The 57671-nt window shown below is 52.0% G+C and carries 55 protein-coding genes, 1 tRNA gene and 4 pseudogenes; 29 read left to right on the plus strand and 31 right to left on the minus strand.

The window, feature by feature from the left end:
• A pseudogene (locus C4F37_RS13360) lies at positions 1–172 on the plus strand (class I SAM-dependent methyltransferase); the annotation flags it as partial.
• 54 nt (positions 173–226) lie between these two features.
• Here the strand turns inward: C4F37_RS13360 and C4F37_RS13370 are convergent.
• Positions 227–601 (minus strand): annotated as a pseudogene (locus C4F37_RS13370) (tail fiber assembly protein); the annotation flags it as partial.
• A gap of 18 nt (positions 602–619) precedes the next feature.
• On the opposite strand from C4F37_RS13370, the pseudogene C4F37_RS27555 reads away from it, so the two are divergent.
• A pseudogene (locus C4F37_RS27555) lies at positions 620–1209 on the plus strand (site-specific integrase); the annotation flags it as partial.
• Positions 1210–1224: 15 nt separating this feature from the next.
• Here C4F37_RS27555 and C4F37_RS13380 read toward each other — a convergent pair.
• Positions 1225–1301 (minus strand) — tRNA-Arg (locus tag C4F37_RS13380).
• A gap of 32 nt (positions 1302–1333) precedes the next feature.
• Complete coding sequence (locus C4F37_RS27845) at positions 1334–1522, minus strand: hypothetical protein (RefSeq protein ID WP_001287636.1); 189 nt, start codon at positions 1520–1522, stop codon at positions 1334–1336.
• Positions 1523–1571: 49 nt separating this feature from the next.
• Here C4F37_RS27845 and folD point away from each other — a divergent pair, with 49 nt between their 5' ends.
• The 3 genes from folD to C4F37_RS13400 all read left to right on the plus strand — a co-directional run bounded on the left by folD (position 1572) and on the right by C4F37_RS13400 (position 3281).
• A complete protein-coding gene (folD, locus tag C4F37_RS13390) occupies positions 1572–2438 on the plus strand; it encodes a bifunctional methylenetetrahydrofolate dehydrogenase/methenyltetrahydrofolate cyclohydrolase FolD (RefSeq protein WP_000729154.1) in 867 nt (288 codons plus the stop codon).
• 1 nt (position 2439) lies between these two features.
• A complete protein-coding gene (ybcJ, locus tag C4F37_RS13395) occupies positions 2440–2652 on the plus strand; it encodes a ribosome-associated protein YbcJ (protein ID WP_001773868.1) in 213 nt (70 codons plus the stop codon).
• Positions 2653–2759: 107 nt separating this feature from the next.
• Positions 2760–3281 (plus strand): metal-dependent hydrolase, encoded by a 522-nt coding sequence (locus C4F37_RS13400; protein ID WP_001143516.1) that lies wholly within the window; start codon positions 2760–2762, stop codon positions 3279–3281.
• A gap of 35 nt (positions 3282–3316) precedes the next feature.
• Here the strand turns inward: C4F37_RS13400 and cysS are convergent, their stop codons facing one another.
• Positions 3317–4702, minus strand: a complete 1386-nt coding sequence (gene cysS, locus C4F37_RS13405) for a cysteine--tRNA ligase (protein ID WP_000912345.1) — start codon at positions 4700–4702, stop codon at positions 3317–3319.
• Between the two features lie 173 nt (positions 4703–4875).
• Between cysS and ppiB the strand changes: the two genes are divergently transcribed.
• The 5 genes from ppiB to purK all read left to right on the plus strand — a co-directional run bounded on the left by ppiB (position 4876) and on the right by purK (position 8204).
• On the plus strand, positions 4876–5370 hold the full coding sequence (gene ppiB / locus C4F37_RS13410; protein WP_000256002.1) for a peptidylprolyl isomerase B: 495 nt from the start codon (positions 4876–4878) through the stop codon (positions 5368–5370).
• Positions 5371–5372: 2 nt separating this feature from the next.
• Positions 5373–6095 carry a UDP-2,3-diacylglucosamine diphosphatase gene (lpxH, locus tag C4F37_RS13415; RefSeq protein WP_000212234.1) on the plus strand — a complete coding sequence of 241 codons (723 nt, stop codon included), beginning with the start codon at positions 5373–5375 and terminating at the stop codon, positions 6093–6095.
• 110 nt (positions 6096–6205) lie between these two features.
• Complete coding sequence (locus tag C4F37_RS13420; protein ID WP_001538415.1) at positions 6206–6535, plus strand: hypothetical protein; 330 nt, start codon at positions 6206–6208, stop codon at positions 6533–6535.
• A 95-nt stretch (positions 6536–6630) separates the two neighbouring features.
• On the plus strand, positions 6631–7140 hold the full coding sequence (gene purE / locus C4F37_RS13430) for a 5-(carboxyamino)imidazole ribonucleotide mutase (RefSeq protein ID WP_001298348.1): 510 nt from the start codon (positions 6631–6633) through the stop codon (positions 7138–7140).
• Positions 7137–8204 (plus strand): 5-(carboxyamino)imidazole ribonucleotide synthase, encoded by a 1068-nt coding sequence (gene purK / locus C4F37_RS13435; protein WP_000815579.1) that lies wholly within the window; start codon positions 7137–7139, stop codon positions 8202–8204. Before purE ends, purK begins: the two co-directional genes overlap by 4 nt.
• 332 nt (positions 8205–8536) lie before the next feature.
• Here purK and C4F37_RS13440 read toward each other — a convergent pair whose 3' ends face one another.
• Genes C4F37_RS13440 through C4F37_RS13455 form a run of 4 tightly spaced genes read right to left on the minus strand, consistent with a single transcriptional unit; the run spans position 8537 to position 13189 of the window.
• Positions 8537–9430: a carbamate kinase gene (locus tag C4F37_RS13440; protein WP_000855408.1), complete on the minus strand. Its 894-nt coding sequence runs from the start codon at positions 9428–9430 to the stop codon at positions 8537–8539.
• Positions 9427–10242, minus strand: coding sequence for a DUF2877 domain-containing protein (locus tag C4F37_RS13445; RefSeq protein WP_001538414.1), 816 nt, complete (start codon positions 10240–10242; stop codon positions 9427–9429). Before C4F37_RS13445 ends, C4F37_RS13440 begins: the two co-directional genes overlap by 4 nt.
• A 10-nt stretch (positions 10243–10252) precedes the next feature.
• A complete protein-coding gene (locus C4F37_RS13450) occupies positions 10253–11512 on the minus strand; it encodes a DUF1116 domain-containing protein (RefSeq protein ID WP_001538413.1) in 1260 nt (419 codons plus the stop codon).
• Between the two features lie 9 nt (positions 11513–11521).
• A complete protein-coding gene (locus C4F37_RS13455; protein WP_000580879.1) occupies positions 11522–13189 on the minus strand; it encodes an acyl-CoA synthetase FdrA in 1668 nt (555 codons plus the stop codon).
• Between the two features lie 316 nt (positions 13190–13505).
• Between C4F37_RS13455 and allD the strand changes: the two genes are divergently transcribed.
• From allD to allE, 3 genes are read left to right on the plus strand one after another with little or no spacing between them, the layout of a single operon-like run.
• Positions 13506–14555: an ureidoglycolate dehydrogenase gene (allD, locus tag C4F37_RS13460; protein WP_000703882.1), complete on the plus strand. Its 1050-nt coding sequence runs from the start codon at positions 13506–13508 to the stop codon at positions 14553–14555.
• A gap of 21 nt (positions 14556–14576) precedes the next feature.
• Entirely contained in the window at positions 14577–15812 is a 1236-nt protein-coding gene (gene allC / locus C4F37_RS13465) for an allantoate deiminase (protein ID WP_001538412.1), read from the plus strand.
• Between the two features lie 10 nt (positions 15813–15822).
• Positions 15823–16608 (plus strand): (S)-ureidoglycine aminohydrolase, encoded by a 786-nt coding sequence (gene allE, locus C4F37_RS13470; RefSeq protein WP_000540958.1) that lies wholly within the window; start codon positions 15823–15825, stop codon positions 16606–16608.
• A 128-nt stretch (positions 16609–16736) separates the two neighbouring features.
• On the opposite strand, the gene glxK is transcribed toward allE, so the two are convergent.
• The 9 genes from glxK to allA all read right to left on the minus strand — a co-directional run bounded on the left by glxK (position 16737) and on the right by allA (position 27319).
• On the minus strand, positions 16737–17882 hold the full coding sequence (gene glxK, locus C4F37_RS13475; RefSeq protein ID WP_001556850.1) for a glycerate 3-kinase: 1146 nt from the start codon (positions 17880–17882) through the stop codon (positions 16737–16739).
• Positions 17883–17903: 21 nt separating this feature from the next.
• Positions 17904–19205, minus strand: coding sequence for a uracil/xanthine transporter (locus C4F37_RS13480; RefSeq protein WP_001298336.1), 1302 nt, complete (start codon positions 19203–19205; stop codon positions 17904–17906).
• A gap of 55 nt (positions 19206–19260) precedes the next feature.
• Entirely contained in the window at positions 19261–20622 is a 1362-nt protein-coding gene (allB, locus tag C4F37_RS13485) for an allantoinase AllB (protein ID WP_000006873.1), read from the minus strand.
• Positions 20623–20681: 59 nt separating this feature from the next.
• Positions 20682–22136, minus strand: a complete 1455-nt coding sequence (locus tag C4F37_RS13490) for an allantoin transporter (RefSeq protein ID WP_000401115.1) — start codon at positions 22134–22136, stop codon at positions 20682–20684.
• Between the two features lie 169 nt (positions 22137–22305).
• Positions 22306–23184 carry a 2-hydroxy-3-oxopropionate reductase gene (gene glxR / locus C4F37_RS13495; RefSeq protein WP_001538406.1) on the minus strand — a complete coding sequence of 293 codons (879 nt, stop codon included), beginning with the start codon at positions 23182–23184 and terminating at the stop codon, positions 22306–22308.
• Positions 23185–23283: 99 nt separating this feature from the next.
• Positions 23284–24060 (minus strand): hydroxypyruvate isomerase, encoded by a 777-nt coding sequence (gene hyi / locus C4F37_RS13500; protein WP_001538405.1) that lies wholly within the window; start codon positions 24058–24060, stop codon positions 23284–23286.
• Between the two features lie 12 nt (positions 24061–24072).
• On the minus strand, positions 24073–25854 hold the full coding sequence (gene gcl / locus C4F37_RS13505; protein WP_001524200.1) for a glyoxylate carboligase: 1782 nt from the start codon (positions 25852–25854) through the stop codon (positions 24073–24075).
• Between the two features lie 89 nt (positions 25855–25943).
• Positions 25944–26759, minus strand: a complete 816-nt coding sequence (gene allR, locus C4F37_RS13510; protein ID WP_000141275.1) for an HTH-type transcriptional repressor AllR — start codon at positions 26757–26759, stop codon at positions 25944–25946.
• 77 nt (positions 26760–26836) lie between these two features.
• Positions 26837–27319 carry an ureidoglycolate lyase gene (gene allA, locus C4F37_RS13515; protein WP_000776370.1) on the minus strand — a complete coding sequence of 161 codons (483 nt, stop codon included), beginning with the start codon at positions 27317–27319 and terminating at the stop codon, positions 26837–26839.
• A 229-nt stretch (positions 27320–27548) separates the two neighbouring features.
• Here allA and allS point away from each other — a divergent pair, with 229 nt between their 5' ends.
• Positions 27549–28475 carry an HTH-type transcriptional activator AllS gene (gene allS / locus C4F37_RS13520; protein WP_000460119.1) on the plus strand — a complete coding sequence of 309 codons (927 nt, stop codon included), beginning with the start codon at positions 27549–27551 and terminating at the stop codon, positions 28473–28475.
• Positions 28476–28543: 68 nt separating this feature from the next.
• A complete protein-coding gene (gene mnmH, locus C4F37_RS13525) occupies positions 28544–29638 on the plus strand; it encodes a tRNA 2-selenouridine(34) synthase MnmH (protein ID WP_001538404.1) in 1095 nt (364 codons plus the stop codon).
• Between the two features lie 240 nt (positions 29639–29878).
• Here mnmH and ybbP read toward each other — a convergent pair whose 3' ends face one another.
• Positions 29879–32293: a putative ABC transporter permease subunit YbbP gene (gene ybbP, locus C4F37_RS13530; RefSeq protein WP_001538403.1), complete on the minus strand. Its 2415-nt coding sequence runs from the start codon at positions 32291–32293 to the stop codon at positions 29879–29881.
• Positions 32290–32976: a putative ABC transporter ATP-binding protein YbbA gene (ybbA, locus tag C4F37_RS13535; RefSeq protein ID WP_001110575.1), complete on the minus strand. Its 687-nt coding sequence runs from the start codon at positions 32974–32976 to the stop codon at positions 32290–32292. Before ybbA ends, ybbP begins: the two co-directional genes overlap by 4 nt.
• On the opposite strand from ybbA, the gene tesA reads away from it, so the two are divergent.
• The 3 genes from tesA to cnoX are packed head-to-tail and all read left to right on the plus strand — an operon-like array spanning position 32947 to position 35284.
• A complete protein-coding gene (tesA, locus tag C4F37_RS13540; RefSeq protein WP_001386103.1) occupies positions 32947–33570 on the plus strand; it encodes a multifunctional acyl-CoA thioesterase I/protease I/lysophospholipase L1 in 624 nt (207 codons plus the stop codon). The two genes, ybbA and tesA, sit on opposite strands and share 30 nt — an antisense overlap.
• Positions 33560–34369: an NADP(+)-dependent aldehyde reductase gene (gene ybbO, locus C4F37_RS13545; RefSeq protein WP_023151267.1), complete on the plus strand. Its 810-nt coding sequence runs from the start codon at positions 33560–33562 to the stop codon at positions 34367–34369. The genes tesA and ybbO overlap by 11 nt, the downstream gene beginning before the upstream one ends.
• 60 nt (positions 34370–34429) lie before the next feature.
• Entirely contained in the window at positions 34430–35284 is an 855-nt protein-coding gene (gene cnoX / locus C4F37_RS13550; protein ID WP_001295322.1) for a chaperedoxin, read from the plus strand.
• Positions 35285–35346: 62 nt separating this feature from the next.
• On the opposite strand, the gene fetB is transcribed toward cnoX, so the two are convergent.
• Positions 35347–36126 (minus strand): iron efflux ABC transporter permease subunit FetB, encoded by a 780-nt coding sequence (gene fetB, locus C4F37_RS13555; RefSeq protein ID WP_001295323.1) that lies wholly within the window; start codon positions 36124–36126, stop codon positions 35347–35349.
• Positions 36113–36790, minus strand: a complete 678-nt coding sequence (fetA, locus tag C4F37_RS13560; protein WP_001538400.1) for an iron efflux ABC transporter ATP-binding subunit FetA — start codon at positions 36788–36790, stop codon at positions 36113–36115. The genes fetB and fetA overlap by 14 nt, the downstream gene beginning before the upstream one ends.
• Positions 36791–36935: 145 nt before the next feature.
• Between fetA and C4F37_RS13565 the strand changes: the two genes are divergently transcribed.
• Both C4F37_RS13565 and C4F37_RS13570 read left to right on the plus strand, forming a co-directional pair.
• Complete coding sequence (locus C4F37_RS13565) at positions 36936–37853, plus strand: SPFH domain-containing protein (RefSeq protein ID WP_000904497.1); 918 nt, start codon at positions 36936–36938, stop codon at positions 37851–37853.
• Positions 37850–38308, plus strand: coding sequence for an NfeD family protein (locus tag C4F37_RS13570; RefSeq protein WP_000970318.1), 459 nt, complete (start codon positions 37850–37852; stop codon positions 38306–38308). The genes C4F37_RS13565 and C4F37_RS13570 overlap by 4 nt, the downstream gene beginning before the upstream one ends.
• Positions 38309–38410: 102 nt before the next feature.
• Here the strand turns inward: C4F37_RS13570 and C4F37_RS13575 are convergent, their stop codons facing one another.
• Complete coding sequence (locus tag C4F37_RS13575) at positions 38411–38773, minus strand: hypothetical protein (protein WP_001001644.1); 363 nt, start codon at positions 38771–38773, stop codon at positions 38411–38413.
• Between the two features lie 732 nt (positions 38774–39505).
• Between C4F37_RS13575 and C4F37_RS13580 the strand changes: the two genes are divergently transcribed.
• The 3 genes from C4F37_RS13580 (at position 39506) to C4F37_RS13590 (ending at position 41263) form a co-directional block, all read left to right on the plus strand.
• The gene (locus C4F37_RS13580; protein WP_123058816.1) at positions 39506–40555 is read left to right on the plus strand and encodes a YadA-like family protein; all 1050 of its coding nucleotides are present in this window, start codon (positions 39506–39508) and stop codon (positions 40553–40555) included.
• A gap of 85 nt (positions 40556–40640) precedes the next feature.
• The gene (locus C4F37_RS13585; RefSeq protein WP_001331493.1) at positions 40641–41063 is read left to right on the plus strand and encodes a hypothetical protein; all 423 of its coding nucleotides are present in this window, start codon (positions 40641–40643) and stop codon (positions 41061–41063) included.
• Positions 41060–41263 (plus strand): hypothetical protein, encoded by a 204-nt coding sequence (locus tag C4F37_RS13590; protein ID WP_000664214.1) that lies wholly within the window; start codon positions 41060–41062, stop codon positions 41261–41263. Before C4F37_RS13585 ends, C4F37_RS13590 begins: the two co-directional genes overlap by 4 nt.
• 3 nt (positions 41264–41266) lie before the next feature.
• Here C4F37_RS13590 and cueR read toward each other — a convergent pair whose 3' ends face one another.
• The 4 genes and pseudogenes from cueR to glsA form a co-directional block, all read right to left on the minus strand.
• Positions 41267–41674 carry a Cu(I)-responsive transcriptional regulator gene (gene cueR / locus C4F37_RS13595; protein WP_001026752.1) on the minus strand — a complete coding sequence of 136 codons (408 nt, stop codon included), beginning with the start codon at positions 41672–41674 and terminating at the stop codon, positions 41267–41269.
• Positions 41671–41768: pseudogene (locus C4F37_RS27850) on the minus strand (hypothetical protein); the annotation flags it as partial. The pseudogene C4F37_RS27850 and the gene cueR, both read right to left, overlap by 4 nt.
• A gap of 30 nt (positions 41769–41798) precedes the next feature.
• The gene (locus C4F37_RS13600; RefSeq protein ID WP_000982162.1) at positions 41799–43091 is read right to left on the minus strand and encodes an APC family permease; all 1293 of its coding nucleotides are present in this window, start codon (positions 43089–43091) and stop codon (positions 41799–41801) included.
• 2 nt (positions 43092–43093) lie between these two features.
• Positions 43094–44026: a glutaminase A gene (gene glsA / locus C4F37_RS13605; RefSeq protein ID WP_001538399.1), complete on the minus strand. Its 933-nt coding sequence runs from the start codon at positions 44024–44026 to the stop codon at positions 43094–43096.
• A gap of 261 nt (positions 44027–44287) precedes the next feature.
• Between glsA and copA the strand changes: the two genes are divergently transcribed.
• Complete coding sequence (gene copA, locus C4F37_RS13610; RefSeq protein ID WP_000083948.1) at positions 44288–46792, plus strand: copper-exporting P-type ATPase CopA; 2505 nt, start codon at positions 44288–44290, stop codon at positions 46790–46792.
• Positions 46793–46849: 57 nt separating this feature from the next.
• Here the strand turns inward: copA and C4F37_RS13615 are convergent, their stop codons facing one another.
• Positions 46850–47191: a HigA family addiction module antitoxin gene (locus tag C4F37_RS13615; RefSeq protein ID WP_000806442.1), complete on the minus strand. Its 342-nt coding sequence runs from the start codon at positions 47189–47191 to the stop codon at positions 46850–46852.
• A gap of 35 nt (positions 47192–47226) precedes the next feature.
• On the minus strand, positions 47227–47529 hold the full coding sequence (locus C4F37_RS13620; RefSeq protein WP_000057523.1) for a type II toxin-antitoxin system RelE/ParE family toxin: 303 nt from the start codon (positions 47527–47529) through the stop codon (positions 47227–47229).
• A 132-nt stretch (positions 47530–47661) separates the two neighbouring features.
• Here C4F37_RS13620 and C4F37_RS13625 point away from each other — a divergent pair, with 132 nt between their 5' ends.
• Both C4F37_RS13625 and ybaK read left to right on the plus strand, forming a co-directional pair.
• The gene (locus tag C4F37_RS13625; RefSeq protein ID WP_001538398.1) at positions 47662–48456 is read left to right on the plus strand and encodes a TraB/GumN family protein; all 795 of its coding nucleotides are present in this window, start codon (positions 47662–47664) and stop codon (positions 48454–48456) included.
• Between the two features lie 203 nt (positions 48457–48659).
• A complete protein-coding gene (gene ybaK, locus C4F37_RS13635; protein WP_001538397.1) occupies positions 48660–49139 on the plus strand; it encodes a Cys-tRNA(Pro)/Cys-tRNA(Cys) deacylase YbaK in 480 nt (159 codons plus the stop codon).
• Between the two features lie 36 nt (positions 49140–49175).
• Here ybaK and ushA read toward each other — a convergent pair whose 3' ends face one another.
• On the minus strand, positions 49176–50828 hold the full coding sequence (gene ushA, locus C4F37_RS13640) for a bifunctional UDP-sugar hydrolase/5'-nucleotidase (RefSeq protein ID WP_001773867.1): 1653 nt from the start codon (positions 50826–50828) through the stop codon (positions 49176–49178).
• A 217-nt stretch (positions 50829–51045) separates the two neighbouring features.
• Between ushA and fsr the strand changes: the two genes are divergently transcribed.
• Positions 51046–52266: a fosmidomycin MFS transporter gene (gene fsr / locus C4F37_RS13650; protein WP_001773866.1), complete on the plus strand. Its 1221-nt coding sequence runs from the start codon at positions 51046–51048 to the stop codon at positions 52264–52266.
• Between the two features lie 237 nt (positions 52267–52503).
• Entirely contained in the window at positions 52504–54180 is a 1677-nt protein-coding gene (gene ybaL / locus C4F37_RS13655; protein ID WP_000546234.1) for a YbaL family putative K(+) efflux transporter, read from the plus strand.
• A 129-nt stretch (positions 54181–54309) separates the two neighbouring features.
• On the opposite strand, the gene gsk is transcribed toward ybaL, so the two are convergent.
• Entirely contained in the window at positions 54310–55614 is a 1305-nt protein-coding gene (gene gsk / locus C4F37_RS13660) for an inosine/guanosine kinase (protein WP_000671574.1), read from the minus strand.
• 151 nt (positions 55615–55765) lie between these two features.
• On the opposite strand from gsk, the gene aes reads away from it, so the two are divergent.
• Entirely contained in the window at positions 55766–56734 is a 969-nt protein-coding gene (gene aes / locus C4F37_RS13665) for an acetyl esterase (RefSeq protein ID WP_000801820.1), read from the plus strand.
• Here aes and hemH read toward each other — a convergent pair.
• Positions 56709–57671, minus strand: coding sequence for a ferrochelatase (gene hemH / locus C4F37_RS13670; protein ID WP_001250114.1), 963 nt, complete (start codon positions 57669–57671; stop codon positions 56709–56711). The genes aes and hemH overlap by 26 nt on opposite strands.

Consider the following 57671-nt stretch of genomic DNA (forward strand, 5'->3'; position numbering starts at 1 on the left):
GCACAATAGCTTCGGTCAAAAACTGATGCGCATTTACAATCAGAAAGGCATCTTTTCAAACACAAAAGATTCCGAAGAAGGCTTAACACATATACTCTCAGAGCATTTCGAGAATGTTAAAACCAAGGTTAAAGGTACTGTAGTAATGTTTTCCGCTTCAGGGAAAAAATAGCATCCAGCCGCAGCACGTTCTTGCGCACGACGTGCTGCGGCATAATCCCAATGATTACTCTCTGACAGGGTTCACAGGCCACTCAATATCAGGGGCAGTTGATGTATCAACTCGGTTCAGCAACACCCGATACATCTTACAGGCTTCCAGCAACGAGGTTTCTTCCTCCGTATCCTTTATCCATGATGTGCCGTTCCACTTCTGAAACTCCCCTGCCGGGGATAACCAGGTAACATTTTCCGGTAACGGACCGAGCTCAGAAATAAATAACGCGTCCCCTGATGCCACGTCATAAACCGTTTTACCCCGATGGTCTTCAACGAGATGCCACGATGCCTCATCACTGTTGAAAACAACCACGAAGCCAGCCGGAATATCTGGCAGTGCAATATCAGTACTGTTTGCAGGCAAACCTGTATGAGGTGGAATGGCACAAGAGACTTACAAAAGAATCAGGAAAAACGCCTGATTGATGAGAGCCCCAAACCACTGAAATCTGTCGTCAAATTTGCGCTGGTAACTGTTCTGAGAAAGTCGAACATCATAAATCTGGAGTGGCAACAGATTGACATGCAGCGACAAGTTGCCAGGGTGAATCCAGAAGATAGCAAATCAAACTGCGCCATTGGTGTGGCGCTGAACGATACCGCCTCTAAAGTGTTGCGTGATCAAACAGGCAAGCATCACAAATGTGGGTGTACATACCAGGGCGGCTAAGCGAGCAGATGGAACATCAATGCCTGCGCTCAGGAAGATGCGCATTGACAGCAAGACAGCATGGCTATCAGCTTGTCGTCGTGCAGGAATTGAAAATTTCCGTTTCCATGACCTCAGACATACCAGGGCAAGCTGGTTGATTCCGTCAGGCGTCCCATTATCAGTGCTTCAGGAAATGGGCGGATGGGAGTCCAGAGAAATGGTTCGTAGATATGCTCACCTTGCGCCTAATCATTTGACTGAGCACGCGAGGAAAATAGACGACATTTTTGGTGATAATGTCCCACTCTGGAATTATAGAAGAAATAAAGAAGGCGTAACTGATTGAATTTTAATGGCGCGCCCTGCAGGATTCGAACCTGCGGCCCACGACTTAGAAGGTCGTTGCTCTATCCAACTGAGCTAAGGGCGCATTGATACCACGGTGTGCTGTAATCGCGTGAATTATACGGTCAACCCTTGCTGAGTCAATGGCTTTTGAACCAGTTGCTGAACAAGTGTACGACCGCATCTGATGTAGCTCACTATGGCGGCAAACCAACGACGGTTATCATGATAGGTGTGAATCAGCCAGGTACAGAAGGTTTTACTTTTCAGAAAACGAAAACTGACAGCGCGCCACGCTTCTGACAAAATAGACGCATCCCCTTCGACCTACGTAACAGATGGAATCCTCTCTCTGATGGCAGCAAAGATTATTGACGGTAAAACGATTGCGCAGCAGGTGCGCTCTGAAGTTGCTCAAAAAGTTCAGGCGCGTATTGCAGCCGGACTGCGGGCGCCAGGACTGGCCGTTGTGCTGGTGGGTAGCAACCCTGCATCGCAAATTTATGTCGCAAGCAAACGCAAGGCTTGTGAAGAAGTCGGGTTCGTCTCCCGCTCTTATGACCTCCCGGAAACCACCAGCGAAGCGGAGCTGCTGGAGCTTATCGATGCGCTGAATGCCGACAACACCATTGATGGCATTCTGGTTCAACTGCCGTTACCGGCGGGTATTGATAACGTCAAAGTGCTGGAACGTATTCATCCGGACAAAGACGTGGACGGTTTCCATCCTTACAACGTCGGTCGTCTGTGCCAGCGCGCGCCACGTCTGCGTCCCTGTACCCCGCGCGGTATCGTCACGCTGCTTGAGCGTTACAACATTGATACCTTCGGCCTTAACGCCGTGGTGATTGGCGCATCGAATATCGTCGGTCGCCCAATGAGCATGGAACTGCTGCTGGCAGGTTGCACCACCACCGTGACTCACCGTTTCACTAAAAATCTGCGTCACCACGTAGAAAATGCCGATCTACTGATCGTTGCCGTCGGCAAGCCGGGCTTTATTCCTGGTGACTGGATCAAAGAAGGCGCAATTGTGATTGATGTTGGCATCAACCGTCTGGAAAATGGCAAAGTTGTGGGCGACGTCGTGTTTGAAGACGCGGCTAAACGCGCCTCATACATTACGCCTGTTCCGGGCGGCGTTGGCCCGATGACGGTTGCCACGCTGATTGAAAACACGCTACAGGCGTGCGTTGAATATCATGATCCACAGGATGAGTAACATGGCGACATTTTCTTTAGATAAACATCCGCACGTTGAGCTGTGCGACTTGCTGAAACTGGAAGGCTGGAGCGAAAGCGGCGCGCAGGCGAAAATCGCGATTGCCGAAGGCCAGGTGAAAGTCGACGGTGCGGTTGAAACGCGCAAACGCTGCAAAATCGTCGCCGGTCAGACAGTGAGTTTTGCAGGTCACAGCGTACAGGTTGTTGCCTGATCCCTTTCCCGGCCTGTATCAACAGGCCGGTTCTCTTTTCAGACTTTTGCCCTCTACGCCCCGTTCATCCATGCTGATAGCATCGACATTTTGCCGAAGCGACCATCATGCCAACCGTTATTACGCACGCCGCCGTTCCCCTATGCATTGGTTTAGGGTTGGGTTCGAAAGCCATCCCTCCGCGTCTGTTATTTGCCGGAATCATCCTGGCGATGCTGCCCGATGCTGATGTATTGTCGTTTAAATTTGGCGTTGCTTACGGCAATGTTTTTGGTCATCGCGGGTTTACCCATTCGCTGGTGTTTGCGTTTGTTGTCCCGCTGTTATGTGTGCTGATTGGACGTCGATGGTTCAGGGCTGGGCTGATTCGCTGCTGGCTGTTTTTAACCGTCTCGTTGCTATCGCACAGCTTGCTGGATTCGGTAACCACTGGCGGTAAAGGGGTTGGCTGGCTGTGGCCGTGGTCAGATGAACGCTTTTTCGCTCCCTGGCAGGTGATTAAAGTCGCGCCGTTTGCATTGTCTCGTTACACCACGCCGTACGGGCATCAGGTGATTATTTCTGAATTGATGTGGGTGTGGTTGCCGGGGATGCTACTGATGGGAATGTTGTGGTGGCGCAGACGATAACCGGATGCGAAAACTCGCATCCGGCAATAGCGCAATTACTTACGACGCCAGGTGGTCCCTTGCGGGCCATCTTCCAGCACGATCCCCATCTCGTTAAGGCGGTCACGCGCCGCATCTGCCGCCGCCCAGTCTTTCGCTTTACGGGCATCCAAACGCTGTTGAATTAACGCTTCAATCTCAGCCACTTCGCTGTCGTCTGCCTGCGCACCGCTTTGCAGGAACGCTTCCGGTTCTTGCTCCAGCAGGCCCAATACGGCAGAAAGTTTACGCAGGTGAGACGCCATTGCATTCGCCGCTGCCATATCTTCTGCTTTCAGACGGTTTACTTCACGCGCCATATCAAACAGCACGGAATAGGCTTCCGGGGTGTTGAAATCGTCGTCCATTGCTTCAATAAAGCGCGCTTCAAACGCTTCGCCACCGGCAGGCGCAACGGTTTTGTCTGTGCCGCGCAAGGCAGTATAGAGACGTTCCAGCGCCGCACGCGCCTGTTTCAGGTTCTCTTCGCTGTAGTTCAGCTGGCTGCGATAGTGACCCGACATCAGGAAGTAACGCACAGTTTCCGCATCGTAGTATTTCAGCACGTCACGCACGGTGAAGAAGTTACCCAGCGATTTAGACATCTTCTCGCGGTCAACCATCACCATACCGGAGTGCATCCAGTAATTCACATACTGGCCATCGTGCGCACAGGTGGACTGGGCAATTTCGTTCTCGTGGTGCGGGAACATCAGGTCAGAACCGCCGCCGTGGATATCAAAGTGGTTACCCAACTGTTTGCAGTTCATTGCCGAACACTCAATGTGCCAGCCAGGACGGCCCGCGCCCCACGGAGACGGCCAGCTCGGTTCGCCCTCTTTCGACATCTTCCACAGAACGAAGTCCATCGGGTTGCGTTTGTCGTCGACCACGTCAACGCGCGCGCCTGCCTGCAGCTGATCGAGATCCTGACGCGACAGCACGCCATATGTCGGATCGGTCGGGACGTCGAACATCACGTCGCCGTTGTCCGCCACATAAGCGTGACCTTTAGCGATCAGTTGTTCAGTGAGTTCAATAATTTCGGCGATATGGTGCGTCGCGCGCGGCTCCATATCCGGGCGCAGAATGTTCAAAGCATCAAAATCTTTGTGCATTTCGGCGATCATGCGATCCACCAGCGCCACAAAGCTTTCGCCATTTTCATTGGCGCGTTTGATGATTTTGTCGTCGATATCGGTAATGTTGCGCACATACTTCAGCTTATAGCCGAGGAAACGCAGATAGCGCGCAACCACGTCAAAAGCAACAAAAGTACGCCCGTGACCGATATGACAGAGATCGTAAACGGTGATTCCACACACGTACATGCCGACTTCCCCGGCGTGAATAGGCTTAAATTCCTCTTTTTGGCGTGTCAGAGTATTGAAGATTTTTAGCATCGAAGATTCCGTTTAGACATGTGTGGGTAATTGAGTTGCGTATAATACCCATATTTCCCGCGCGAATCAGCATACATTGCGTGATGATCCGATCGTGCGGTTATGCTATAACACCACCCTATATATGACCCGAACCGGGTTGAAGCACCAATCAAACGGAACAGGATGCAAAAATGGTTACTTTCCACACCAATCACGGCGATATTGTCATCAAAACTTTTGACGATAAAGCACCTGAAACAGTTAAAAACTTCCTGGACTACTGCCGCGAAGGTTTTTACAACAACACCATTTTCCACCGTGTTATCAACGGCTTTATGATTCAGGGCGGCGGTTTTGAACCGGGCATGAAACAAAAAGCCACCAAAGAACCGATCAAAAACGAAGCCAACAACGGTCTGAAAAATACCCGTGGTACGCTGGCAATGGCCCGTACTCAGGCACCGCACTCTGCAACTGCCCAGTTCTTCATCAACGTGGTTGATAACGACTTCCTGAACTTCTCTGGCGAAAGCCTGCAAGGTTGGGGCTACTGCGTATTTGCTGAAGTGGTTGAAGGCATGGACGTGGTAGACAAAATCAAAGGTGTGGCAACCGGTCGTAGCGGTATGCACCAGGACGTGCCAAAAGAAGACGTTATCATTGAAAGCGTGACCGTTAGCGAGTAATCGTGGCGACACTCTTTATTGCAGATCTTCATCTCTGCGCGGAAGAACCGGCGATCACCGCCGGTTTTCTGCGTTTTTTAGCGGGGGAGGCCCGCAAGGCCGATGCGCTGTATATTCTTGGCGATCTGTTTGAAGCCTGGATCGGCGACGACGATCCCAACCCACTTCATCACCAGATGGCCGCAGCGATCAAAGCGGTATCCGATTCCGGCGTTCCCTGTTATTTCATTCATGGCAACCGTGATTTTCTGCTCGGCAAACGCTTTGCCCGTGAAAGCGGCATGACGTTATTGCCGGAAGAAAAGGTGCTCGAACTTTATGGTCGTCGGGTGTTGATTATGCATGGCGACACGCTGTGCACCGATGACGCGGGTTATCAGGCTTTTCGTGCCAAAGTCCACAAACCCTGGCTGCAAACGCTATTCCTCGCCCTGCCGTTGTTTGTGCGCAAACGCATTGCCGCGCGAATGCGCGCGAACAGTAAAGAAGCCAACAGCAGTAAATCGCTGGCGATCATGGACGTTAACCAAAACGCGGTGGTCAGTGCGATGGAAAAACATCAAGTGCAATGGCTGATCCACGGGCATACCCATCGCCCGGCGGTGCATGAACTTATCGCCAATCAGCAAACGGCTTTTCGCGTGGTACTGGGTGCCTGGCATACAGAAGGTTCGATGGTGAAAGTCACGGCGGATGACGTTGAGCTAATCCATTTTCCTTTCTGACCACGAATGGACAGATTCTGAAAAAGCACCGAACTAACGCAACCTGTATATCTTTTTTAAAATCAGCAAGGTAATAATCTCTGAGTGAAATAACAACAGGGAATATTATTATGCAACGCTGCAACGGATTTTTGATTTCTGGCATCGCCCTTACGGCAGGAGCGCCACTGTGTATTAGCTGGTTCGGTCTTGTCGGCTTCTATTTTGGCGCATTGTCACTGGTAGCTGCGGCGGTCATTTCCTGGATAGTCTATTTCTGGCTCATTTATTTAGTACTCACCCGCCCCCATAACCAACGTTTTGTAGAAAGATTTATATTGATTGTCGGTATTTGCTTTTTTCCATGGAGCATTGTGTTGATATGGGCATTCTTTGCCAATTCAGCCAGAGCGCATAATCAACACGCAGAACAAATTAAAAACTCAACAACTGACGGTTAATTCCGCCTACGCAACCGTTTTCCTTGCACTCTTTCCGTGCTATTCTCTGTGCCCTCTAAAGCCGAGAGTTGTGCACCACAGGAGTTTTAAGACGCATGTCTTCCCGCAATAATCCGGCGCGTGTCGCCATCGTGATGGGGTCCAAAAGCGACTGGGCTACCATGCAGTTCGCCGCCGAAATCTTCGAAATCCTGAATGTCCCGCACCACGTTGAAGTGGTTTCTGCTCACCGCACCCCCGATAAACTGTTCAGCTTCGCCGAAAGCGCCGAAGAGAACGGTTATCAGGTGATTATTGCGGGCGCAGGCGGCGCAGCGCACCTGCCTGGCATGATTGCCGCCAAAACGCTGGTGCCGGTGCTGGGCGTGCCAGTACAGAGCGCCGCACTGAGCGGTGTCGATAGCCTCTACTCCATCGTACAAATGCCGCGCGGCATTCCGGTGGGTACGCTGGCGATTGGTAAAGCTGGCGCGGCAAACGCGGCGTTACTGGCAGCACAAATTCTTGCGACTCATGATAAAGAACTGCACCAGCGTCTGAATGAATGGCGCAAAGCACAAACTGATGAAGTGCTGGAAAACCCGGACCCGCGAGGTGCGGCATGAAACAGGTTTGCGTCCTCGGTAACGGGCAGTTAGGCCGTATGCTGCGTCAGGCAGGCGAACCGTTAGGCATTGCTGTCTGGCCGGTCGGGCTGGACGCTGAACCGGCGGCGGTGCCTTTTCAACAAAGCGTGATTACCGCTGAGATCGAACGCTGGCCGGAAACTGCATTAACCCGCGAGCTGGCGCGCCATCCGGCCTTTGTGAACCGCGATGTGTTCCCGATTATTGCCGACCGTCTGACTCAGAAGCAGCTTTTCGATAAGCTCCACCTGCCGACCGCACCGTGGCAGTTACTTTCCGAACGCAGCGAGTGGCCTGCGGTGTTTGATCGTTTAGGTGAGCTGGCGATTGTTAAGCGCCGCACTGGTGGCTATGACGGACGCGGTCAATGGCGTTTACGCGCCGATGAAACCGAACAGTTACCTGCTGAATGCTACGGCGAATGTATTGTCGAGCAGGGCATAAACTTCTCTGGTGAAGTGTCGCTGGTTGGCGCGCGCGGTTTTGATGGCAGCACCGTGTTTTATCCGCTGACGCATAACCTGCATCAGGACGGCATTTTGCGCACCAGCGTCGCTTTCCCGCAGGCCAACGCACAGCTGCAGGCGCAAGCTGAAGAGATGTTGTCGGCGATTATGCAGGAGCTGAGCTATGTAGGCGTGATGGCAATGGAGTGTTTTGTCACCCCACAAGGTCTGCTGATCAACGAACTGGCTCCGCGTGTGCATAACAGCGGTCACTGGACGCAAAACGGTGCCAGCATCAGCCAGTTTGAGCTACATCTGCGGGCAATTACCGATCTGCCGTTACCGCAACCAGTAGTGAATAATCCGTCGGTGATGATCAATCTGATTGGTAGCGATCTGAATTATGACTGGCTGAAACTGCCGCTTGTGCATCTGCACTGGTACGACAAAGAAGTCCGTCCGGGCCGTAAAGTGGGGCATTTGAATTTGACCGACAGCGACACATCGCGTCTGACCGCGACGCTGGAAGCCTTAATCCCACTGCTGCCGCCGGAGTATGCCAGCGGCGTGATGTGGGCGCAGAGCAAGTTCAGTTAATTGATGCTCATTTTCTTGCCGCATGCGGCGTGAACGCCTTATCAGGCCTACCGTTCCAACACCGACTGTAGGCCTGATAAGATGCGCCAGCATCGCATCAGGCATGGTGTGCCGATTGCCGGATGCGGCGTAAACGCCTTATCCGGCCCACCGCTCCAACACCGACTGTAGGCCTGATAAGATGCGCCAGCATCGCATCAGGCATGGTGTACCGATTGCCGGATGCGGCGTAAACGCCTTATCCGGCCTACCGTTCCGACACCGCCTGTAGGCCTGATAAGATGCGCCAGCATCGCATCAGGCTGGATGTGCCAATTGCCTGGTGCCCATCACTACAGCGAAATACAAGTCCCCGCTTCGCCCGCCAGCGTCTCTTCAATCCGCGATAACGCCCCAATCCACGCGGGTTTACCACGGCTTCTGACATAGCCACTCACCGCCGTTACCTTCGGCCCCATCGAACCATCGGCTTTGGCAAATGGCGCTAACTCATCCGGTGTGGCATGGCGAATGGCACGTTGCTGCGGCGTTCCCCAGTTTTCATATACCGCATCAGCATCGGTGAGGATCACCAGTCCATCGGCATTAATCTGCTCGGCGAGCAACGCAGCGGCGAGATCTTTATCAATCACCGCTTCACTCCCTGCCCCGTCTTCCGTCACAGGCACACCGCCGCCGCCACTGCAAATCACCACATGCCCCTCTTTGAGCAACAACTCGATGGCTTCGCTGTCGAGAATTTTACGCGGTTGCGGAGACGCCACCACCCGGCGTAAATATTTACCATCACGTTTCATCTGCCAGCCGTAAGCCGCTTCCAGTGCCTCTTGTTCTTCTGGCTGATAAACCGGACCAATAAATTTCTCTGGCTGTAAAAACGCCGGATCATCAGGCGAAACCTCAATGCGCGTCAGCACCGTCGTGACAGGCGGCATCTGCGGCTGTGCGCTCAAGCTCTGCGCCAGCATATAGCCAATCATCCCCTGGCTTTCCGCCACCAGTACATCCAGCGGATACGGTTCTACCTCTTTCCACGCCAGATTCTGTAACGCCAGCAGCCCCACCTGCGGTCCGTTGCCGTGAACAATCGCCAGCCGATAAGAACGGGCCAGGCGCGCCAGCGCGGGTACAGCACTGGCAATATTGCGATATTGATTTTTTGCCGTCAGCGCCTCACCGCGCTGGAGTAAGGCGTTGCCCCCAAGAGCCACAACCAGTGTTTTCATGGTTTCCCTTGTAATAATTGTTGGCCAAGCCAGAACCCCAGCAGCGTATCGGCCCCTGACGTATGCCCCAGCGCCAGCAGCGAATCGATCGCCGCTGCGGTACGTTTCGGGCAACTCAGAGCATGAACAAAGTGCAGGAGTGGCGAGGCGAAATATCCTTGCGCGGCATAACGTAAATAACTGACGCTCACCGCAGTGGTAACGAGTTGAAGATTGTCGGAACAGGCAAAAAACGGGCGACCGGAGCGCGCATCTAAAGCCCCATAATACCAGGCCGCCAGCAGCATTCCGCTCAGCGTGTCATCATGACTTGGCGTTAATCCGGGGCCTTTACCCAGCCAGTGCCGCCAGTCGGTCTTAACGCCATTGAGCGCGGCCTGAAAACAGTGACGAAACTGGCGTAATTCAGCAGGCAGCGGATCGCTTGTCGCCAATGCCAGTGGCCCGAAAAGCCCGGTTTCCTCCGCGCGTTGCATCCATGCAACGGCAAGCGGTTGAGGATGCGCAGGCGGCGTAATACGTAGCAAACAATAACGCTGTGGCTGTTTAACCGTGAAACGCCCGAGACGAATCCCTTGTGCCACAACCTGTGGTCGTTCATTGCCGCATAATCCACCGCATAACGCATCGAATTGCGCGCGGCGAAGCACCCATCCGCCGGGGCCGAAACCACTCCCCTGACGATGCAGCGTTAACAGTTCGCCGCTTTCCGTCATCAGGTTAATCGCCCGCCGCCACACTCCCGCTAACCGCCAGGACTGGCGATAATTCGGTGCGCTACGGCTGGCAAGTAGAGGATGGATGATCGTCATTGTGCGTTCCTCAACCAATCCCCATGCTTTCAGCCAGTGCTTCCAGCGCCTGTTCAAAGCACGCCAGCGGTGCCCGCACGGTGCCTGCGCCAATCTGCCCGATCCCCGCCTCTTTATGGGCGATACCGGTATTGATGAGTGGCGTAATGCCGGTTTCTACCACGCGACGAATGTCCAGCCCCAGGCACGCCCCCTGGAAATCCCAGCCGGGGATCTGCAACTGCATATTGCGTTCAAGGTAAATTTCCGCCATCTCTTCAGATACCGCTCTGGCCGCTTCCATGCCACCCGCACCGACAAAGCGTGTTACGCCAGGTGCGGCGATCATTGCCGCACCTCCGATACCAAAGGTTTCGGTAATCGCGCTATCGCCCATATCCGGGTTCGCCTGCTCCTGCGAGAAGCCGGTGAAAAACAGACCTTGCGGAGTGTTTACAGGCGCAGTAAACCAGCGTTCACCCAGCCCGCTTACCCGAATCCCGAACATATTGCCGTTGCGGGTCATAGCCGTAACGATGCTGCCTGCGCGGATCATCGCGCCTACATCCATCGCCGCCTTGCAGTAGGCCATCGCGAGGTTGAGGAAGAACTGATCGGTCACGCTGAGGAAATCCATCACTTCCGCAATGTACTGTTTATCATGATCGAGGCGAGCAATTTGTGGGGCCAGCGCACGCATTAACAGTGCAGAGGAAGCAATATTGCGTTGATGGAACTCATCGCCCATGGTAATGCCCTGCGCCATCATCGCGGTGAGATCGATACCGCGCTCCATGCGCCCCAGCGCCGCACTTAATACTGGCATTAACACATCGCGCATCCAGCGATGGCGAGTCAGGACATCTTCGCCGTAAGCGCCAAAACGCATCACTTTGCCGATACCTTCGTTGAGGTTGCAGTACGCCCGGTTGCCGTCGGTCACGTTCTCGACCACCAGCATCGGCATACTGGCAGAAGTAATGCCGCCCATTGGCCCGACAGCATTCACATGGTGACAAGGAATGAAGTTCACTTCCCCCTGCTCCAGCATTGCCAGTGCCTGCGCTTCATCTTTCGCCCAGCCTTCAAACAGACATGCGCCCACACATGCCCCTTTCATGGGTCCGGTCATCTCCTGCCAGCGCATTGGCGGCCCGGCGTGAAGCAGTGTTTTGCCCTTGTTTAGTTCGCTGATAAGTGAAGAAGCCGGTTGCACATCCAGCCAGTGTGGACGAGCGCGACGAATTTGTTCGATAACCGCAGCATTGGCTTGCGCCACTGATGTAAACATGGGAACCCCTTATTGCAAACGTTCTAATAAACGAGCCAGTTTTTTATTGCCGCCGGCGACTGGCGACCATTGGTAATGCACAACCGGTTTGCTGGCGCTTTGTAGCTCCAGCGCAAAGCTGCGTAATCCGATGTTAATCACGGCGACGTTTTCCAGTAATGACGGTGTGTGTTGCTGTGTGGCAGGCGAGAGCGGATGAATTAACGCCGCAGCCAGCAAGGTGGCTTCCGGTAGCGAACTCACTACCGCGATCCCCGCATCTTCCAGCGTGGCGATTTGCTGCGAGCGGCATTGCGGGTCACGTTCAGTGCCTGTCACCGTGGCAATGGCATACAGTGGTTGATTGTCTGAACGCGCGGCACAGGCTTTTTGCCAGGCGCTCACCAGCGAGGCGGCAGGATCGGCGGTCGCACCGAAGCCAATCACGACATCAAGCAGCAACACGCGCACTTGCGGTTTAGCGCCGAGATCGGCAATTAACAGGTTGCGTAAGGTCGGGTCGATCATCGGATGGGGACGCCCGACGGTGTAAAAATCATCGCCCAGGTCGAGGATCTGATGTCCGTCGGCGTCCAGCATCATGCCATGTTGATGGGTATCGTCGGCTTCCACGCCAAGGTGTCCGGCAAGTAATCCCGCCGCTTCAGCAGCCAGCGTACCGCCGGTATACAAACCGCAAATAAATCCGCTGCTGACAGGCGCTATCGCGTTACGTCGCGCAGTGACGCGTGAAAGCAGACAAGCCAGACGAGCGGCCTCATCCAGCGAGGAGGCAAACCAGACATTCTCGTCGCGGGCCACCGCCGGGGTATAACCTAAAAACAGCGCCACCGTCGGTTTGCCAGTTGCTTTCATGGCATTAACAATTTTCAGACGCACAGTTTCGGCAGGTGGTTTTGAAACAAATGCCAGCACTTCGCTTTTCTCGTCTGCACTGAGCATTTCCAGCGCCGTTAGCGCACTGATGCCGCCCACTTCACGGCTGAGATCGCGCCCGCCAAGACCAATCGCGTGAGTAATTCCCTCCCCTGCCAGCGCAATCTGTGAGCACAGCTCCTGAATCCCGGTACCGGAAGCGCCTATGACGCCAATGTTGCCTTCCGGCATCACGTTAGCAAAAGCCAGCGGCGTGGCGGCAATCATCGACGTACCGCAGTCTGGCCCCATCACCAGCAAGCCTTTTTCCCGCGCGCGGGTTTTAAGTTGGATTTCATCTTCCAGCGTGACGTTATCGGAAAACATCATCACGTTGAGGTTGCGATCCAGCGCCTGGTTCGCCAGCTCCGCCGCATACTCACCAGCCACTGAAATCAGCGCCAGATTGGCATCGGGTAATTTCTGACAGGCACTGTCCCAGCGACGCACCTGCGTCAACGCCTGGCTGCTGCCTGAACCCTGCGCCAGTTGTTTTAGCGCCTCTTCAAGCTGCTGCATAACCGCCTGCGCGATCCCCGCATCCGCCGCTTCGCTACGAATTGCCACGCAAATATCGTTCGGCGTGGCGTTATTAAAATCGTCATGCCAGAAACCTGTAGTATCTAATAACGCTTTATTGGCGGGCGTACCCATCATTACGGAAACATCATCAACATTTTCTGATTCGCTGAGTTTTCGTGAAATAATCATTAAACTGACCGAATCCTGAAAACACCCTTTTTTAATAAAGGCGTGGATCATAACAACTCCTTAAAAATTGCACCCATGGCAATTGCACGAGCAGTGTTAATGTGGCGATTACGGTATCGATGACAACGAGTAAATAAGGTGATGAATATCACACGTGGATTATTAACAAAAGAATTCAAATAACCGCCAGACTATTACGCGTTATTTTTTAATAAGCATGGTTGTTTTAAAAACCAGGTTAAAAGCACGAAGATTATCAAATAAATTCTAACTATATTTTTTTGCCTGTCTGGATCACATAATCCAGATATTTTCCCTGTATGTTAATTGCAGTCATGCTTCACACCGTCGTTAAAAAGGAAGACAGATGAAAATCAGTCGGGAAACACTCCACCAGCTAATCGAGAATAAACTCTGCCAGGCTGGGTTAAAACGTGAGCACGCTGCAACCGTGGCTGAAGTATTGGTTTACGCCGATGCCAGAGGGATCCACTCTCATGGCGCGGTGCGCGTTGAATACTACGCCGAACGCATTTCAAAAGGCGGCACCAACCGCGAACCGGAGTTTCGTCTTGAGGAAACCGGACCGTGCTCGGCAATTTTACATGCCGACAATGCCGCCGGACAGGTCGCAGCGAAAATGGGTATGGAACATGCCATCAAAACCGCCCAGCAAAAAGGCGTTGCGGTGGTCGGTATCAGCCGGATGGGTCACAGCGGCGCAATCTCATATTTTGTGCAGCAGGCAGCCCGCGCCGGATTAATTGGCATTTCGCTGTGCCAGTCCGATCCAATGGTGGTGCCGTTTGGCGGCGCGGAAATTTACTACGGCACTAACCCACTGGCCTTTGCCGCGCCGGGAGAAGGCGATGAGATCCTTACCTTCGATATGGCGACTACCGTACAGGCATGGGGAAAAGTGCTCGACGCCCGCTCGCGCAATATGTCTATCCCGGATACCTGGGCAGTCGATAAAAACGGTGCACCAACAACCGATCCGTTCGCGGTACATGCTCTGCTCCCCGCCGCTGGGCCGAAAGGGTATGGCCTGATGATGATGATTGACGTCCTCTCAGGCGTCTTACTCGGCTTACCGTTCGGGCGACAGGTTAGTTCGATGTATGACGATTTACACGCCGGGCGTAATTTGGGGCAATTACATATAGTTATTAACCCGAACTTTTTCTCCTCCAGCGAATTATTCCGTCAACATCTTAGCCAGACCATGCGCGAATTAAATACCATTACCCCCGCGCCCGGTTTTAATCAGGTTTATTATCCCGGACAGGATCAGGATATTAAACAACGCAAAGCCGCCGTCGAAGGCATCGAAATTGTTGATGATATTTACCAGTATTTAATTTCCGACGCGCTTTATAACACGTCATACGAAACGAAAAATCCCTTTGCGCAATAATTATTGAGACAGGACTTTCTTATGATTACACATTTCCGTCAAGCTATAGAAGAAACGCTGCCCTGGCTTTCCTCTTTTGGCGCTGACCCAACCGGCGGTATGACCCGTTTACTTTATTCGCCGGAATGGCTGGAAACCCAGCAGCAGTTTAAAAAAAGAATGGCAGCAAGCGGGCTGGAAACACGTTTCGATGAAGTGGGGAATTTATACGGTCGCCTGAATGGCACCGAATATCCACAGGAAGTGGTTCTGAGCGGTTCGCATATCGATACCGTGGTTAACGGCGGTAACCTCGACGGGCAATTCGGTGCGCTGGCGGCGTGGCTGGCTATTGACTGGCTGAAAACGCAATACGGCGCGCCGTTACGTACGGTCGAAGTGGTGGCGATGGCAGAAGAAGAAGGCAGCCGCTTCCCGTATGTTTTCTGGGGCAGTAAAAATATTTTTGGGCTGGCGAATCCTGACGACGTGCGGAATATCTGTGATGCCAAAGGAAATAGTTTTGTCGATGCGATGAAGGCTTGCGGATTTACTCTGCCGAACGCCCCACTAACTCCGCGTCAGGATATTAAAGCCTTTGTCGAACTGCATATCGAACAGGGCTGTGTGCTGGAAAGTAATGGGCAATCAATTGGCGTGGTGAATGCAATTGTCGGGCAGCGTCGTTATACGGTGACGCTGAACGGTGAATCAAACCATGCAGGCACCACGCCGATGGGCTATCGTCGTGATACGGTTTACGCTTTCAGTCGCATTTGCCATCAGTCTGTCGAAAAAGCGAAAAAGATGGGCGACCCGCTGGTTCTGACCTTTGGCAAAGTAGAGCCGCGCCCGAATACGGTGAATGTAGTGCCGGGTAAAACCACGTTCACCATTGATTGTCGTCATACCGACGCTACCGTGCTGCGCGATTTCACCCAACAGTTAGAAAACGACATGCGGGCGATTTGCGATGAAATGGATATTGGTATTGATATCGATTTATGGATGGACGAAGAACCCGTGCCGATGAATAAGGAGTTGGTCGCCACCCTGACAGAATTGTGTGAAAGCGAAAAACTGAATTACCGGGTGATGCACAGTGGTGCCGGGCACGACGCGCAAATTTTCGCGCCTCGCGTGCCGACCTGCATGATTTTCATTCCCAGCATCAACGGGATCAGCCATAACCCGGCGGAACGCACCAATATTACCGACCTTGCCGAAGGGGTCAAAACGTTGGCACTCATGCTTTATCAACTTGCCTGGCAGAAATAAGGAGTTATAAATGGGATATTTAAATAACGTCACCGGTTACCGCGATGATTTACTGGCTAACCGTGCGATTGTGAAACACGGTAATTTCGCACTGTTAACACCAGACGGTCTGGTAAAAAATATTATTCCGGGCTTTGAAAATTGTGACGCGACAATCCTCTCCACGCCAAAGCTGGGTGCCTCTTTTGTTGATTATCTGGTCACACTGCATCAAAACGGCGGCAACCAACAGGGCTTCGGTGGCGAAGGCATTGAAACGTTCCTGTATGTGATCTCTGGAAATATCACTGCCAAAGCCGAAGGGAAAACATTTACCTTAAGTGAAGGTGGCTATCTTTATTGCCCGCCAGGCTCCTTAATGACGTTTGTTAACGCCCAGGCCGAAGACAGCCAAATCTTTTTATATAAGCGTCGCTATATTCCGGTAGAAGGTCATGCGCCGTGGCTGGTTTCTGGCAATGCCAGCGAACTGGAACGCATTCATTATGAAGGCATGGACGATGTTATTCTGCTGGATTTTCTGCCCAAAGAGTTAGGTTTTGATATGAACATGCATATCCTCTCTTTTGCACCAGGTGCCAGCCACGGTTATATCGAAACCCACGTTCAGGAACACGGTGCCTATATTCTTTCCGGTCAGGGGGTTTATAACCTCGACAATAACTGGATCCCGGTGAAAAAAGGCGATTACATCTTTATGGGCGCTTATTCTTTACAGGCTGGTTATGGCGTAGGGCGTGGTGAAGCGTTCAGCTATATTTACTCGAAAGATTGCAACCGCGACGTAGAGATTTAAGTCATACCACTCGCCTGATTATTTTTAGCTATGTTGGATTTTGCCACGGTTTATACCGTGGCTTTTTTTGTAGTCAATTCAGGTAAAAAAAGATGCGATATAAATCGCATCCGCTTTAAAGGTAATAGTCAGTTTTTAATTCCCTGACCTATTTTAATGGCGCAGGCAATATTTCGCGCACTGTTGAAGAGATTGGTTTCACCGCTGGCGAGCACTTCGGCTAAAGGTGCCAGACGTGGCAAAATGCTGAATACCGCATCAATGCCGTACTGGTGCACCACTTCCACGCCATCACCCAATACGCCAGCAATCCCAATCACCGGGACATTAAACTGCTTCGCCACCGACGCCACGCCCAGCGGCGCTTTACCGCCTGCCGTTTGCGAGTCGATGCGCCCTTCCCCGGTGATCACCAGTGCTGCACCCTGCACTGCCTGCGCAAGATTGACCGCATTCAACACAATCTCAATACCCGGTTTAATATCCGCATTGAGGAATACCGCCGCCGCAATGCCCATACCGCCCGCCGCGCCACCACCCGCCATCTGGCAGACGTTGATTTCAGTTAGCTGTTGTAAAACACGGGCGTAATTTTGCAGCCCCTGTTCCAGCTCTTCGACCATCTCCGGCGTTGCCCCTTTTTGCGGGCCAAACACTGCCGCCGCGCCGCGTGCCCCTACCAGCGGGTTATCAACGTCACATGCTACTTCAATATGACAGTTCGCCAGACGCGGATCGCATTCATTCATCTCAATGCTTGCCACGCGCGCTAAATTGCCGCCGTTAGCCGCCAGCGCCTGACCGTCGGCATCAAGGAAACGCACACCGAGCGCCTGCGCCATGCCCATACCGCCGTCGACCGTCGCACTGCCGCCAATGCCGAGAATAATATGGCGAATGCCATTATCCAGCGCATGGCGAATTAACTCCCCCGTACCAAAACTGGAGGCCAGCAACGGATTACGCTTTTCAGGCGCGACCAGCATCAGGCCACTTGCTGCTGCCATCTCAATCACCGCCGTTTTCCCGTCGCCGGTAAGGCCATAAAAAGCATTCACTTTTTCGCCCATCGGCCCGCAGACTTCAAGCTTCACGATGTTACCGTCCGTCGCGGCGACCATCGCCTCCACCGTCCCTTCGCCGCCATCCGCTATCGGCAAACAGATATAGTGCGCATCGGGAAATATGGTCGAAAACCCGGCTTTAATTGCCTGACAACATTTTTCTGCACTTAAGCTCTCTTTAAAAGAGTCTGGCGCAATGACAATCTTCATTATCAATCCTTTTTCAACAAATTATTCGATGCGTTCCCACGGAATAAGATTATCCATAAGAACAGCCAGTAAAATTCCGACCAGTAAGCCGTTACTGAGCAGAGGACGAAGCGTTAATGGAAGGTCTTGCAGATACACAGGCGGTAATGCCATTAAAAATATGCCGACAAATAACGGCAATGCGAGTCGATAAATATTGCGAGCGGTAAACGTTATTTGCTGGCTAAACACCAGCGCGGAAAAGAGTAAAGGCAGATAAGAAACCAGCATGACCGCACTACTCACGGGTAAAGGGATACTGCAAAACAGTCGCGTGAGTGCCGGAACCAGCGCCACCAGCAGGCAAATAACGCTGCCATAAATAAACGAACGCCGCGTGTAATCGCCAGTCTGGGTTAATAAACCAATGGATGAAACAAACGGTGAAAATGGAATTACCGCCAGCGGCACGGTTATCAGTGTCATAAATCCGGTCGCCACAAAGCTGCGACGATAACGCGTATTCCCCGCGCCCTGCTGCGGATAAAAAACATCCGTGCCCCGAATCGCACCGTAGGTATTGCTGATATTTACCAGACCTGTAATCACCGCCGTCAGAATAATCCCCGGCGACAAAGCACCGCCACTGCCGAGCGGGAACCACTGCCAGTGCAACTCACCGGAGAGCGAATGCGAAGAAGGAAAGCAAAAGTACCACAACAACCAGCCGGTTATCGTACCGACCAGCAGGCCGTAACGGGCAAAACGTTGTGGCAGGAAAATAATCATCGCCAGTACCAGGCACATCACCGCCACCGAGAGCGCGAACGGCGGTAATTGAATTTTAAAATTCGGGTCGGCTATGCCAAACGGCAGCCCGAGCATACCTTTGAAAAAGATAGTGGTCAGTTGCGCACCCAGCATCAACATAAACAAGACCATCACCGACGGCGTAAATAACCGTGCCAGGCGATGGCCTAATCCGCTAAAACCAATCAACATCGTCAGCACGCCGGAGAGCGCAATCCCCACCGCCAGACTGGTAGCGATATCGTTGATCGGTGTCCCGCGCGATGCTTCGCCAAGGGTGATAGTCAGGATGGTTCCCCACCACAGGCCGCCCGGCCCCTCCATAATAGCGCGACGATGACCGCAGAACGCCTGAGCGAAGCAGGCCAGTGCGGTAGCAAGAAAAGCATATTGCGTGAGCGTAAGCAGGCTACTTTGCGGCAACTGAAAAGCAGAAAGTAGCGTAGGAGGAACCACAACCGTGTTGCAAAAAATAAAGAAAAACCACTGGAATCCTGATAACAGGCTTTCGCGGCCCACTGCAAAATTGAACATAAACACACCTTAACCGGAGAATGCCCGCCACAAGGACGGGCATTGCAGGGCCAGATTACTGCTGATGTTTAAGGATAAATTGACCTTTCGGCGCAACAGGGAAGCCCTGTTCGATATCGTAAATCACATCACCACGTAAGATGGTTTTCGTGATACGCGCGCCAATAGTACGGCCAACATACGGGCTGACTTTGTGGCGATATTCCAGATCGTCATTGGTAAGAACATAGCTGCTATTCGGCTGAATGAAGACGAAGTCGGCATCTTTTCCTGGGGCGATACGGCCTTTTTGCTGCAGACCGAAAATATCTGCTGCGTTAGTCGCCATTAATTTGCCGAACATTGGCAGAGACATTCCGCGTTTCTGTACCGCTTCATCGAACATCACGTCCATGCAGCTTTGCAGACCAGCGATACCGCCCCACGCTTTCATGATGTTACCGGCTTTCATTTCCGGCGGGCATGGAGAGTGGTCGGAAACCAGGCAGTCTATTTCACCGTTAAACAGTTTTTCCCACATGCCTTTCTGGTTTTCCAGATCGCGGATCGGCGGTGAACACTTCGCCAGAGTACCGATTTCTTCGAACTGATCGGTATCCAGCACAAAGTAATGCGGGCAGGATTCACAAGTAACATCCTGACCTTCCTGACGTGCACGAGTCACTTCCTCAACACCTTCCGGGCTGCTGACGTGGCAAACGTGCAGACGGCAACCAGCGACTTTCGCCAGGTACAGTACGCGGCGAATCGCTTCCACTTCGGTAAATACCGGACGCGAAGCCACATAGTCATGGGCAGTTACGCGACCTTCACGCTTCGCTTCTTCGCCCAGTGCGTCACAGATCAGCGCGTTTTCGCAGTGCACCAGCACCGGCTGGCCTAGTTCACCCAGCTTCTGCGCGCCTTTGAAGAATTGCCAGTCATTGACGTCACGGAAGTCGTTGTCGATACCGCGATCGCCACAGGTCGCAACGAAGCATTTGAAACCGACAACACCCACTTCATCCAACTCATGCAGACGGTCAATGTTGTAAGACACCAGGCCACCGAGTTGTGCCGCATCGATAGTCAGCTTTCCTTTAGCGGCATCGAACTTCAGTTCAATTGAGGCGCGGTCAACCGTTGCAGGCAGCTGGTTGAGCGGCATTTCGATCATGGTGGTGATACCACCTTTTGCTGCTGCGCGAGTACCGGTTTCATAACCTTCCCAGTGGCTGCGACCCGGTTCAGAAATATGGGTGTGCGCATCAACCATGCCCGGCGAAACCACCAGACCAGACGCATCCATAACGTCTTTTGCATCGCCCAGATCCTGGCCGATAGCAGCAATTTTTCCGTCTTTAACGGCGATATCTACAACGCGAGCTTCGTTTTCTAAAATAACGGTGCCGTTTTTAATGATTAAATCAAAAGACATAACAAACTCCTTGTAAAATACAGATTGGTTTTTAACTCAATGTTCAATATCGTGATTAATTAACCTATGGTTTTTTGTTCTCCTGTTTTTTCTGCTGTTGTACGTTTCTTTAATAAGGCGTAGGCCGCAAAGGCGACGATGACGCCGACAAACCATGAAACACGTGATAACGGTTCCATAAAGGGAATAAACTTACCGCCAAGAGATAAAATAACGGCCACCAGAGTTACTGAAAACGCGGTGAGGTTAAAACCGTTATCGTAATATTTATAATCGCCAGGTGCGGTGTACAGTTCATCAAGATTAATTTGCCCACGCATCACCACAAAATAATGCGCCATCATCACACCAATTACCGGACCAAGCATTCCGCCGATAATATCGAGGAACAGATAAATACTGTCCTGATTTTCCATTAATTTCCACGGGCAGATCAGCAGGCTGATAATACTGGCAATCAGTACGCCGTTTTTATAGGTCAGTTTCGTCGGTGCAATGGCGGCAATCTGATAACCAGCCGGAATAATATTACCGGTGGCGTTAGTAGAGATAGTCGTCATCAGAATAACCAGTACCGCAAAGAACGAGGCGAACAGGCTGTCCCAACGCTGAACAATATCCAGCACGTTCCAGGTGTCAGCGCCGTAATGAATACTGGCTCCGGCAATAATACATACCCCGGCGACCGCAAACAGAATATAGGCCACAACTAAACCCAGCGTTTGCCCCAGCGCCTGCTCACGAAACGAGTGGGCGTTTTGCGTAAAGTCGGATGCGCTCACCGCCGGTGCCGCCCAGACCGCAACCACCGCGTTTATCACCACCAGAAACAGGAAGCCACTGTTTTCTGCTTTCTGAATACCGCCCGGAATGTAGTCAAAGATTGGACCGATCCCGACCAGCGAAATCGCCCAAATCGCCATACCGCCGAAAACGATATAGATGCACGGGTTAAGAATGGCAGTGAATTTATTTAAAACTTTTCCGCCGCCAAAACCAATACCAACGTTAACCAGCCAGAAGAGTAAAAAAGTAATTAAGCCCGGTAGAGAAAGGCCTAACAGCGTGAAATCGCCACCGAGAGTCAAAAATCCCGGCCAGATTTTGCCAATCAGAATCAAGCAGGCCAGTGACCCCGCGTAACATTGCAGGCCAAACCACATAATGGCAGCAATACCGCCTCTTAATAATCCGGGAAACAGTGCACCACGTACGCCGTAAGAAGCACGCAGGATCATGGCAAACGGTACGCCGTATTTACTGCCCGCAGCACCGTTTAATACCATTACCGCGGCAATGAAAAAGGCACTGAGGATAATTGCCAGCATAATACTAAAGGTAGACAGGCCGAGAATAAAAAAGCCGCCAACCATCACATAATTGGGAACGTTATGAACCGAACCCATCCATAAGGTAAAATAGTTAAATGTTTTCCAGGTCCGCTGACTTTGCGTTTTCGGCAGTAGATCTTCGCTATAGCCGCGTTGCTGGAATAGTTTTCTCTGATGTTCCATAAATCCCTCTTAATTTCACGTATCGAATAACGTTGTTTTAATCTAGCTATGAGGAACAAATAAAATAAAAATATTATTTTTAATACTGAAGCAACATCTTTGGCTGCTTTCTTTTTTTAATATTGCTGGCCGATTCATTTTCTGATATCGGCCATTTTTATTGCGGGTATCAAGTCAGTTTATGGTTAGCCATTAATTCCAGCGCCTGCACTAACGCAGAGTGATCCAACTGGCTGCCACCGTTTGCCGCACATGTATTAAACAATTCCTGGCAGGTCGCGGTGTTTGGCAGGTTCAGCGCCAGTGCTTTCGCACTTTGCAGTGCCAGGTTGAGATCTTTCTGGTGCAGCGCAATTTTGAAACCTGGATTAAAGGTGCGTTTAATCATGCGCTCACCGTGAACTTCCAGAATACGTGAGGAAGCAAAGCCGCCCATCAGCGCCTGGCGCACACGTACCGGGTCCGCACCGGCTTTTGAAGCAAACAACAAGGCTTCAGAAACCGCTTCAATATTGAGCGCCACGATAATCTGATTTGCCACTTTGCAGGTTTGACCGTCGCCGTTACCGCCCACGAGAGTGATATTTTTACCGAGCAGTTCAAACAGCGGTTTTACACGTTCAAATACTGCTTCATCACCGCCAACCATAATCGATAACGTCCCTTCACGCGCGCCGATTTCACCGCCGGAGACTGGCGCATCGAGATAATCGCCGCCCAGTTCATTCACCTGACGAGCGAAACGTTTAGTTTCAATCGGGGAAATGGAGCTCATATCAACAATGGTTTTGCCCTTCAGCGAGGCTTTGGTACAACCATTTTCACCAAACAGAACGTCTTCAACCTGCGGTGTATCCGGCACCATAATAAAAATGATGTCCGATGCATCTGTTACCTGGCGCGCAGTTTCAACACTAACGGCGCCCAGTGACAGTAATTCATCAGCAACCGGACCAATGGTTGTGACATGCAGTTGATGATCGGCACGCGCCAGATTAATGGCCATCGGTGTACCCATAATGCCTAAGCCAATAAATCCCAGTTTCATAATTAACCTCTTTTAAATTTCGCTTTTCCTGAATTCAGACAACACGATCCCCTGCCAACTTAGCGGCCTAAAAAAGCATTGTCTGAATAGCGTTACGTTTTAACGGTACGGCTCCATCCAGCGTAAACCGGCTTCCGTGGTGGTTTGGGGTTTATATTCACAGCCAACCCAACCGTTGTAGTCAGAATTTTCAATTACCGTAAAGAGATATTCGTAATTAATTTCTCCGGTTCCCGGTTCGCCACGATGCGGATTATCAGCAATTTGCAGGTGACCAATTTTATCGGCCCACTGAGTCATGGTATTAGTTAATTCACCTTCCATCCGCTGCATATGATAAATGTCATACTGAATTTTCAAATTGCAGCAACCAACATCGTCAATCAGTTTCAGTGCCTGCCGGGTTCCGGTGAGATGGAAACCAGGAATATCAAAATGGTTAATAGGTTCAATCAGTAATAAAATATCTTCTTTCATCAGCATATTCGCGGCATAACGCAGGTTTTCTACAAGCGTTGTGTGAATCTGTTCACTGCTGAAACCAGTCGGCGTTTTACCGACCAGACAGTTAATTTTTTTATTACCCAGAGCACGAGCATAACGAATCGCTGCTGCTACGCCATCCCGAAACTCTTCTTCACGGCCAGGAATACAGGCAATACCCCGCTCGCCCGCCGCCCAGTCACCTGCCGGTAAATTGTGCAGCGTATGTTCGAGTTTATTACTCGCCAGCACCTGTTTTAATTCTTCAATGTCGTAGTCATAAGGGAACATAAATTCAACGCCGCGAAAACCACACTGCGCAGCTTTCTCAAAACGGGCGAGAAAATCATATTCACCAAATAACATCGATAAATTAGCAGAGAAACGTAACATTATTTATCTCCCTTATTCATAGTGCATGAAACAGGTTTCAGTCGGTGCATCCGCTGCGTTATCGGCGATATCTTCAAATTCCATGACGTTATCCAGTTCACTGCCCATCGAAATATTAGTCACACGCTCGAGAATAACTTCCACGACTACCGGTACCCGATATTGCGCCATTAAGACTTTTGCCTGTTCAAAGGCTGGTGCAATGTCTTCCGGTTTGAAAACGCGAATTGCTTTACAACCTAAACCTTCCGCTACTTTTACGTGGTCGACACCATAACCGTTCACTTCGCTGGAGTTAATATTTTCGAACGCGAGCTGTACGCAGTAATCCATATCAAAGGCACGTTGCGACTGGCGAATCAGACCCAGATAGGCGTTATTGACCAGTACATGGATGTACGGAATGTTGAACTGTGCGCCAACGGCTAATTCTTCAATCAGGAACTGGAAGTCGAAGTCACCGGAAATCGCCACCACATTGCGCTCTGGATCAGCGGCACAAACCCCCAGCGCCGCCGGAATCGTCCAGCCCAGCGGGCCTGCCTGCCCACAGTTGATCCAGTGGCGGTCTTTAAAGACATGCAGCATTTGTGCCGCAGCGATTTGTGACAGGCCAATGGTGGTGACATAACAAACATCGCGGCCAAAGGCTTTGTTCATCTCTTCATACACGCGCTGCGGTTTCACCGGCACGTTGTCGAAGTGGGTTTTGCGCAGCAAAGTGCGTTTGCGCTGCTGGCAGTCGGCGACCCACTCTTTACGACACGGCAGACGACCCGCTTTTTGCATCTCCTGCGCCACTTCAACCAGCAGCGTCAGCGCCGCTTTAGCATCAGAGACAATGCCAAGATCCGGACACAGTACGCGGCCAATTTGCGTCGGCTCAATATCGATATGAACGATTTTGCGCCCTTCGGTGTATTTCTCTACCGAACCGGTATGACGGTTAGCAAAACGGTTACCGATACCAAACACCATGTCGGACGCCAGCAACGTTGCATTACCGTAACGATGCGCGGTTTGCAGGCCCACCATCCCGGCCATCAGTTCATGATCGTCCGGGATACAGCCCCAGCCCATCAGCGTTGGGATCACCGGAATGCTGGTCAGTTCAGCAAACTGTTGTAACAGTACAGCTGCGTCAGCATTAATTACCCCGCCTCCGGCAACAATCACCGGACGTTCGGCCTGGATTAACATTTCTACAGCTTTTTCGATCTGCATACGGCTGGCAGCAGGTTTGTAGACCGGCAGCGGTTCGTACATATCAGGATCAAACTCGATTTCCGCAACCTGTACGTCGAACGGTAAATCCACCAGTACCGGACCCGGGCGACCAGAACGCATCAGGTGAAACGCCTGTTGCAGCACACGAGGCACCAGCGCCGCTTCACGAACTGTAACCGCCATTTTGCTGACCGGTTTAGCAATTGCTTCAATATCAACGGCCTGGAAATCTTCTTTATGCAGACGGGCGCGCGGAGCCTGGCCGGTAATACACAGAATAGGAATGGAATCAGCAGAAGCGGAATAGAGCGCGGTGATCATGTCCGTGCCCGCAGGACCGGAAGTCCCCAGACATACGCCGATATTCCCTGCCGTTGCGCGGGTATAACCTTCCGCCATGTGCGAAGCACCTTCCACATGACGCGCCAGAATGTGACGAATACCGCCGTGCTTACGCATCGCTGAGTAGAACGGATTGATTGCAGCTCCCGGAACACCGAAGGCGGTGGTGATACCTTCTTTCTCCAGCACATACATTGCCGCGTCAACGGCTCTCATTTTTGCCATTTTATTCCTACCTCTATTAATTGGAAAAATTTTCCAACTCTCAAATTTTGTCAAAAAAACCCGCTCCGCAGAGCGGGATACGACAGACACTATGGATGTGCTTTCAGTCCCAACGCCGTGCTGATATCGCGGGCGGTGTCTCTGACCAGCTCACCCTGACTGACAAAACGATCTTCTGTCAGTCTTGACGAAGGCCCGGAGATGGAGATAGCGGCAACAACACTACCTACATCATCGTAAATTGCTGAAGCTATGCAATTCAGGCCGACAACATGCTCTTCTTTATCTACGGTATAGCCCAGTTCACGCGCTTGTTCCAGGTCCTTCAGCAAGGTGGGCATATCCACAAGCGTCGTTGGCGTAAACTGCTGCAAACCGGTTTGCAGAATGATGCTCATCAACTCTTCTTCCGCCAGCGGATAAAGCAGCGCCTTGCCCGCTCCGGAAGCATGCAGCGGCAGACGACTGCCCAGCGGCGCACACATCCTGACCATCGATTTACACTCTAACTGACCAATTAATACCGCTTCATTGCCGTTACGGATCGCGACATTGACCGTTTCGCCGGAAAGTAACATCAGGCGGCGCATAAACGGCCCGGCGACGGAGAGTACATCGCGGTTATGGATGTACGCTGCACCGACGTTAAAGACACCTAATCCTATATGCCACCAGCCTAACTGACTGTCCTGATAGACAAAATCCGCTGCCTGTAAAACCTTCAGCAAGCGAAAGGTCGTGGAGAGCGGCAAATCCAGATTGAGAGAGATATCGCTAACCGACGAACTTCCCCCACTTTTTTCCAGATATTGCAGAATCGCAATTCCCCGCTCTAACGCCTGTGCACCCTTCTGTGCCACAGGCTCCGCCTGTCCTGGCCTGCCGCGCCGTCTAACTTCCGTCATACCTACGTTAACTCCGACCTACAAATGAGCATAAACAATGAACAATTCGTTTATCTTATGCAAGTCGGTTGCAGGCGTCACGCAAAACAGAGTTCCTGTTCAGGAATACTTTCAACATCACAGTTGTCACTGCCGCCGCGATCGATGGTCAGAAAATCGGTGACGCGCTGCCAGGCGAAAAGTGGGTGATGCCAGACGTTACGATGGTAATTCACTCCCTGTTCGCCGTTGGTAATAAACGCCCGCAGGGTTGACAGGTCTGGTTTGTCGTCACCTAACGCCACGACTACCACAAACACTTCACCTTTCATCGGGATAAAGGCCTGAGTGCCCAACGGATGACGTTCGAGTTCGTGAATAGTCAGCGGCAGATTCGCCGGTTGCGCGCGGTTAATGCTGATAAGCGTACGGTCTTGCTCAAGAATCTCAACCAGCGCTAAATCGTGATAGCGCTCCACCAGGCCATTGTTAATATGGAAAAAATCCCGTTTCTGCGTTTCGATTACGTCGCCATAAGCACAGAAGGCTTCCTGACTTAACGGTAATACCTGAAGTTTCATCTTTTTGTCCTTGTAACATAATTCCGTTCAACCACCGCCGACCGGTCAGCTTGGTTTCAATAACAGGCAATCTAAAACCTTAAGAGAACAACATCAACACAAAAGTTGGAATATTTTTCCAAAACTAGATTTAGTCCACAAATTGAACAGGGTTATCATGTAAAAATACTGATAAATCAGAGGATAAGAAAATCACGCAACTTGCGGATTTAAAAGGGGATACCTGAAGATGTTCGATCCAGAAACCTTGCGGACTTTCATTGCGGTTGCTGAAACAGGAAGTTTTTCAAAAGCGGCAGAACGATTATGTAAAACCACGGCGACGATCAGTTATCGCATTAAACTTCTGGAAGAGAATACCGGAGTGGCGCTGTTTTTCCGCACGACTCGCAGCGTGACGTTGACGGCGGCTGGCGAGCATCTACTTTGTCAGGCCAGAGACTGGCTGAGCTGGCTGGAAAGTATGCCCAGCGAGTTACAACAGGTGAATGATGGCGTGGAACGCCAGGTGAATATCGTCATCAACAACCTGCTCTATAACCCCCAGGCCGTTGCCAGGCTGCTGGCGTGGCTAAATGAACGTTACCCGTTTACCCAATTTCACATCTCCCGACAAATCTATATGGGCGTCTGGGACTCGCTATTGTACGAAGGTTTTTCACTGGCTATCGGCGTCACGGGAACCGAGGCGCTGGCAAATACCTTTAGTCTTGATCCCTTAGGATCGGTGCAATGGCGCTTTGTCATGGCGGCGGATCATCCGCTGGCGAACGTTGAAGAGCCGCTAACAGAAGCACAGTTGCGGCGCTTTCCGGCGGTCAATATTGAAGACAGCGCCCGTACATTAACCAAACGCGTCGCCTGGCGATTGCCGGGGCAAAAAGAGATTATTGTTCCCGATATGGAAACGAAAATCGCCGCCCATCTGGCGGGCGTGGGCATTGGTTTTTTGCCAAAATCACTTTGCCAGTCAATGCTCGATAATCAACAACTGGTCAGCCGGGTAATCCCAACGATGCGCCCTCCTTCGCCATTGAGTCTGGCATGGCGCAAATTTGGCAGCGGCAAAGCGGTAGAAGATATTGTGACCTTGTTTACCCAGCGCAGGCCGGAAATCAGCGGATTTTTAGAAATTTTCGGCAACCCACGCAGTTAAAAATCAAGTTTCCTTGCGCGTTGGCGCGTAAAATAGCGCGCAAGCTGATTTGAGGTTCACTTTTTACTATGCAAGAGAGACACACGGAACAGGACTATCGTGCCCTGCTGATTGCTGATACGCCCATTATTGATGTTCGCGCCCCCATCGAGTTTGAGCAAGGCGCAATGCCCGCCGCTATCAACCTACCGTTAATGAATAACGATGAACGCGCCGCCGTTGGCATCTGCTATAAACAGCAAGGGTCAGACGCGGCGCTGGCACTGGGGCATAAGCTGGTGGCGGGTGAAATTCGTCAGCAGCGTATAGACGCCTGGCGGGCAGCGTGCCTGCAAAATCCGCACGGTATTCTCTGCTGCGCCCGTGGCGGTCAGCGCTCGCATATTGTGCAACGCTGGCTGCATGACGCGGGGATTGATTATCCGCTGGTGGAAGGCGGTTATAAGGCACTGCGCCAGACCGCGATTCAGGCGACTATTGAACTGGCACAAAAACCGATAGTGCTGATTGGCGGTTGTACCGGCTGCGGCAAAACGCTGTTAGTGCAACAACAACCGAACGGTGTTGATCTGGAAGGGCTGGCGCGCCATCGCGGTTCTGCTTTTGGTCGCACGTTACAACCACAACTTAGCCAGGCGAGTTTTGAAAACCTGCTGGCTGCCGAAATGCTAAAAACCGACGCCCATCAGGATTTGCGCCTGTGGGTGCTGGAAGATGAAAGCCGGATGATCGGTTCGAATCACCTGCCGGAATGTCTGCGCGAACGAATGACTCAGGCGACGATTGCGGTGGTAGAAGATCCGTTTGAGATCCGTCTTGAACGCCTGAACGAAGAGTATTTCTTGCGTATGCATCATGATTTTACCCACGCTTATGGCGACGAACAGGGCTGGCAGGGGTATTGCGAATACCTGCATCACGGGCTTTCGGCGATTAAACGTCGGCTGGGACTACAACGCTATAACGAACTGGCTGCAAGGCTGGATGCGGCGCTGACAACGCAACTCACCACCGGCAGCACCGACGGTCATCTGGCCTGGCTGGTGCCGTTACTTGAAGAATATTACGACCCGATGTATCGCTATCAGCTTGAGAAAAAAGCGGAAAAAGTTGTCTTTCGCGGTGAGTGGGCGGAAGTGGCGGAATGGGTTAAGGCGCAGTGATGGGGGATTCTGTGCACGCTGTTCATGCCGGATGCGGCGTGAACGCCTTATCCAGCCTACAGGTGAGTGCTGTTTCGTAGGCATGATAAGACGCGCCTGCGTCGCATCTGGCATCGGCGCACAACTGCCGGATGCGGCGTGAACGCCTTATCCGGCCTACAAAATTTCGAAAACTCAATATATTGCACGATCTTCGTAGGCCTGATAAGCGTAGCGCATCAGGCAATCTAACACCTGTCATCACCCCGCAAACTGCCTGAACAGCGCCTTACCCTTAAGCAGTCGCGCACCCAGCCAGCCGCCGCAAAGCGACAGCAGTAGCGCACCGCTGCACGGCAGAACAATCCACAATCGCCAGTCTGGCTCCCACGGGAAATCAAACACTTTCGATTGCAGTACCGCCAGTGCCGTTTCCGCACCAATTGCGGCCACCAGGCCGGATACAAACCCGAGCATGGCGAACTCACACCACAATGTCGTGCGCAGCAGTTTTTTGCCCGCACCGAGAGTGCGCCACACCACCAGCTCCTGATGACGCTGACGCATTCCCACCTGCACCTGTGCCAGCAACAACAACATACCGCAGGCGGTGACCAGCACCACCATCACTTCCAGCGCCCGACTTACCTGCTCCAGCACCTGACCGACCTGTTTTAAAATCGCGCCAATGTCTAACAGGCTAATGGTCGGGAACTGGCGGTTGAGTTGCGTCAACATGCCGTTGCCATTCTCCCAGCGGAAACTGGTAAGCCAGCTCTGCGGTTGCCCGTCTAATGCCCCTTCCGGGAAAATAAAATAGAAATTAGGCCGCAGACTTTCCCAGTCCACTTTGCGCAGGCTGGTCACTTTAGCGCGGAACTCCTGGGTATCGCCCATAAAAGTCACGGTATCGCCGAGGGCAACGTTTAAGCGTTTCGCCAGCCCCTCTTCCATCGACACTTCATCGGCTTTTGGCGGCCAGTTACCGGCGACGATCGGGTTATGATCAGGCCGCGTATTTTGCCAGGTGAGATTCAGCTCGCGGTTGAGCGCCTCATCTCCATTGCCTTCTGTCGGCTTGTCGTTAATCGCCGTCAACCGCGCCCGCACCACCGGATAAAACGATTCCGGGACTATCTGATGTTCCGCGAGAAACGCTTTCAGCGGCGTAACCTGTTCCGTAGCGATGTTGATTAAAAAGTAGTTCGGGCTTTCTGGCGGCAGTTGTTGTTGCCAACGGTCGAGCAGATCGCCACGCAACACCAGCAACAGTGCCAGCAGCATAAAGGAGAGCGAAAATGCCGAAAGCTGGCTTAACGTTGACCACGGCTGACGTAACAGGCGGCTAACCGCCAGGCGCAGAGGTAGCGATTTCAGCGTCATGCGGCGAAGTACATTCAGCAGCATCCAGCCCAGCACACCGCACAGCAAAGCCAGTACTACCGCGCCCGCCAGCACCGCCCAGAGCAGCATACTGCCACCCATCAGTCCGGCGAGCAGCAGCACAACCACCACGGTGACAATCGGCAGATAAAACTTCAGCGGCCAGACGTTCGCGACCACATCATTACGTAATACGCGTAAAGGCTGCGTTGCCAACAACAGGCGGTATGGTCGCAGCCCCACCAGCAGCGAGATGACTGTCATGGTGCCGAGCGCCCACAGCCACGGCCAGAGGCTGGCAGGCGGTAGTGCGGCAGGCAGAACGGGCTTGAGCAGCACCATCAACACGTTTTCGAACAACAGGCCTATCGCCCCACCGGTAACGGCTGAAAGCGCCAGCACCATCAACCACTGACCGACGATTAACTTACGCAGTTGCGCTCGCCCTGCCCCCAGCGTCTTGAGGATCGCCACCAAGTCGTAGCGACTGCGACAGTAATGATTCATCGCCACCGCAACCGCCGCCACCGCCAGCAGCAAGGTCAGAAGCGCCGAAAGCAGCAGGAACTGTTGCGAACGTTCTATCGATCGCCCCAGCGCGCCTTCGTCCTGTTCCAGACCGTACCAGCGTTGTTCAGGTTTAAGCTGGGGTAACAACCATTTCTCATAGCCGTCGAGCTGGTTCTCGCTGCCGCCGAATTTATAGCGCCAGGTGACCCGACTCCCCGGCTGCACGGCTCCGGTTTTATCGACATCCGCCAGATTCATCATCAGACGCGGAGCCATCTGGAAGGGGTTAAAACCGGAATCCGGTTCCTGAATCACTTCTCCGGCAATCCGCAAGGTGGCATCGCCCACGTCAATGGTGTCGCCCGTTTTCAGGTTAAGCAGTGCCATCAGGCGTGGGGCCAGCAATACGCTGCCCGCCTGCGGTTTCAGGCCAGGGGGATTGGTTTGCAGATCGCCATACATCGGGTAGATATCATCCACCGCTTTGACGTTCGCCAGCTGCGGTGTGTCGCCTGCAAAGGTCATTGTGGCGAAAGTCAGCTGCTTGCCAACTTTCAGGCCGCGCTTTTGCGCTTCCTCCAGCCACGCTTGCGGCACTTCGCGTGAACTGCGCAACGCCCGATCGCCCGCCATAAACTCCCGGCTTTGCTGGCTTAAGCCCTTCTCCATGCGATCGCTGATATTGCCCAGCGCCAGCACGCAGGCCACCGCCAGGCTTAGCGCCAGCCAGACAATTAATAGCGACGGCGAACGCCATTCGCGCCAGAACCAACGTGCAATCATACTTCCTCCTGCAACTGCCCGTTCACCAGCCGTAAGCAGCGGTCGCAGCGTGCCGCCAGTTGCAGGTCGTGGGTCACCATAATCAACGTGGTGCCATGCTCACGGTTGAGGGAAAACAGCAGGTCGGCAATTTTATCGCCGGTCTGGCGGTCAAGGTTGCCGGTGGGCTCGTCGGCAAACAGCACATCAGGTCGACCATTAAAGGCTCGCGCCAGCGCCACTCGTTGCTGTTCGCCGCCAGAAAGCTGTGCCGGAAGATGATCAAGACGTTTACCCAGCCCTAACTGTTCGAGCAACGCTTTCGCCCCGTTACGACTTTCTGCGCTACTCTCACCGCGCAGCAGCGCCGGAAGCTCGACGTTTTCCAGCGCGTTAAGGGTAGGAATTAACATAAATGACTGAAAAACAAAGCCTACGTGCTTCGCGCGCAACTTTGCCCGCGCTTCTTCGTCCATATTATGTAGCGGTTGTCCCACCAGACTCACTTCGCCACTGCTGCCGTCATCCAGCCCTGCGAGGATCGCCAGCAAGGTTGACTTACCCGATCCCGACTCGCCCACCAGTGCAATGGTCTCACCACGTTTGACAACCAGCTCAACTCCGGTGAGGATGGAGAGTTCATGCTCCCCCTGACCGACGGACTTCTTAAGATGATGAACTTCAACAATGTTTTCCGCTGGCATTTGCCCTTCCTGTTCCTGGTCCTGTTAACCTTCCGTGCCGCCGCAGCGGACACGTTATTGATTCTGGGTGATAGCCTGAGCGCCGGGTATCGAATGTCTGCCAGCGCGGCCTGGCCTGCCTTGTTGAATGATAAGTGGCAGAGTAAAACGTCGGTAATCAATGCCAGCATCAGCGGCGACACCTCGCAACAAGGGCTGGCGCGCCTTCCGGCTCTGCTGAAACAGCATCAGCCGCGCTGGGTGCTGGTTGAACTGGGCGGCAATGACGGTTTGCGTGGTTTTCAGCCACAGCAAACCGAGCAAACGCTGCGCCAGATTTTGCAGGATGTCAAAGCCGCCAACGCTGAACCATTGTTAATGCAAATACGTCTGCCTGCAAACTATGGTCGCCGTTATAATGAAGCCTTTAGCGCCATTTACCCCAAACTCGCCAAAGAGTTTGATGTTCCGCTGCTGCCCTTTTTTATGGAAGAGGTCTACCTCAAGCCACAATGGATGCAGGATGACGGTATTCATCCCAACCGCGACGCCCAGCCGTTTATTGCCGACTGGATGGCGAAGCAGTTGCAGCCTTTAGTAAATCATGACTCATAAAGCAACGGAGATCCTGACAGGTAAAGTTATGCAAAAATCGGTCTTAATTACCGGATGTTCCAGTGGTATTGGCCTGGAAAGCGCGCTCGAATTAAAACGCCAGGGTTTTCATGTCCTGGCAGGTTGCCGGAAACCGGATGATGTTGAGCGCATGAACAGCATGGGATTTACCGGCGTGTTGATCGATCTGGATTCGCCAGAAAGTGTTGATCGCGCAGCCGACGAAGTGATCGCCCTGACCGATAATTGTCTGTATGGGATCTTTAACAATGCCGGATTCGGCATGTATGGTCCCCTTTCCACCATCAGCCGTGCGCAGATGGAACAGCAGTTTTCCGCCAACTTTTTCGGCGCACACCAGCTCACCATGCGCCTGTTACCCGCGATGTTGCCGCACGGTGAAGGGCGTATTGTGATGACCTCATCGGTGATGGGATTAATCTCCACACCGGGTCGTGGCGCTTATGCGGCCAGTAAATATGCGCTGGAAGCGTGGTCAGACGCACTGCGCATGGAGCTGCGCCACAGCGGAATTAAAGTCAGCCTGATCGAACCTGGTCCCATTCGTACTCGCTTCACCGACAACGTCAACCAGACGCAAAGTGATAAACCAGTCGAAAATCCCGGCATCGCCGCCCGCTTTACGTTGGGACCGGAAGCGGTGGTCGGCAAAGTGCGCCATGCTTTTATTAGCGAGAAGCCGAAGATGCGCTATCCGGTAACGCTGGTGACCTGGGCGGTAATGGTGCTTAAGCGCCTACTGCCGGGGCGCGTGATGGACAAAATATTGCAGGGGTGAGTTGAAGCGCGCGCTTAAGCCCCCATGTCAAAGAAAATATCGACAACAGAGAGCGACTCCATGTCCGTAGAAAATATTGTCAACATTAACGAATCTAACCTGCAACAGGTTCTTGAACAGTCGATGACCACTCCGGTGCTGTTCTATTTTTGGTCTGAACGTAGCCAGCACTGTTTGCAGTTAACCCCAATTCTGGAAAGCCTCGCGGCGCAGTACAACGGGCAATTTATTCTGGCGAAGCTGGACTGCGACGCGGAGCAGATGATTGCCGCCCAGTTTGGTCTGCGCGCGATTCCGACCGTATATCTGTTCCAGAACGGGCAACCAGTAGACGGCTTCCAGGGGCCGCAACCGGAAGAGGCGATCCGTGCCCTGCTGGATAAAGTGCTGCCGCGCGAAGAAGAGCTGAAAGCGCAGCAGGCGATGCAGCTGATGCAGGAAGGCAATTACACCGACGCCTTGCCATTGCTGAAAGACGCCTGGCAGTTGTCGAATCAGAACGGGGAGATCGGCCTGCTGTTGGCAGAAACGCTGATTGCGCTGAACCGTTCTGAAGATGCAGAAGCGGTGCTTAAAACCATTCCATTGCAGGATCAGGACACCCGCTACCAGGGACTGGTGGCGCAAATCGAACTGCTGAAGCAGGCGGCAGATACGCCGGAAATTCAACAGTTGCAACAGCAGGTGGCAGAGAATCCAGAAGATGCCGCACTGGCAACGCAACTGGCACTGCAACTGCACCAGGTTGGGCGCAATGAAGAGGCGCTGGAGTTACTGTTTGGGCATCTGCGTAAAGATCTCACCGCCGCAGACGGTCAGACACGTAAAACGTTCCAGGAGATCCTTGCTGCGCTGGGTACGGGTGATGCACTGGCGTCGAAGTATCGCCGCCAGCTGTATGCGTTGTTGTATTGATGTTTTGTTGATCGGCACATGAACCACAACGCCGGATGCGATGCTGCGCATCCGGCATTGCATCATTTCTTCTTCAATTGCGTCACCACCAATTGGTGGCGCGAATTATAAAATTTACGATAGGTTAAATAGCAGGCAATAATGGTCGACAGGCTGGCAGTTGAGAGCAGCATAAAGGTCACCATAATCTGATATTTAATCGCCTTCACCGGATCAATCCCGGCAAATATCAGCCCGGACATCATTCCTGGTAAACTCACTAAGCCAACCGTTTTTGCTGAATCGACCGTCGGAATTAAAGCCGCGCGAATACTGTCGCGAATCAATATCGCTGAAGCCTGTTTCGGCGTCGCGCCAAGACTCAGTTTCTCCTGAATCTGTTGCTGTTCGCTAATAACCCGTTGCCCTAAATTGTTGTAACACAACCCCACCGCTACCATGGCGTTACCGGCTATCATCCCGGCGATAGGGATCACCTGCATCGGGATAAACTCAATCGATCCCGATAAAATCAGCACCGCCAGAGTAATTCCCGCCCCGACCGTAATGGCAATAAACGATGAGATAAAAGCTTTAGCAATATATTTACTGCGTTTTTGCGCGTTCCACGCCGCATTAAAGCAGATAAATAACACCATCAATAATGTCAGGCTGGCATCATCCACGCTGAAAATATACTTCAGCACATAGCCGACAATAATCAGCTGAATTATCGCGCGCCCGACGCTCCAGAGAATATCTTTCTCCAGCGCCAGTTTTTCTTTATGGCTAATTAAGATTGCCACCACCACCAGCATTAATGCCAGTGCCAATGATTCGTTAGTAATATTATGCGAGTTCATAGCGTGCTTCCTGCATTTCTCCGGCATGCGGTTGCAGTGTAATCACTTTATCCGCATGATTAATTTCGTCTTTATCGTGTGTCACCCACAGCACGGCAATATTTTGCTCGTGCACATAACGATGGATCATCTCATTAACGTTATGTTTATTACTTTCATCCAGCGCACTGGTGATTTCATCCAGCAATAAAACCTTCGGCATAAATTGCAGGTTACGAATCAATGAGATGCGTTGTTTTTCACCCCCAGATAGCTCGGCGATATTTTTCGTCAAAATGGTGTCCGGCAAAGCGAAGCGTTCGAGAAAATCGAGAAAAATGGCTGGGTCAGGCTGCTGGTTACGGATCTGCCAGGGAAAGATCAGATTATCGTATACCGTATCGCCAAACAGCGTCGGCGTCTGGGCGCAGTAAGAGACTTGCTGGCGGTAGATTTCTGGCTTTAGTGTGCTGACATCCTCACCTTCAAACAGTAACGTTCCGCTGGTTGGGCTGATCAATGAAGCAACTATTTTTAGCAGCGTACTTTTGCCACAACCAGAAGGACCGGTAATTAACTTAAATTCGCCAGCACGCAGCGAAAAATTGATGTTATTAAGAATCTTCGCATCACTCGCCAGATATCCTACGTTTTGTAGCTGAAGCAAAGGACTATTTTCCTGCATCACTGTTCCCTTTTTCTGATTTTTACTAAAAACAGTTTATCCTTCGCAGGAATAAGGGGGAACTCTCTTTCAGTAATCAGGTATAATTTGTTTAATCAAGCAGCAATTTTGCTGATTATGGACGGTACAACAGGAGGTTTTTCCGATGCTTATCTTTATCCCTATTCTCATTTTTGTCGCGCTGGTCATTGTCGGCGCGGGCGTCAAAATCGTGCCGCAGGGCTATCAATGGACGGTAGAACGTTTTGGTCGCTATACCAAAACGTTACAGCCGGGGCTCAGTCTGGTGGTGCCGTTTATGGATCGCATTGGTCGCAAGATCAATATGATGGAGCAAGTGCTCGACATCCCTTCCCAGGAAGTTATCTCGAAAGATAACGCCAACGTTACCATCGACGCTGTGTGCTTTATTCAGGTGATTGACGCGCCGCGCGCGGCTTATGAAGTCAGCAATCTGGAGCTGGCGATCATCAACCTGACCATGACTAACATCCGTACCGTGCTGGGTTCAATGGAACTTGATGAAATGCTCTCTCAGCGCGACAGCATTAACTCGCGTCTGCTGCATATTGTCGATGAGGCCACCAACCCGTGGGGGATTAAAGTCACCCGTATCGAAATTCGTGATGTGCGCCCGCCCGCAGAGCTTATCTCTTCAATGAACGCGCAGATGAAAGCGGAACGTACCAAACGCGCTTACATCCTTGAAGCGGAAGGGATCCGTCAGGCGGAAATCCTCAAAGCCGAAGGTGAAAAACAGTCACAAATCCTGAAAGCGGAAGGCGAACGTCAGTCGGCGTTTTTACAGGCTGAAGCGCGTGAACGTTCCGCTGAAGCAGAAGCCCGCGCCACCAAAATGGTGTCTGAAGCCATCGCCTCCGGTGATATTCAGGCGGTGAACTACTTCGTCGCACAGAAATACACCGAAGCGTTACAGCAGATCGGTTCGTCCAGTAACAGCAAAGTGGTGATGATGCCATTAGAGGCCAGCAGCCTGATGGGGTCGATTGCCGGGATTGCTGAGCTGGTGAAAGACAGCGCCAACAAACGGACTCAGCCATGATGGAGTTAATGGTCGTTCATCCACATATTTTCTGGCTAAGTCTCGGCGGTTTGCTGCTGGCAGCCGAGATGTTGGGCGGCAATGGTTATCTGTTGTGGAGCGGCGTGGCAGCAGTGATTACCGGTCTGGTGGTCTGGTTGCTGCCGCTGGGTTGGGAGTGGCAAGGGGTAATGTTTGCCGTCCTGACGCTGCTCGCCGCCTGGCTGTGGTGGAAATGGTTGTCGCGGCGGGTGCGCGAACAAAAGCACAGCGACAGTCATTTAAACCAGCGCGGGCAGCAGTTGATTGGCCGACGTTTTGTTCTGGAATCTCCGCTGGTCAACGGGCGTGGTCATATGCGCGTCGGTGACAGTTCATGGCCTGTCAGCGCCAGCGAGGATCTCGGCGCTGGTACGCATGTTGAGGTGATTGCGATAGAAGGAATAACGCTGATTATCCGTGCGGTCATCGCCTGATGCGACGCTGGCGCGTCTTATCATGCCTACAAAATATGCCCGAATCGTAGGCCAGATAAGGCGCTTGCGCCGCATCCGGCATATAGCCGAGTAGAGGAAAAATTACTCTTCCCGGCCTTTACCCATACTTTTTTGGTCTTCATCCGGATAGTGTTTTTTTAGATATTCCAGGACGTTTTTATTGACCTTGTGTTGGGTATACACCCACCCTTTCCAGTAATCAGGTTGGTCCAGGTAAACTTCTGGCGGAATGGTGAAATCAGAAAGCGTTAACCATTCGGCTAACAGATCGGGGTTTCGTTTCTGGATCAACTGCAACAGCATAATCAGCGACATGGCAGAGGCAGGAGCCGTACTATCGCCGCTTAAATACTTCCACACTGTCGACCGGTTCGAACGAAAAAGGATCGGTAGCAATGCCCGGTCCAGATTCATTTCATTAAAAATCTTCTCAAATTCATTCATTTAAATTTTCCTGCCTGCCGTAAACCTCTTAAAAATTGAGATTTATCAAAGAAACGCATTCTAGCACACATCAGGAACCGCTTCACGTTTAGCACAGAAACAACATTTATTTCGCTCATCAAAACAAGTCTTTACTATTTTTTACATTGAAAAAGCACAAAATGATTTCCTATTTTATTTATATAAGAAACATTTTTTGTTTCTTATCGGTGGTAATCACGCTTACACCAGACAAAAATGCGCTTTACATCACACAAATGGCGGCGTAGATTTCGATTAAATTGCAACGCAGATCAATTCTCATAACAACACTTTACGTTGCTTATAGAAACAAATGTGTGACTTACTTTGAACGAGAAAAAATGCATGAATACTGTAAAGTTGTCTTTACTGGCTGTCGTTGTTGCTACCGCGGTAAGTCCATCTGCGTTTGCGGGAGATACTGTTGAGGCGGCAGCGACAGAATTAGCGGCAATCCAGCCAGGAATGTCGCAAATGGAAATTGATCAGAAAATTGGGCGATTTTTAGAAAGGACAGAAAATAGCGCAGCCGCACAAAATTATCTGATTGCGCATGATTACCAGACAACGACGCCTCAGGAAAATAGAACTTCTTCTCCCGTACAGCCCGCCAGTACGCTGAACCCGATAACCAATCAAGCGCAGATCGACCGCGACAATGGGCAGGATACCGCCATTCAGAACGCACAGCACACAGCCAACTGGGCATCGCTGAAAGCTGATGACGCGCAGCACGCCATTATGGTGGCGCAGACGGATATTGATACCAATAAAGCCTCCATTGCCGACACCCGCAGTGATGTCTCCGCAGTGCAGTCAGACGTCACCAACATAAAAGGCGATGTCGCACATGCCCAGTCAACGGCTGACCATGCCAACGCTAACGCCAACACCGCTCTGATGAACGGCGTCAAACTCTCCTCTGCTGTGACAGAAAACAAAAACAATATCGAGCAGAACCGCAGCGATATTGCTGACCAACAGAAACAGCTCGACGAAACCCAAAAAACCGTTGCTGCCACCGGTGATGTACAGACTGCCGCCCGATATCAGAGCATGATTGACGCCAGACAGACAGCCGCTGCCAATGCGCAACAGGAACAAGCGGACACCCAGCAGCAACAAATTACCGATCAGCAGAAGCAAATCGACGCCACACAAAAAACGGTTTCCGCACTTGGCGATGCCCAAACCAGCGCACACTATCAGGAAATGGTTAACGCCAGACTGAGCGCACAAAATGATGCAAATGCGCGTACTGCTGCAGAACAAAAACAGAAAATTGATACCCTTGCGACCAACCAGGAAACGCAACAACATATCGATAGTGTGCAGTACGGGGAACAAATTCAGCGTCTGGCGCAAGACTCAACGCAAACGCATGAACAAATTGACAGCCTGACACAAGACGCAACCCAAACGCATCAGCAGTTAAGCAACACGCAAAAACGGGTCGCAGATAACAGCCAACAAATTAACACGCTCAATAACCATTTCAGTTCGCTGAAAAACGAAGTTGAGGACAACCGTAAAGAAGCCAATGCGGGAACTGCATCAGCCATCGCTATCGCCTCACAACCACAGGTGAAAACCGGTGACTTGATGATGGTGTCAGCGGGAGCGGGAACCTTCAACGGTGAATCTGCGGTGTCTGTCGGAACATCTTTTAATGCCGGAACGCATACGGTACTTAAAGCCGGTATTTCTGCGGATACGCAATCTGATTTCGGCGCAGGTGTCGGCGTAGGATATTCGTTCTAATATTTCAATCCTCAATATAAATAAGAGCAAGGAAGCTTGCCGGGTTTCACCTCTTCATTAATTCGCACATTATTTAAGGTTAACAATGATGAATAGCTCCATTAAATCGTTTTCCCTGCTGGCGGTTATATTACTGACTGGCTGTAGTTCACCCACTTCCCGCATCGCAGATTGCCAGGCGCAGGGCGTCAGCCATGACACCTGTTATCTCGCAGAACAACAGCGTCAGACGGCTATTTTAAGTGCATCCGAGGCGCAGGCATTTAAAAATGCAGAAGCCGCACAACATGCCCAGGCGGCAAAGAAAGCCATTTATAAAGGATTTGGCATGACCTTTAGAATGAGCAGTAAGAACTTTGCTTATCTCAATGATTCATTATGTGCAATTGATGAAGACAATAAAGATGCCACTGTTTATCAGTCAGGTCTTTATAACGTCATTGTTTATCACCATACGGGAAAAGTCGCCTTAATGAAGGAAGGTCAGTTTGTGGGTTATTTAAAATGAAGGAGCAAAGGAAAATCCCCCTGACGCATATTATGATTATCGGTGCGTTTATTTTTGCCTTCTTGCAAGTGGTGTTATTAGCCTCCCTGGTTCACGCTGTGAATGTTAACAACGAAATCCAGGAAGGCTTATTTCAGTCGGGGCGCATTATGGTAGAAAGTTTGCAGCATATTCTTTCGGTGCAAACGGAGATTAACTGATTTTCACCCCGCCCGATGATGACAGCAGCCGGAGAGATTTTCGATAATCGGGCAGTCGGCGCTGTCATCGCCAGGGCAGGCATTCGCCAGCGCCAGTAGCTGGTTGCGCATGGATTGCAGTTCTTCGATATGCCGTTCGATCTCCGCCACCTTCTCCAGCGTACGACGTTTGACGTCGGCACTATGACGCTGCGGATCGTTAAACAGATTCACCAGTTCGCCGCTCTCCTCCAGGTTAAAGCCCACCTGGCGTGCCTGGCGCAGTAAGGTCAGTTCGTTGAGATGCTGCTGCGTGTAGGTGCGATAACCGTTTTCGCTGCGCATCGGCGGCGTCACCAGCCCCTTCTCTTCATAGAAGCGAATGGCTTTGCTGGTCAGGCCGGTAATTTTTGCTACATCGCTAATGTTCATCGTTCGCGCAACGCCTCCTGTGCTTTGTTAAAGGGTTTCAACAAATATTCAAGCACGTTTTTTTGCCAGTGCGAATATCGACCGCCACCACAATAATACAGGAAGTACTGCGCACAGAGAGATGTTATACGGTTTTATTGCGCTTCATGACCATTGCCACAATAAGGCTGAGTAAGAGTGCGCCAATAATCCATATCAGCGCACGGCTGCCCTGGGACCAGAGACTGTAGATAAAGCCAACGATCACCAACAACATAACCAACGTACCAACGATAAGAATCGGCAACGAGGCGTGAATATCATGACGCAGGCGGATCGCCACCACAAACACCGCCAGATAGCAGATCAAAAAGGTGGCGCTGGCAACGCTGGCGAGTGAGCCTAAATTCAGCGCCGCCGTCATCAGCATAATCAACACCACGACGATGATGTTGCCCCAGGTACTCTGCCGCCACAGAGGTTTATTCATTAGCTTCGGCAGTTCGCGTTCGCTGCCCATGTTGTCCATGATGTTAAACACGGCGAACAGGTTTGCGTTGATGGCTGAAGCCGTCGCCAGTAAAGCGCCGATGACGACGATCACATACCCCACATGCCCGAGGAGCGGAGAAGCAGCCTGCGCTACGGCGGTATCGGCATATTTTTCTAACTCTAATGCCGATACATCGCTAAGCAAAACCAGCGCCAGCGAGATATAAAGCAACGTGGTAACGCCAATCGCCACCAGAAACGCCCGTGGCATTATGACCTCCGGATCTTTCACTTTATCCGCCGCGTTCGCCATCATGCCAAAGCCCGCATAGGCAAGGAAGGTTATCCCGATACAGGAGAAGAACGCCCCGGAACTGGGGGGCGCAGAAACGGAAATATGCGCCGGTTGCAGCGACCAGACACCGGCAATAATCAGCAATAACAGGATCATCATTTTAATGCCGACGAGGATCACTTCCAGCCGCCCTACCGCATGGTTGCTTAAGGAGTTGAAAAGCGTCATCACCGCAATGATCCCCAATGCGTAGAGCAAAATAAGGTGCTCCTCCTGGCTGCCTTCATGCAAAAACTGCACGGCATAAGCGCCAAAAGCACGGGCGACCATGGCGATACTCACCGCCAGCGTCAACAGGTACAATAACGAGAGCGCCAGCGAAAAAACGCCGTTGCCTAATCCGCGACGAAAGAAGTCGATAATACCGCCATTGCTGGGATAGCTCGCCCCCAGACGCGCATAGGCATAACCGGAAAACATCGCCACAATACCGCCAAAAGCAAAGGCGACCCAGGTCGAGGCTTCCATTAGCAACGCAGCCTGCCCCAGCAGCGCGAAGATCCCCGCCCCCACCATTGCCCCAATGCCGATGGAAACGACGTTCCATAGACCGAGGGGTTTGTTACCGTTATTACCTTCCGTGTTCATCATGATCAGTCCTTAAACACGTTATAGCCGAGTTGCTTAGCGACCGATGCCACCATTTTTTGACCGCGAACACTGTTGCCTTCTTCGTCCAGCGGTGGTGAAAACGCGGCAATTCCCATCACGCCAGGAACGACCGCCAGAATACCGCCACCTACACCGCTTTTGCCCGGTAAACCAACGCGATACGCCCAGTCACCGGAGCGACCATACAGCCCTTCCATCATCATTTCGGCCAGAATGTACGGCACATTGTCGGCCTGAAGAACGCGTTTATGCGTCAGCGGATTCACACCACCCGCCGCCAGCGTCGCGCCAAGCGTTGCCAGTTCAATAGTATTGATGAGCGTGGAGCACTGACGGGTGTACACGTCACAGGCTTCCATTGCATCACAATAGAGATATCCGGCGGAGTACAGCAGCCAGGCAATGGCCCGGTTATGGAAGTTGGTTGTTTGTTCCGACTGGTTGACTTCATCAGAGAGCGCTACCTGCTCACCAGCCAGTTGTTGTTGGATATGTAAAATTCGCTGCCAGCGTTGTTCAGTATTTTCAGCGTTAATCAGGCTGGTGGTGGCAATAGCGCCAGCATTTACCAGTGGCGAAAGCGGTTTGCCGCCATGCAACTCTAAGGCGATAACTGAGTTAAAGGGCAATCCGGTCGGGTCAGCGCCAACTTTGTCCTGTACCGCCTGCGGGCCGACATCTTCTAACGCAAGGGCTAACGTACAGACTTTCGAGATGGATTCCAGCGCAAAGCGGTAATCACTGTCACCCGCACTATAGACGTTGCCATCGCTGGTCACGATAGCCACTGCCGCCAGTTGACCAGGGACATTCGCCAGAAAGGGAATGTAATCGGCATTTTGTCCGCCGTTAAGTGAGTGAAATTGGGTGTAAGCCTGATCCACTGCCTGCTGTAATTTGTTTGCATCTAACATCTTTTGTTAACTCCTTTTTATAGATGCGGGAGGTAATTCCTCACCCCGGTGCCGATTTTCATGCATCCTGATTTAACTTAGCACCCGCAACTTAACTACAGGAAAACAAAGAGATAAATGTCTAATCCTGATGCAAATCGAGCCGATTTTTTAATCTTTACGGACTTTTACCCGCCTGGTTTATTAATTTCTTGACCTTCCCCTTGCTGGAAGGTTTAACCTTTATCACAGCCAGTCAAAACTGTCTTAAAGGAGTGTTTTATGTCACAAACTATCGACCTGACCCTGGACGGCCTGTCCTGCGGTCACTGCGTTAAACGCGTGAAAGAAAGTCTCGAACAGCGCCCGGATGTTGAACAGGCGGATGTGTCTATCACTGAAGCGCACGTTACCGGGACTGCCAGTGCAGAACAGCTAATCGAAACCATCAAACAAGCGGGTTATGACGCATCTGTAAGCCACCCAAAGGCTAAACCGCTGGCTGAGTCATCAATCCCGTCGGAAGCACTGACAGCGGTTTCTGAGGCGCTTCCGGCAGCGACCGCCGATGACGATGACAGCCAGCAGTTGCTGCTGAGCGGCATGAGCTGCGCCAGCTGTGTCACCCGCGTACAAAATGCGTTGCAAAGCGTACCGGGCGTCACTCAGGCACGGGTAAACCTGGCGGAGCGTACTGCGCTGGTGATGGGCAGTGCCTCCCCACAAGATTTAGTGCAGGCGGTGGAAAAAGCGGGCTACGGCGCGGAAGCGATTGAAGATGACGCTAAACGCCGCGAGCGCCAGCAAGAAACCGCCGTCGCTACGATGAAGCGCTTCCGCTGGCAGGCAATTGTCGCGCTGGCGGTGGGTATCCCGGTGATGGTCTGGGGGATGATCGGCGATAACATGATGGTCACCGCTGACAACCGCAGCCTGTGGTTAGTTATCGGCCTGATAACCCTGGCGGTAATGGTTTTCGCCGGCGGGCATTTTTACCGCAGCGCATGGAAAAGCCTGCTGAACGGTGCGGCGACGATGGATACGCTGGTGGCGCTGGGAACGGGTGTTGCGTGGCTCTATTCGATGAGCGTCAACCTGTGGCCGCAGTGGTTCCCGATGGAAGCGCGACATCTTTATTACGAAGCCAGCGCGATGATTATCGGTCTGATCAATCTCGGCCATATGCTGGAAGCGCGCGCACGTCAGCGTTCTTCTAAGGCGCTGGAGAAATTACTCGATTTAACCCCACCGACGGCGCGCCTGGTTACTGACGAAGGTGAAAAAAGCGTGCCGCTGGCGGAAGTGCAGCCAGGTATGTTGCTGCGCCTGACGACCGGCGATCGCGTACCGGTAGATGGTGAGATCACCCAGGGCGAAGCGTGGCTGGATGAAGCGATGCTGACGGGCGAACCTATCCCGCAGCAAAAAGGCGAAGGCGATAGCGTCCATGCCGGGACAGTGGTGCAGGACGGTAGCGTGCTGTTTCGCGCCAGTGCGGTTGGCAGCCATACTACGCTGTCGCGGATTATTCGTATGGTGCGCCAGGCCCAGAGCAGTAAGCCAGAAATCGGTCAGCTGGCGGATAAAATCTCAGCCGTATTTGTGCCGGTAGTGGTGGTGATTGCGCTGATCAGTGCGGCAATCTGGTATTTCTTTGGTCCGGCACCGCAGATTGTCTATACCCTGGTGATTGCCACCACGGTGCTGATTATTGCCTGTCCGTGTGCGCTGGGACTGGCGACGCCGATGTCGATTATTTCCGGCGTCGGGCGGGCGGCTGAGTTTGGCGTGCTGGTACGGGACGCCGACGCGCTGCAACGCGCCAGTACGCTCGACACCGTAGTGTTCGATAAAACCGGGACGCTGACCGAAGGGAAGCCGCAGGTTGTCGCAGTAAAAACATTTGCTGATATTGATGAAGCGCAAGCATTGCGTCTGGCGGCGGCGCTGGAGCAAGGTTCCAGCCACCCTCTGGCACGGGCGATCCTCGATAAAGCAGGTGATATGCAGCTACCGCAGGTCAACGGTTTCCGCACATTGCGCGGGCTGGGCGTGAGCGGTGAAGCTGAAGGTCATGCGTTATTGCTGGGCAATCAGGCGTTGTTAAATGACCAACAGGTCAATACCAAAGCAATTGAAGCAGATATTTCAGCTCAGGCATCGCAAGGGGCAACGCCTGTGCTGCTGGCGGTTGACGGGAAAGCAGTAGCCCTGCTGGCTGTACGCGATCCGTTGCGTAGTGATAGCGTGGCGGCGCTGCAACGCCTGCATAAAGCGGGATATCGCCTGGTGATGCTAACCGGGGATAACCCGACCACCGCCAATGCGATCGCTAAAGAAGCAGGGATTGATGAGGTGATAGCCGGCGTGCTGCCGGACGGTAAAGCCGAAGCGATCAAACGTCTGCAAAGTGAAGGACGTCAGGTAGCAATGGTGGGCGACGGCATTAACGATGCGCCAGCGCTGGCTCAGGCGGATGTCGGTATTGCGATGGGTGGCGGCAGTGATGTTGCCATTGAAACCGCGGCGATTACCCTGATGCGCCATAGCCTGATGGGTGTTGCGGATGCGCTCGCAATTTCCCGCGCAACGCTGCGCAACATGAAGCAGAACCTGCTCGGTGCGTTTATCTACAACAGCATTGGTATTCCGGTCGCCGCCGGTATTTTGTGGCCGTTCACTGGAACACTGCTTAACCCGGTGGTTGCCGGAGCGGCAATGGCGCTCTCGTCGATCACCGTAGTGAGTAACGCCAACCGCTTGCTGCGGTTTAAACCGAAGGAATAAGTACATCATTGCGGATGCGCTGCTTTAGGGTGGCGCATCCGTTATAGGGAAATTATTCTACGCGACCTTTTTTGCACGCTCTTCACGGCGTGCCAAATATTCAGCCACTGTTTCAATCCGTCCCAATTCTTCCTGGGTACGCATGTTGTTTTCAACTTCCCAAAGATCAACTGCCGCCTGGAGGTTTAGCCAAAAATCGACTGTGGTATCAAAAACTTTCGCCAGACGGAATGCCATCTCAGTGGTGAGTTTACGATTGTTATTGATCAGTGCACTGACGCTATTACGATGAACATGCAGCAACTCTGCTAACTCATTGATTTTCAAATCGAGCGGTTCCAGATATTCATAGAGAAGAATATCTCCGGGTGTCGTCGGTTTTCTTGTTGCCTGTTTCATAGTTTTACCTTTCTCGTCAATACGACAGCTATGTTTTAGTAGTTGTGTGGGTCTAAAAACAATTCTTCGGCCTTGCCATTAACCCATTTAAAAATCAGTCGGTACTGTTTATTCACTCTAATGGAGGAGTATTCCTGTAATTTCCCGGATAACTCTTCGTATCGGTTCCCCGGAGGGGAGCGTAAATCCCGATGAGAAGTGGCAGCATTAATGATGTCCAACTTTCGTGATAACGTGGTATGGATTTCAGCAGGGATCTTTCGATGTGGCGTTGAATGGACAAAAAAATCAGCCAACCAGGCATCACGAAAACTCCTTATATTTTTCTTTTGAGCCATTCCTCTCTCATCTCCTTGTCCATTATTCAATCATTGTAATGCACACAAGCACTGTGCGCAAGTGCAACAATCAACTCCATTTGCGCCATCCCTCCCCGCGCGCTAGCATGATATTTCACAAAGGGAGGTCGTATGGATCTGTTGTACCGGGTAAAAACGCTTTGGGCCGCGCTGCGCGGTAATCATTACACCTGGCCTGCTATCGATATCACTCTTCCCGGCAATCGCCATTTTCATCTGATCGGCAGTATTCATATGGGTAGCCACGATATGGCTCCCCTGCCCACCCGTTTGCTCAAAAAGCTCAAAAACGCCGATGCGCTGATCGTCGAGGCGGATGTTTCCACCAGCGATACGCCTTTTGCCAATTTGCCTGCCTGCGAGGCACTGGAAGAGCGCATTAGCGAGGAGCAACTCCAAAACCTGCAGCACATTAGCCAGGAGATGGGCATTTCTCCGTCGCTCTTTTCTACCCAACCGCTGTGGCAAATCGCGATGGTTCTTCAGGCGACGCAGGCGCAAAAACTGGGGCTGCGGGCAGAATATGGTATTGATTACCAGCTATTGCAGGCGGCGAAGCAACAACATAAACCCGTGATTGAACTGGAGGGCGCAGAAAAGCAAATTGCCATGCTGCTCCAGCTCCCTGACAAAGGACTGGCGCTGCTGGACGACACGCTGACCCACTGGCACACCAACGCACGGTTGCTGCAACAAATGATGAGCTGGTGGCTGAATGCACCGCCGCAAAATAATGAAATAACGTTGCCCAATACGTTCAGTCAGTCGCTGTACGATGTGCTGATGCATCAGCGAAATCTCGCCTGGCGGGATAAATTACGCGCCATGCCGTCGGGGCGCTATGTGGTCGCGGTCGGTGCACTACACCTGTATGGCGAAGGGAATTTGCCACAAATGTTGCGCTAAAAAAATGGCCAATATCGCTATTGGCCCGTCAAAGAGGAATTTCATTTTTTTATTATTATGCCGTCACTTTAAGCGACGGTGTAACTCGATTGTCGCTCAATCTCACCATCCTGCCAATACTCTTAGGCAAGATGACTCTTTTTTTTGGACCGCCATCAGGCGTATGCTTGCTTCGTTTTTTTGTTTAAGGCAGGAAAATTACCATGACACCCGCAGTTAAATTACTCGAAAAAAACAAGATTTCGTTTCAAATCCACACCTACGAGCACGATCCGGCTGAAACCAATTTTGGCGATGAAGTCGTCAAAAAATTAGGTTTGAATCCGGATCAGGTCTACAAAACGCTGCTGGTCACAGTGAACGGTGATATGAAACACCTTGCCGTGGCCGTTACGCCGGTCGCAGGTCAACTGGATCTTAAAAAAGTAGCAAAAGCGCTGGGTGCCAAGAAAGTTGAGATGGCCGATCCGATGGTCGCGCAGCGTTCGACGGGATATCTGGTTGGAGGGATTAGCCCACTGGGGCAGAAAAAACGTCTGCCAACGATTATCGACGCCCCCGCACAAGAATTTGCCACTATTTATGTTTCCGGCGGCAAGCGCGGTCTGGATATCGAACTGGCGGCAAGCGACCTGGCAAAGATACTCGATGCCAAATTTGCTGATATCGCCCGTCGCGATTAAGCATTGTGCCGGATGCGAACATCCGGCACTTTCGGATTACTGCCAGCTCACCTCACCTTTCGGTTCATAAACACTCACATCCAGCGGCGAGCTTTTCTGGATATACGCTTTCAGCACTTCGGCATCAATAAAGCCGGTATTCACATAGCCCGGTTTGTAATCAAGGCGCGGATAGCCATCACCGCCGGTGGCATTGAAGTTTAATGTCGCCATGCGGTAAGTTTTCGCCGGATCGACCGGTTCGCCTTTGATTTTCAGGTCGTTCAGTTTACCGTCTTTCGCCACAAAGCTAACGTTGGCAAATTGCGGGTAGGCACCTGAATCTGGCTTCATCTGCGCGACGGCGGTCAAGTAATCAATCACCTCTTTACCGGTCATGTCGGCATACACCACCACATTGCCGAATGGCTGCACTTTCAGTACGTTTTTATAGCTGATATCACCTGCTTCGATAGAATCACGAATTCCGCCTCCGCTCATCACCGCAAAGTCGGCACCAGTGCGATCCATTTGTGCTGCCAGAATCAACCGCCCCATATTGGTCTGTACAAAACGCACTTTGTCACGATCGCCTTCCAGACGACCATTGGTTTCGCCTATTTTCACTTCCAGCTGCGCTTTGCCTTTGTTCTGGAACGGTGATAACAGCGAGATCATTTGCTGGTTTTCAGCGATTTCAGGGGTGTACAGCACGCGCTCGCTTTTCCCGTCTTCCCAGGTCACTTTCTTCTTCAGGTTCACCGGAATCAGCTGGTAGTTAACCATTTTCATTTCGCCATTACGAAACTCAAAATCAGCCCGTCCCACGTATTTGCCCCACTCATGCGCCTGCACAATCCAGATGCCGTTTTGTTGATCCGGTTTGCATGGCGTACCCGGCACGTAATCGACCTGTTTTTTGTTTTCTGCCGCCATACAGACCGGATCTTGCGAGTGACCACCGACGATCATCGCCAGCGATCCGGCAGGCAGCGCGCGTGCCATCTCCACATCGCCCGGTGCGTTAGAGCCGTGCTCACCATTGTCGTAATGCCCCATATGGGTCGCCGCGATAATAATGTCTGGCTTTTCTGTCTGTTGCAGCTCCTGAATCACCAGCTTCGCTTCATCAGCGGGCTTACGAAATTCGATATCAGTGAAATATTCCGGATTACCAATTTTGGCTGTGTCATCCGTCGTCAGGCCAATAACGGCAATTTTCAGATCCTGACGCTTAAACAGCGCCCATGGTTTAAACAGGCGCTCGCCGGTACTTTTCTGGTAGATATTGGCGGAAAGCAACGGGAACTTAGCCCACTTTTCCTGCTGGCGTAATACGGTGAGCGGGTTATCAAATTCATGATTACCGATCGCCATCGCGTCATAGCCCACCAGATTCATACCGCGAAAATCAGGTTCGGCATCCTGTAAGTCGGACTCGGGCACGCCAGTGTTAATGTCGCCACCGGAAAGTAGCAGCACGCTACCGCCTTCAGCCGCAACCTCTTTGCGGATACCATCCACCAGCGTTTTTTGCGCCGCCAGACCATATTCACCATATTCATTGCGCCAAAAATGCCCATGATGATCATTGGTGTGCAGAACTGTAATTTTGTAGGTTTTATCCTGCTCGTACGCCAGAGCAGTTTCACTCGCCAGTGTAAATGTGGTTAACAGTGCTAACGCCACGCCCCGCTGCAATAATTTCATACTTCTCTCCCTGACCTGATTTCAACGTGTTGAAAAATAGTATGACGCGACATCATAAACAAGTCTGCGTCCGGTGAAGATAAATCTGCATCCAGATTAGAAATTCTGTATTCCGCGTTGAGACTTCCTTCAGGCGGCGCATACAGGTATGTTAGTCGGGTAATAATCACAAATAAGATCATTCTTTACATCGCAACCCTGAAAAAGTGACTTTCCTATGGCAATGAGTGAACAAACCCAGCCTGTGGCGGGCGCGGCTGCGTCAACGACTAAGGCCCGAACATCGTTTGGTATTTTAGGTGCTATCAGCCTCTCACATCTGCTGAACGACATGATCCAATCGCTGATTCTGGCGATTTATCCACTGCTTCAGTCAGAATTTTCTCTGACATTTATGCAGATTGGCATGATAACCCTCACCTTCCAGCTCGCCTCTTCGCTACTGCAACCGGTGGTCGGCTACTGGACCGATAAATATCCGATGCCGTGGTCGTTGCCGATTGGCATGTGTTTTACCTTAAGTGGTCTGGTGCTGCTGGCGCTGGCGGGCAGTTTTGGCGCAGTTCTGCTGGCAGCGGCGCTGGTCGGTACCGGTTCATCGGTCTTTCATCCGGAATCTTCTCGCGTGGCCCGTATGGTTTCCGGCGGGCGTCATGGCCTGGCGCAATCTATCTTTCAGGTCGGCGGCAACTTTGGCAGTTCCCTGGGCCCCTTGCTGGCGGCGGTGATTATCGCGCCTTATGGCAAAGGCAACGTTGCCTGGTTTGTGCTTGCGGCACTGCTGGCGATCGTGGTGTTGGCGCAAATCAGCCGTTGGTACTCGGCACAGCACCGAATGAATAAAGGAAAACCCAAAGCGACGATTATCAATCCACTGCCGCGCAATAAAGTTGTTCTGGCGGTCAGCATTCTGTTAATCCTCATTTTCTCGAAATATTTCTATATGGCGAGCATCAGCAGCTATTACACCTTTTATCTGATGCAAAAATTCGGATTATCTATCCAGAATGCTCAGCTTCATTTGTTTGCCTTCCTGTTTGCCGTTGCGGCAGGTACGGTGATTGGCGGGCCTGTAGGGGATAAAATTGGACGGAAATATGTGATTTGGGGCTCTATCCTCGGCGTTGCGCCGTTTACGCTGATTTTACCCTACGCCAGCCTGCACTGGACGGGGGTTTTAACGGTGATTATTGGATTTATCCTCGCTTCAGCATTCTCTGCCATTCTGGTCTACGCCCAGGAGCTGCTTCCGGGACGTATCGGTATGGTTTCTGGACTGTTTTTCGGTTTTGCTTTCGGCATGGGAGGTCTGGGGGCGGCAGTTCTGGGGCTTATCGCCGACCACACCAGCATAGAGTTAGTCTATAAAATCTGTGCTTTCCTGCCACTATTGGGGATGTTGACCATATTCCTGCCTGATAACCGGCATAAAGACTGATTTCATTGCAGCCAAAGGCAAACTTTGGCTGCATCGTTTTACAGTCGCCATAAGCCTTTCCTCTGTTAAACCGCCTTCTGTTTTCCGATCCGTGCTTTTTTTGCAGCTAATTCCATTTTTCTGCAAAATTCAACAATTATTCATAAACATCATCAATGAAATTGTCATAAACTATTACCTGTAATTTTGGTTTTCCCGGCCAAAAATGGACAATAACCACCAGGAAAAGGAGACGGAATGCATCACGCCACCCCGCTTATCACCACCATTGTTGGCGGCCTTGTGCTCGCCTTTATCCTCGGCATGCTGGCCAATAAACTACGTATTTCTCCTCTGGTGGGATATCTGTTAGCGGGTGTGCTGGCAGGACCATTCACTCCGGGCTTTGTTGCCGATACCAAGCTTGCGCCGGAACTGGCTGAACTGGGCGTCATTCTGTTGATGTTTGGCGTCGGTCTGCACTTTTCGCTGAAGGATTTGATGGCGGTAAAGGCCATCGCCATTCCCGGTGCGATCGCCCAGATAGCCGTGGCGACGCTGCTGGGTATGGCGCTCTCCGCCGTGCTGGGCTGGTCGTTAATGACCGGTATCGTGTTCGGCTTATGTCTTTCCACCGCCAGTACCGTGGTGTTACTGCGCGCACTTGAAGAACGGCAATTAATTGACAGTCAGCGTGGGCAAATCGCCATCGGTTGGTTGATTGTGGAAGACCTGGTGATGGTCCTGACACTGGTATTGCTACCCGCGGTAGCAGGAATGATGGAACAGGGCGATGTGGGCTTTGCCACTCTTGCAGTCGATATGGGGATCACCATCGGCAAGGTGATCGCATTTATCGCCATTATGATGCTGGTAGGTCGCCGTCTGGTGCCGTGGATTATGGCACGCAGCGCAGCAACCGGTTCCCGCGAGCTGTTTACCCTGTCGGTGCTGGCGCTGGCGTTAGGGATTGCCTTTGGTGCGGTAGAGCTGTTTGATGTCTCCTTTGCACTCGGTGCGTTCTTTGCCGGGATGGTACTGAACGAGTCTGAACTGAGTCACCGTGCCGCCCACGATACACTGCCATTGCGCGATGCGTTCGCGGTGCTGTTTTTTGTCTCCGTCGGGATGTTGTTTGATCCGTTAATTCTGATTCAGCAACCGCTGGCAGTACTGGCGACGCTGGCAATTATTCTGTTTGGTAAATCGGTCGCGGCCCTGTTCCTTGTGCGTTTGTTTGGTCACTCCCAGCGCACGGCGTTAACCATCGCCGCCAGCCTGGCGCAGATTGGTGAGTTCGCGTTTATCCTGGCGGGACTAGGAATGGCATTGAATTTACTGCCGCAGGCCGGACAAAACCTGGTACTGGCAGGGGCGATCCTGTCGATTATGCTCAACCCGGTACTGTTCGCACTACTGGAGAAATATCTGGCGAAGACCGAAACGCTGGAAGAGCAGACGCTGGAAGAGGCAATCGAAGAAGAGAAGCAGATCCCAGTGGATATTTGCAACCATGCGCTACTGGTGGGTTACGGTCGTGTAGGCAGCCTGCTGGGGGAGAAATTGCTCGCCTCTGATATTCCGCTGGTGGTGATTGAGACGTCACGAACCCGTGTTGATGAGCTGCGCGAGCGCGGGGTCCGCGCAGTATTGGGCAATGCGGCGAACGAAGAAATTATGCAACTGGCGCATCTGGAATGTGCAAAATGGCTGATCCTGACGATTCCCAACGGCTATGAAGCGGGCGAGATTGTGGCATCTGCCCGCGCGAAAAATCCGGATATTGAGATTATTGCCCGCGCCCATTATGACGATGAAGTGGCGTATATCACCGAACGTGGTGCGAATCAGGTAGTGATGGGTGAGCGTGAAATTGCCCGTACTATGCTGGAACTGCTGGAAACGCCACCGGCGGGTGAGGTGGTGACAGGGTAAACGGTGGTTGCCGGATAATAGGCGCGGATATGTAGGCCTGATAAGACGCGCCAGCGTCGCATCAGGCATTGAAAGCAAAATGCCAGATGCGGCGTGAACGCCTTATCTGGCCTACGAACCGACGATAACTTAACGATCCCAGTAAGACTCTTCCAGGCTGTCTTCACGCTCCGGCAAGCCGCGCGTTAAACGAGGTGAATGCTGGTTCAGTACCTGATAGCTCACACGGTTAGCATATTTACACACCTGCGCTAACGATGAATAAGTTAACCAGGTGAATTTATGTTTGCTGGAGTTTGGTACGTTGCTACGGTGGTAGCTGTTGGCGGTAATGTCATGCAGCAACGCTGCCAGTGCGCCATCCCCTGCTCCATTAGTGTTCATGATTTTTTCCGGCCCGCCCATGTACGGCGCAATGTGCGAATAGACACGCAGCGGATTCTGGCAATCCTTGTGGCGCATGGCGCGGCTAAACTCATACTGGTTAAATTCCGCTATAGCACCCGGCAGCAGCGGATGCTGGGTTTTACGTTTCGCTTCGTCTTCGGTAAAGCCTGCCATATACAAGCCGATTGGCCCGGCGGTGCACAGCACCAGATCTACCCAGTCCAGCGCCTTGTCAGATGCCAACAACGGATCGCTTTCTCCGGTCAACGCTTCGGCTTCATCTTCGTTCATCGCAAGGATAGAGACGTGGTCTTTGAGGAATTGCTGCCACCACTGCGGATTCTCGGCAATGACAAACTTGGTGCCCAGCGTCAGCACCACCGGTACGTTATATTTCTTCGCGTACTCAATGGCTTTCATGGTTGCTTCCGGCATGGGTTCACCCGGCTTGCAACGCACCAGATAAGAGGTGAGAACCAGTGCCGAGGCTCCGGCAATCACATCTTCCGGAATACTTTCAGCCCGCAGCTGGTTCATGTGGCCGGGGCTGATAGCAAAGGTACGTTCCCCGGACTCGCCAATCAGCGTAAAGCAACGACCAATTGGGCCATCCACGCCTTGTAGATAGTTAAGATCGGTACGGCTGGAGGTGTTACACAGGTAACGATAGGCATAGCTGCCAATTTCAATATTGCTGCACATGACGCCCAGCAGCACCGAACGGTCGTCCGCGAGCACCGAGTAGTTGTGCATGGTGTTACCAATGGTGCCACCCGCAAACTGATGGGTAATCAGGTTTTTCTGTTTTAGTTCCTGATAAAGCGCTTCGGCAACGTCATCCTCAATCACCAATGAATGCCCGGCGCTTAATCCATAACGCTCAATGAATTCATCATCCACTTTCGCTTCAATATCGACCAGCGTTTGATCGATACCCACTACCCAGGCGGCGCTGGTTTCGTTTTCTGGCTGGAATTGCTGAAGCAGCGGATCGCGTGCATTTACGGGGAAGTAATGTTTGGATTTACGTTTACCGGGAAATTTCATGGTTGTTTTTACGGGTGGTTAACTGAGCGGCGAATGTTAACACAATCTGACGGGAGCGCGCGAGACGCAGCCAGTTTCAATATCAGCAGGCGGGATCGCATTTTCATGGCAGTGGTTCCTTACAATGACGTAATTTGAAAGGAGTTTTTGCATGAAGCCGGAAAACAAATTACCCGTTCTGGACCTTATCTCTGCTGAAATGAAGACCGTTGTGAATACTCTTCAGCCGGATTTACCGCCCTGGCCTGCAACGGGAACGATTGCTGAGCAACGACAGTATTACACGCTTGAGCGCCGATTCTGGAATGTGGGCGCTCCAGAAATGGCAACCAGAGCTTACAGGGTTCCAACAAAATATGGGCAGGTGAAAACACGTATCTTTTATCCGCAGCCAGATAGGCCGGCGACGCTATTTTATTTGCATGGAGGCGGTTTTATTCTCGGCAATCTCGATACCCACGATCGCATCATGCGCCTGCTGGCAAGCTACAGCCAATGTACGGTGATTGGCATTGATTACACCCTTTCACCTGAAGCGCGTTTTCCGCAAGCGATAGAGGAAATTGTGGCTGCCTGTTGTTATTTCCACCAGCAGGCGGAGGATTATCAAATCAATATGTCCCGCATTGGTTTTGCTGGTGATTCCGCAGGTGCCATGCTGGCGCTCGCCAGTGCGTTGTGGTTGCGCGATAAACAGATCGATTGCGGTAAAGTTGCGGGCGTTTTGCTGTGGTATGGGCTTTACGGATTACGGGATTCCGTGACTCGTCGTCTGTTGGGTGGTGTCTGGGATGGCTTAACGCAACAGGATTTGCAGATGTATGAAGAGGCGTATTTAAGCAACGACGCGGACCGCGAGTCGCCATATTACTGCCTGTTTAATAATGATCTCACTCGCGAAGTTCCGCCCTGTTTTATTGCCGGGGCGGAGTTCGATCCACTGCTGGATGACAGCCGTCTGCTTTACCAGACGTTAGCGGCACACCAGCAACCTTGTGAGTTCAAACTCTACTCCGGTATGCTGCACGCCTTTTTGCATTATTCACGGATGATGAAAACCGCCGACGATGCTCTACGCGACGGTGCTCGATTCTTTAGCGATAGGCTGCAACAAGATTAGCCATCATTTCGATATGCTCCGGCGTGGCATTAAGCGCCGGAATATATTCGTATTTTTTCCCGCCAGCGCCGAGGAAGACTTCACGGTTTTGCTCGGCAATCTCTTCCAGCGTCTCCAGACAATCCGCAGCAAAGCCCGGGCACATCACCTGAATATGACCCACGCCTTTTTCTCCGAGCATTTTCAGCGTTTCGTCGGTATAAGGCATCAGCCAGGGTTCCCGACCAAAGCGCGACTGAAAGGTCATCATCACTTTTTCCGGTGCCATCTCCAGTGCGGAAGCGAGTTCGCGAGTTGTTGTGCGGCAACGTTGCGGGTAATCATCGCCTTCATCTGCATAACGCTGGGGAATGCCATGATAAGAGAGCAACAGCAGATCCGGTTCGCCATGTTTGGCAAAAGAAGCACGTACGCTGTTCGCCAGTGCATTAATATAATCGTGGTTATCGGCGTAATCACGAATAAACGATATCCCCGGAATGCTACGTTTGCGCGCCAGAATGCGTGCCAGTTCATCCCATACCGCACCGACCGTTGAACAGGAGTATTGCGGATAAAGCGGCAGCACCACAATATGATCTACATGCTCTGCCAGAAGTTCATCTACGGCGCTTTCCAGTGATGGCGAGCCGTAGCTCATTCCCAGCGCCACGGGCGTCTCCGGTAAACGTTGCGCCAGCGCCTGCTGTTGCTGGCGGCTGTAAACCATCAGCGGCGAGCCACCTTCCATCCAGACAGAGGCATACAGCTTCGCCACACGCGGCGAACGCAGCGGCAAAATCACGCCGCGCAGCAACGGCCACCATAACAACCGTGAGGTATCAACCACGCGTCTGTCGCTTAAAAATTGTTTCAGATAGCGTTTTACCGCTTCAGGTGTGGGGGCATCAGGCGTACCCAGGTTTGCCAGCAGGATACCGGTTTTAGTTTGACGCAT

The sequence above is a fragment of the Escherichia sp. R1 genome, from assembly GCF_003000935.1.
Classification (GTDB): domain Bacteria; phylum Pseudomonadota; class Gammaproteobacteria; order Enterobacterales; family Enterobacteriaceae; genus Escherichia; species Escherichia coli.

Excerpts from the sequence above, each read along its gene's own strand:
- folD (WP_000729154.1), top strand. The coding sequence starts at position 1,572 with ATGGCAGCAAAGATTATTGACGGTAAAACGATTGCGCAGCAGGTGCGC.
- ybcJ (WP_001773868.1), top strand. The coding sequence starts at position 2,440 with ATGGCGACATTTTCTTTAGATAAACATCCGCACGTTGAGCTGTGCGAC.
- C4F37_RS13400 (WP_001143516.1), top strand. The coding sequence starts at position 2,760 with ATGCCAACCGTTATTACGCACGCCGCCGTTCCCCTATGCATTGGTTTA.
- cysS (WP_000912345.1), bottom strand. The coding sequence starts at position 4,702 with ATGCTAAAAATCTTCAATACTCTGACACGCCAAAAAGAGGAATTTAAG.
- ppiB (WP_000256002.1), top strand. The coding sequence starts at position 4,876 with ATGGTTACTTTCCACACCAATCACGGCGATATTGTCATCAAAACTTTT.
- C4F37_RS13420 (WP_001538415.1), top strand. The coding sequence starts at position 6,206 with ATGCAACGCTGCAACGGATTTTTGATTTCTGGCATCGCCCTTACGGCA.
- purE (WP_001298348.1), top strand. The coding sequence starts at position 6,631 with ATGTCTTCCCGCAATAATCCGGCGCGTGTCGCCATCGTGATGGGGTCC.
- purK (WP_000815579.1), top strand. The coding sequence starts at position 7,137 with ATGAAACAGGTTTGCGTCCTCGGTAACGGGCAGTTAGGCCGTATGCTG.
- C4F37_RS13440 (WP_000855408.1), bottom strand. The coding sequence starts at position 9,430 with ATGAAAACACTGGTTGTGGCTCTTGGGGGCAACGCCTTACTCCAGCGC.
- C4F37_RS13445 (WP_001538414.1), bottom strand. The coding sequence starts at position 10,242 with ATGACGATCATCCATCCTCTACTTGCCAGCCGTAGCGCACCGAATTAT.
- C4F37_RS13450 (WP_001538413.1), bottom strand. The coding sequence starts at position 11,512 with ATGTTTACATCAGTGGCGCAAGCCAATGCTGCGGTTATCGAACAAATT.
- C4F37_RS13455 (WP_000580879.1), bottom strand. The coding sequence starts at position 13,189 with ATGATCCACGCCTTTATTAAAAAAGGGTGTTTTCAGGATTCGGTCAGT.
- allD (WP_000703882.1), top strand. The coding sequence starts at position 13,506 with ATGAAAATCAGTCGGGAAACACTCCACCAGCTAATCGAGAATAAACTC.
- allC (WP_001538412.1), top strand. The coding sequence starts at position 14,577 with ATGATTACACATTTCCGTCAAGCTATAGAAGAAACGCTGCCCTGGCTT.
- allE (WP_000540958.1), top strand. The coding sequence starts at position 15,823 with ATGGGATATTTAAATAACGTCACCGGTTACCGCGATGATTTACTGGCT.
- glxK (WP_001556850.1), bottom strand. The coding sequence starts at position 17,882 with ATGAAGATTGTCATTGCGCCAGACTCTTTTAAAGAGAGCTTAAGTGCA.
- C4F37_RS13480 (WP_001298336.1), bottom strand. The coding sequence starts at position 19,205 with ATGTTCAATTTTGCAGTGGGCCGCGAAAGCCTGTTATCAGGATTCCAG.
- allB (WP_000006873.1), bottom strand. The coding sequence starts at position 20,622 with ATGTCTTTTGATTTAATCATTAAAAACGGCACCGTTATTTTAGAAAAC.
- C4F37_RS13490 (WP_000401115.1), bottom strand. The coding sequence starts at position 22,136 with ATGGAACATCAGAGAAAACTATTCCAGCAACGCGGCTATAGCGAAGAT.
- glxR (WP_001538406.1), bottom strand. The coding sequence starts at position 23,184 with ATGAAACTGGGATTTATTGGCTTAGGCATTATGGGTACACCGATGGCC.
- hyi (WP_001538405.1), bottom strand. The coding sequence starts at position 24,060 with ATGTTACGTTTCTCTGCTAATTTATCGATGTTATTTGGTGAATATGAT.
- gcl (WP_001524200.1), bottom strand. The coding sequence starts at position 25,854 with ATGGCAAAAATGAGAGCCGTTGACGCGGCAATGTATGTGCTGGAGAAA.
- allR (WP_000141275.1), bottom strand. The coding sequence starts at position 26,759 with ATGACGGAAGTTAGACGGCGCGGCAGGCCAGGACAGGCGGAGCCTGTG.
- allA (WP_000776370.1), bottom strand. The coding sequence starts at position 27,319 with ATGAAACTTCAGGTATTACCGTTAAGTCAGGAAGCCTTCTGTGCTTAT.
- allS (WP_000460119.1), top strand. The coding sequence starts at position 27,549 with ATGTTCGATCCAGAAACCTTGCGGACTTTCATTGCGGTTGCTGAAACA.
- mnmH (WP_001538404.1), top strand. The coding sequence starts at position 28,544 with ATGCAAGAGAGACACACGGAACAGGACTATCGTGCCCTGCTGATTGCT.
- ybbP (WP_001538403.1), bottom strand. The coding sequence starts at position 32,293 with ATGATTGCACGTTGGTTCTGGCGCGAATGGCGTTCGCCGTCGCTATTA.
- tesA (WP_001386103.1), top strand. The coding sequence starts at position 32,947 with ATGAACTTCAACAATGTTTTCCGCTGGCATTTGCCCTTCCTGTTCCTG.
- ybbA (WP_001110575.1), bottom strand. The coding sequence starts at position 32,976 with ATGCCAGCGGAAAACATTGTTGAAGTTCATCATCTTAAGAAGTCCGTC.
- ybbO (WP_023151267.1), top strand. The coding sequence starts at position 33,560 with ATGACTCATAAAGCAACGGAGATCCTGACAGGTAAAGTTATGCAAAAA.
- cnoX (WP_001295322.1), top strand. The coding sequence starts at position 34,430 with ATGTCCGTAGAAAATATTGTCAACATTAACGAATCTAACCTGCAACAG.
- fetB (WP_001295323.1), bottom strand. The coding sequence starts at position 36,126 with ATGAACTCGCATAATATTACTAACGAATCATTGGCACTGGCATTAATG.
- fetA (WP_001538400.1), bottom strand. The coding sequence starts at position 36,790 with ATGCAGGAAAATAGTCCTTTGCTTCAGCTACAAAACGTAGGATATCTG.
- C4F37_RS13565 (WP_000904497.1), top strand. The coding sequence starts at position 36,936 with ATGCTTATCTTTATCCCTATTCTCATTTTTGTCGCGCTGGTCATTGTC.
- C4F37_RS13570 (WP_000970318.1), top strand. The coding sequence starts at position 37,850 with ATGATGGAGTTAATGGTCGTTCATCCACATATTTTCTGGCTAAGTCTC.
- C4F37_RS13575 (WP_001001644.1), bottom strand. The coding sequence starts at position 38,773 with ATGAATGAATTTGAGAAGATTTTTAATGAAATGAATCTGGACCGGGCA.
- C4F37_RS13585 (WP_001331493.1), top strand. The coding sequence starts at position 40,641 with ATGATGAATAGCTCCATTAAATCGTTTTCCCTGCTGGCGGTTATATTA.
- C4F37_RS13590 (WP_000664214.1), top strand. The coding sequence starts at position 41,060 with ATGAAGGAGCAAAGGAAAATCCCCCTGACGCATATTATGATTATCGGT.
- cueR (WP_001026752.1), bottom strand. The coding sequence starts at position 41,674 with ATGAACATTAGCGATGTAGCAAAAATTACCGGCCTGACCAGCAAAGCC.
- C4F37_RS13600 (WP_000982162.1), bottom strand. The coding sequence starts at position 43,091 with ATGATGAACACGGAAGGTAATAACGGTAACAAACCCCTCGGTCTATGG.
- glsA (WP_001538399.1), bottom strand. The coding sequence starts at position 44,026 with ATGTTAGATGCAAACAAATTACAGCAGGCAGTGGATCAGGCTTACACC.
- copA (WP_000083948.1), top strand. The coding sequence starts at position 44,288 with ATGTCACAAACTATCGACCTGACCCTGGACGGCCTGTCCTGCGGTCAC.
- C4F37_RS13615 (WP_000806442.1), bottom strand. The coding sequence starts at position 47,191 with ATGAAACAGGCAACAAGAAAACCGACGACACCCGGAGATATTCTTCTC.
- C4F37_RS13620 (WP_000057523.1), bottom strand. The coding sequence starts at position 47,529 with ATGGCTCAAAAGAAAAATATAAGGAGTTTTCGTGATGCCTGGTTGGCT.
- C4F37_RS13625 (WP_001538398.1), top strand. The coding sequence starts at position 47,662 with ATGGATCTGTTGTACCGGGTAAAAACGCTTTGGGCCGCGCTGCGCGGT.
- ybaK (WP_001538397.1), top strand. The coding sequence starts at position 48,660 with ATGACACCCGCAGTTAAATTACTCGAAAAAAACAAGATTTCGTTTCAA.
- ushA (WP_001773867.1), bottom strand. The coding sequence starts at position 50,828 with ATGAAATTATTGCAGCGGGGCGTGGCGTTAGCACTGTTAACCACATTT.
- fsr (WP_001773866.1), top strand. The coding sequence starts at position 51,046 with ATGGCAATGAGTGAACAAACCCAGCCTGTGGCGGGCGCGGCTGCGTCA.
- ybaL (WP_000546234.1), top strand. The coding sequence starts at position 52,504 with ATGCATCACGCCACCCCGCTTATCACCACCATTGTTGGCGGCCTTGTG.
- gsk (WP_000671574.1), bottom strand. The coding sequence starts at position 55,614 with ATGAAATTTCCCGGTAAACGTAAATCCAAACATTACTTCCCCGTAAAT.
- aes (WP_000801820.1), top strand. The coding sequence starts at position 55,766 with ATGAAGCCGGAAAACAAATTACCCGTTCTGGACCTTATCTCTGCTGAA.
- hemH (WP_001250114.1), bottom strand. The coding sequence starts at position 57,671 with ATGCGTCAAACTAAAACCGGTATCCTGCTGGCAAACCTGGGTACGCCT.